Consider the following 57671-nt stretch of genomic DNA (forward strand, 5'->3'; position numbering starts at 1 on the left):
CGCCCTGCTTCAGCAGGGCCGGGATGATCTTCGGCACCAATGCGACGCGTCGTTCGTCCGGGTTCGTCTCGCGAACCACTCCGACGCGCGCACCGTCCGGCACACCGGCCCGGCCGCTCGGCATTGTCTCTTCCACAGCGCGCGAACTCCTTTCGTGGTCCCTCGACCCGCGAAGATGTCCGCTCAGACTTGCCATACGAGATGGCATTGACAACAGAATCACCACATTGCTAGACAAATGGACTCCACGGGTGCCAATCCCCGGCAAATAGTCTTCGAGCGCCCTGGAACAGTGACAGGGAGTAAACAGATGATCACCAACGAAGCGGCCCGCACCGGCATCGACGAGATCGACCGGCGCATCATCCAGGAGTTGTCCCGCGACGCGCGGCTATCGATGCGCGAATTGGCCGAGCGAACCCATATTTCCCGAGCCCACGCCTATGTCCGGCTCGATCACCTCCGGCAATCCAATGTCATAGAAGGCTTCTCGGCGCGTATCGGGTACGAAAAGACCGGACTGCGCGCATCGGCCTTGGTGGCCATGTCGATTCGGCAGGAGTGCTGGCACGCTATTGCGGACTCGCTCAGCACCCTGCCGTTCGTCGACCACTATTTCCTGCTGGGCGGCGATTTGGACGTGATCGTCCTGGTGCGCGCCACGGACAATCAGGCACTGCGCGCCATCGTGTTGGAAAAGCTGCAGGGTCTGGCGGGCGTGCGGTCAACAAGAACCTGGCTGATCTTCGAGGAAGCCGTAGGTCCGGGGCCCGAGTGGGTCTGATCGACTGCACCGCAGGAGAGTTCTGGCCGGCGCCGGATGCGGAGCAGGCTCGCCCCCGAGTCCCGCCTAGACCCCGGAGAAACCGCGCACCAGCGTCTGCGCGACCTCGTTGAGGTGCTCGATGGTCAGTTCACGAGCCCGATCCGAATCACGGTCCCGCAATGCCGTCAAGATCAGATCGTGGGCGCGCAGCTCCTCCTCCGAAGTGATGTGTCCTTCGATCTGCGGCAGTAGATAGTGCAACCGGCGCACCTCGTCGGTCAGGTCCTGCAGAATGGTCCGAACTCTCGGATTGCCGCCGATATCGGTCAACGCCAGGTGAAACGCGCTCGCCGCACCCAGAGCGGCGTCCGTGCCCGAGGCAGTGTGTTGTTCCCTGACCATGCCCGCGAGCAGCTCCAGATCATCCGCTGTCGCGCGGGTCGCCGCGGCCGCGGCCACCTCCGGCTCGATCATGCGCCGGACCGCGAAGATATCGCGAATATCCCGCAACTCGACCGGCCGGACCAAGTAGCCCTTCCGTGGCAGCACCACGACCCACCCGGTCTGCGACAGCAGCCGCAGCGCCTCCCGCACCGGCGTCTTGGACACCCCGTACTCGGCGGCGAGCTCCGCCTCGTAGATGGCGGTGCCGGGTGCGCGCTGCACCCGCAGAATCTGATCCTTGATCCGTTCGTACACCTCGTCGGTGAGCGACATCGCCCCTCTTTCACCAGCTGAAACCCTAAGGCCATGAGTGTAGCCCACCGGGATCCCACTGATATATCTACAAAGTTCTTCCAAAATCTCTAACGCATATGTCATTGTGGTAGCCATCACTCGGCTTCGCACCGAGATCCCAGCGGCCACGAGACTCGACTGCCGAGCTCGCAACGCCATTCAATAGAACCCTGATTGCAGCAAAGCTGCCGCAATCGCGGCAGGGTGAGGAAACGATGTCTCAGGAGAGCACCCACCGAATCGGTGGGGAGCTGATGTCCGAGGAAGGTCCGGACGGCTTGATCACCCGAGCCTTCCTGCGCGGAACCGGGTTGTCGGCCTTGACGGTTCGCCAGCGGCCGGTCATCGGCATCGCCAATACGTGGAGTGAGCTCAATCCCTGCAACGCAGGTCTGAGAGAGCTCGCCCGGCATGTGAAACGCGGGATCACCGCGGCGGGCGGGCTGGCACTCGAGTTCCCGACCATCTCCCTGGCCGAAGCGTTCACGCGTCCGTCGAGCATGTATCTGCGGAACCTGCTCGCGATGGACACCGAGGAAATGATCACCGCGAGCCCGATCGACGGGGTTGTCCTGCTGGGCGGATGCGACAAGACCCTGCCTGCCCAGCTGATGGGCGCGGCCAGCGCGGGCAAACCCGCACTGGCACTCGCGGCCGGCCCGCGCCCGCTGTCGACCTGGGAGGGTCGGCCGATGGCGGTCGAGAATCTCTGGCCGCTCATCGATCAGCGCCGGACCGGCCACCTGTCCGACAGCGACTGGTCGCGACTGGAAGGCTGCCTCAGCGGCGGAGTCGGGACCTGCAATGTAATGGGAACCGCCGTCACCATGGCTGTTGTCGCAGAGGTGCTGGGGATGGCGCTGCCCGGCACGGCGCTCTTGCCGGCGGACTCCGCGCAGCGGGCGGCAGCCGCCGAGCACACCGGACGGGCCATCGTCGCGCGCGCCCGAGCCCACATCACCCCAGCCGCGGTCATGACACCGGGCGCGTTCGACAACGCGTTTCGCGCGGTGTGCGCGGTAGGCGGTTCGACCAATGCGGTGATCCACCTGCAGGCCATCGCGGGCCGGCTCGGATTGTGCTTGGACCCGGCGCGTTTGCAGAAGCTCAGCGACTCGACTCCCCTGCTGGCCGATGTGAAACCGTCCGGGCGACGTTTCCTGCACGACTTCGAGGCCGATGGCGGAGTTCCCGCACTCATGGGCCGGCTGCGCGAAATCGCCGACATGACTGCGATGTCCGGCGACGACCGCAGCTGGGACGAGACCGCGACGGACCCGGCCGCCATCGCGGGCTGCCTGTCGACGCTGACTCATCCCGTCGGCCAGGCGAGGTCGCTGGTCATGCTGCGCGGCAGCCTCGCCCCCGACGGCGCGCTCCTCAAGCAGTCCGCCGCCGATCCGGGGCTGTGCAGACACGTTGGCAGAGCGGTGGTTTTCGACGGTGTCGATGACCTGCGGGCGCGGATCGATCACCCTGATCTGGAGGTCGATGCGACATCGGTGCTCGTGTTGCGCGGGACCGGCCCGATCGGCGGGCCGGGTATGCCGGAGGTCGGCCACCTGCCCATTCCGCGAAAACTGCTGGAGCAGGGCGTCACCGACATGGTGCGCATTTCCGATGCCCGGATGAGCGGCACCGCGACCGGAACCGTCGTATTGCACGTGGCTCCCGAGGCGGCGGCGGGCGGACCATTAGCGCTCGTCCGCGACGGTGACTTCATCGAACTCGATACCGCCCGCAACACCCTCGATCTGCTGGTGGACTCCGCCGAATTGGAACGGCGCAGCCTCGAGGGCGGACCGAATCAACAAGGGCCACAGCCCAATGACGGCACCGAGCCGTCCTCGGCGTTTCCCCGGGCGCGCGGGTATGCGCGATTGTTCGCCGAACACGTGACGCAGGCCGATCGAGGCTGCGACTTCGATTTCCTGCAGGCGGTGCGATGAGCATGTTCGATGTCGGCCTGATCGGAACAGGGGCGATGGGGACACAGATCGCCACCCGGATCATCGCCGCGGGCCATCGGCTCGCCGTACACAATCGAACCCGCGTGAACGCACTCGCTGTGGAGAACGTGGGCGGGCAGTGGTGTGGCAGCGCGGGGGAGCTCGCCGCAGCCAGCCGCGTCGTGATCTCCTGTCTGCGAAACACTTTCGCAGTCGAGACCATCTACGGTGGCGACGGTCTGCTCGCCGGAGCCCGGCCCGGCCAGATCTTCGTGGAGCACGGCACCTTCGCACCGGCCACCGCCCGCGACCTCGCCGCCCTGGCCCGTCAGCGCGGTGCGGCATTCCTCGACGCCCCTGTCACCGGCGGGCCGACGGGAGCCGCGCAGGGAACACTCGCGATCATGGCCGGCGGTGACGCCGACGCCATCGACCAGGTGACTCCATTGTTGAAATCCTTCGGATCTCGCGTCACTCGCGTCGGCGGCTCCGGCGCGGGCGTCGAACTCAAACTCGTGAACCAGCTGCTGGTCGGCGCGCACATGACCGCCGCTGCCGAGGCGATCCGGGTACTCGACCGGGTGGGCATCGATCTCGGCCTCGCCGCAGAGGTCCTGCTCAGTGGATGGGCCGATAGCACCATGCTCAGGCGCGCCTTCACCCAACTCGAGCTCGACGCGGTAGAACACACCGGCGCCACGATCTCCGGCATGAATGAGGTCTTGGACCTGGTGAATCGGCTACGTGATGAAGCCCGCCTCAGCGGACCGGTGCTCGACGCCACCACCGCGTCGTTCCGGGCGGCCGTGGCGTGCGGCGCCGGCGACCTCGATCCGGCAGCTCTCGCCCGGCTCGACCACACAAGTACGGCGCAGGCGAGTCCGCGATGAGATGGGCGGCCAATCTGTCGATGCTGTACTCCCGGCTGCCGGTCGAGCAGCGGGCCGCCGCGGCTGCCCGCGACGGCTACTCCTACGTCGAAACCTGGTGGCCCTTCTCGCAATCGGCACCAGCGGTGGAGGAAATCGATCGTTTCTGCTCGACGCTGCGGCGTGCGGGAGTCCGGCTGGCGGCCCTCAATCTCGACGCGGGCGACCCCAGTGCCGGGGAGCGCGGGCTACTGACCGATCCCGGCCACGAGATACGCGTGCGGACCAATCTCGAATCGGCCGTCGAGATTCTCGCGGACACGAAGTGCACAATCCTCAACGCCCTGTACGGAAATCGGATCGACGGTCATGATCCGAGATACCAGGACCGGCTCGCCTTGTGCAGGCTGGTCGAAATCGCCGACCGGGTCGCGGAGCTGGGCGTGACGGTGGTCGTCGAGACACTCAATGCCATCGACAGTCCACGGTTTCCCTTGACGAACATCGGCGACACCGCGGCGCTGGTCACCGAGGCGATCGCACAGAGCGGCCACGGCAATATCGGATTGCTGCTCGACACCTACCACCTGCGAACGATGGGTATCGATCCGGCGATCGCCATCGGCGAATACGGCCCGCTGATCCGCCATGTGCAGTTCGCGGACTCACCCGGGCGCGGGCGGCCCGGTACCGGCCGCATCGATTTCGATGGTGTCACACAGGCATTGGCAGCAATCGGCTATTCGGGATTCATCGGGCTCGAGTACGACCCGTCCCCACAAGGTTAGGAATCGAAAATGAAGATAGTCAGTTACGGACCCGAGCGGGCCGAACGTCCGGGAATCTTCGTGCCGCAGCGAGGAATCGCGCCGCTGGACCCACTACTGCGGTCGCTCGGTTTGACCGCGGTTGATTCCAACACCTTGGTCGCCATGCTCGACTGGCTGCAACCCGAGATCGAGAAGGCGGCCGCGAACGATACGGCCAGGCAGTCGATCTCGTGGCTCGACCCCGCTACCACCCGCCTCGGATCGCCTATTCCTTTCCCTGAGAAAGTGCTGGTGGCCGGTGGCAACTATCAGTCGCATGTCGATGAGGCTGCGGGGATGAAGAACGCCCCTTCCCCCTCGGAACCGATCATCATTCTCAAGCCGTCGAATACCGTCATCGGCGCGCGTGACGCGCTCATTCGCCCCGCGCAGACCGAACAGCTCGACTACGAAACCGAAATCGCCGTCGTCATCGGTCGTGGCGGGCGGCACATCGCCGCGAAGAACGCGTACGACCACGTCGCCGGATATTGCATCGCCAACGATGTCACTGCTCGAGACCTGGCATTCAAGGATGTCCACATCAGCCCGCTCTTCTCACAGATGACGCGGGCCAAGGGCATTCCGACCGGTGCGCCGCTGGGGCCGTGGCTGGTTACCAAGGACGAGATCCCCGACCCCCATCGGCTCCAGCTGCGTTGCTGGGTCAATGGCGAATTGCGCCAGGACGGTAGCAGTTCCGAGATGATCGTCGACATCCCGCACTTGATCGAGGATTTCAGCAAGGTCGTCGAGCTGTCCCCCGGCGATGTCATCATGACCGGCACGACCACCGGCTGTGGTGCATTCCAGAATCCCCCGAAGTTCCTGCGCGGCGGCGACGTCGTGCGGATGGAGATCACCGGGCTCGGCGTCATGGAGACGCCGATCGAAGACGAGAAGTGACTGCGTTCAGGGCGATTCCCGAACGATCACCGAATCCCTATTCAGGAGAATCACAGTGGACATCGAGGTCCGAACTCCCGAGAACACCTGCATTGTTCTCATCGATTACGTCAGCGGATTCGCCCCGCTGATCGCGTCGCAGACCGTGGCCGAAAACGTCTCCGGCGGGCGCGCTCTCGCGCAGACCGCCCTCGCCTACGGCATCCCGCTGATCGTGTCCGTCGGCCCCGAGCACGACCCCCGGGGCGTGCTGTATCCGGAGATCGCGGAGGTGCTCGCAGACAATCGGGTGCAGCATCGCGGTCTGTCCTTCGATGCCTTCGAGGACGAGGAGTTTGCTGCGGCCGTCGCGGCGACCGGACGCCGGCACCTGATCATCGCCGGTCTGATGTCCGACGGCTGTGTCATGCATACGACCATGAGCGCCCTGCGCCGCGACTACGGGGTCTCGATCGTCGCCGACGCGACCGCCAGCACGAGCGTCACCGCGCACCACACCGCGATGGCCCGCTTCACCCAGCTGGGTGTAGTGCCGCGCACGTGGATGTCGCTCGCGTCCGAATTCCAGAAGTCGTACGCGAATACCGAGACCCTCACCGAATATCGCGCCATCCAGGCCAATATGCCCGGCTACGCGATGTTGAACGCCACTCTCGGCAACTTTCGAAACCTGGCCGCCGACAACCCGATCGAAAACCAGTAGGAGCACTACCCCATGTCTACAACCCGAACCGATCACCAGGTCGTCATCGTTGGTGGCGGACCGGTCGGCCTGATGATGGCGATCGAACTCGGCCGCCGCGGCGTGGATGTCGCGGTGATCGAACGGCGGACCGCCCGGCTGCGGCATCCACGGGCGCTCGGCCTGCACGCGCGAACCATGGAGATCATGCGCCAGCTCGGCTGGGCCGAGGACGTCCGCCGGGCCGGCAACCTGCCGCTGGAGCGCTGGTCCAGCTTCGGCTACATGACCCGATTGAATACGCCGGACATCGGATCCATCGATCTGATGGCCGATCCCGACCGGGTCGAGCGCGCCTACTCGGAATCCCCGGAGATGATCGCTTGGTGCGCGCAGGACGTCTTCGAGCCGCTCCTGGTCGAGAAGGTCGGCGAATTCCCGTCGGTCGGTGTCACCACAGGTCTGCGCGTGACCCACCTCGAGCAGCACGAGGACCATGTCACGCTCACTGTCGAGGACGAAGCGGGATCGGTCCGGCAGATCTCGGCCGAGTACGTAGTCGGAGCCGACGGTGCGCACAGCACTGTACGCGGGCTGCTGGGCATCGACGCCCCGGTCTCACCGACCAAGGGCCACCAGCTCAATGCGTGTTTCGTCGGTGACCTGCGCCCCTACCTGGGCGATCGCAACCACATTCTCTGGTGGGTGATCAACCAGGACACCACCGGCGCGTTCCTCACCTATGACGGAGATCGCCGCTGGGTGTACAGCTGGGGATACGATCCCAACCGCGAATCGGTCGCGGACTATCCGCCGGAACGCTGCGCCGAGGTGATCCGATCCGCCATCGGCGACGCGGATGCGGACGTGGAGTTCGAACGCGTCTTCCCCTGGACGATCGACGCCGCCATCGCTGACCGGTTCCGGTCGGGTCGCACCTTCCTGATCGGCGATGCGGCACACCGGCTTCCGCCCAGTGGCGGATTCGGCATGAACAGCGGCGTCCAGGATGCGCAGAACCTTGCCTGGAAGCTCGCACTGGTGCTGCGTGGCCACGCCGAAGAGTGCGTGCTCGACACCTATGACGAGGAGCGGCGCGCCGTCGCGTGGTTCAACGCCGAGCAGATTCACCGCAATGTCGAGGCGTCGGCGAAGGTCGGCTGGGTCATGACCGATCCCGACATGCTCGCTCGCATCGAAGGGCCCGACGGCGGCCCGGTGCGTCAGCAGATCGCCGACGCGATTCCCTTGCAGGAGGACCAATATTGGTCCTATGGCCAGCAATTCGGATTCGTCTACGAGTCCGCCGCCGTCATCGGCGATGGCACCGCGGCACCGGCATCGGTGGTCAGTGATTACGTCCCGTCGGCCGCACCGGGCGCGCACGCACCGCACGTCTGGCTGCGCGACCCCGAGGGTAATCGTCTCTCGACCGTCGACCTGCTGCACACCGATTTCGTTCTCCTGACCACCCCACAGGGCGCGGAATGGCGAACGGCGCTCGAAGATCTGTCGGCGCCCCGCGGCCTGCCGACCACCGGGTACGCGATCGGCGAGGGTGGCGACTTCGTCGCTGAGATCGGCCAGGACTGGCTGTCGCGGTATGGAATCGAGGCTTCCGGCGCGGTGCTGGTGCGCCCCGACGGACATGTGTGCCTGCGCGCCACCAACGCCGGCACGCCTGCTCGCGAAGTGCTCGCGCAGGCGCTTGCCAAGCTTTTCCCGAGCCCGGTCGTGAACGCCGGCGCGGGTCAGGCGTAACCGGATTTCCGTAATCGACCATGTATCAACGTATTCGGAGACAGAAGTGACCCTCGTTGAGCCGCCACCCCCGCGGCAGTTCGAGAAGTTCCTGCCCGCCGCGAGCGCCGTGCAGTACCTCGATGCCGATGGCAAACCCACTCCCAGCGACGCCCGCTATTCCCGCCCCGCTGATGACCGCCTGGTCGAGGTGTACCGGCAGATGGTGCGCGGCAGGCGCTTCGATCAGCAGGCGACGGCCCTGACCAAGCAGGGCAGGCTGGCGGTGTATCCGTCCGCGCGCGGTCAGGAAGCGTGCCAGGTCAGCGCGGCGATGTGCCTGCGCCCCACCGATTGGCTGTTCCCCACTTATCGCGACTCGATGGCCATGACCGTGCGGGGAATCCCGGCCGCCGAGATCCTCAGCATGCTCGCGGGCGACTGGCATTGCGGGTACGACCCGGCCGTGCACCGCACCGCGCCGCAGTGCACGCCGCTGGCCACCCAGCTCCTGCACGCCACCGGGCTGGCGCACGCCGAGCAGCGCCGCGGGCGGGACACGGTCGTGCTGGCGCTGTGTGGTGACGGCGCGACCAGCGAGGGCGATTTCCACGAGGCGCTCAACTTCGCCGCGGTATTCCACGCGCCGGTCGTATTCCTGGTGCAGAACAATGGTTTCGCGATCAGCGTGCCACTGGCCAGGCAGAGTGTCGCGCCGTCGCTGGCGCACAAGGGCGTCGGTTACGGCATCGGCTCCGAACAGGTCGACGGCAACGATCCGGTCGCCATGATGGGCGTCATGGACGAGGCCGTGCGGTTCGCCCGCGAGGGCAATGGGCCGGTCATCGTCGAGGCCCACACCTATCGGCTCGACGCCCACACCAATGCCGACGACGCCACCCGATACCGCGAATCCGCCGAAGTCGAGCAGTGGCTCGCCCGGGACCCGATCAGCCGTCTGCGCGCGTACCTGGCCGCCGCGGGAGCGGTCGACGACGGTTTCGACGAGCAGCTGACCGCCGAGGTCGAGGCGGAGGCCGCCGCGCTGCGCGCGGCCATGAACGCCGACCGACCCGCCGACCCGATGGAGCTGTTCCAGCACGTGTTCGCCGAGCCCACCCCGCAATTGCGCGAGCAATCGGCCCAGGTCGAAATCGAACTCGCCGCTGAAGCCGAGGAGGACTGATCATGCCGAAACTCACGATGGCGCAGGCACTGAACCTGGCCCTGCGCGATGCGTTGACCGCTGACGAGAACGTCATCGTCTTCGGCGAGGACGTCGGCGCTCTGGGCGGCGTCTTCCGGGTCACCGACGGACTGACCAAGGACTTCGGCGAAACGCGGTGCTTCGACACGCCTTTGGCCGAGTCCGGCATCATCGGCTTCGCCGTCGGCATGGCGATGTCGGGTTTCCGGCCCGTGGTGGAGATGCAGTTCGACGCCTTCGCCTATCCGGCGTTCGAACAGATCACCTCGCACGTGGCCAAGATCCGCAACCGAACCCGCGGGAAGCTGTCGGTGCCGATGGTCATCCGTATCCCGTTCGCGGGCGGCATCGGCGGCGTGGAACACCACTGCGATTCCAGCGAGGCGTACTACGCCCACACCCCGGGGTTGAAGGTGGTGACGCCCGCGACCGTGGCCGACTCGTACTCCCTGTTGCGTGCGGCCATCGACGACCCGGACCCCGTCATCTTCCTGGAGCCCAAGCGGCTCTACTACTCTCGTGCCGAGGTGGAGCCGCGCGCGGAAGACCGGCTGGGACGAGCGCTGGTGCGCAGGCCCGGTCGCGACGCGACCCTGGTGGCCTACGGCCCGTCGGTGGAAGTGGCGCTGGAGGCGGCCCAAGCCGCTGCCGCGGACGGTCACGACCTCGAGGTGGTCGATCTGCGCTCGATTGTCCCCTTCGATGACGACACCGTCACCGCGTCGGTACGAAAAACCGGTCGCTGCCTGGTGATTCACGAGGCACAGGGATTCGCCGGGGTCGGCGCCGAGATCGCGGCCCGCGTGCAGGAACGGTGCTTCCACCATCTGCACGCGCCTGTGCTGCGGGTGAACGGATTCGATATTCCCTATCCCGCACCGAAACTCGAGCGGATCCACCGGCCCAGCGTGGATCGCGTCCTCGACGCTGTGGACCGCCTGCAGTGGAACGACACTCCCGATACCCGATGGGCGGTGACCGCGTGAACGACCAGGTCTTCCTTCTGCCCGACCTCGGTGAGGGCCTGACCGAGGCCGACATTCTCGAATGGCGGGTCACGGTCGGCGACACCGTGCGCATCGACCAGATCATCGCCGAGGTGGAGACCGCCAAGGCCGCGGTCGAGGTGCCAGTTCCGTTCGAGGGCACCGTGATCGAACTACACGGAGCCGCGGGCGACACACTCAAGGTCGGCACCCCGCTGGTCACCATCCGTGGCACGCACACCGCAGCGGCCGGGCCGGCACCGGCCGCACCGGCAGGTCATGAACAGTATCGGGAGGAGGAGCGCGCAGGATCGGGCAATGTGCTCATCGGGTACGGCACCGGTTTCGATGCCCCGCGCCGACGGCGCCGGGTGCACTCCGCGGACCGATCAACCGCCGCCCCCGGGGTACATGAGCAAGCGGACGTAGTGGGACCGACCAGTACCACGGTCCCGCCGTCCGCGCCTCGAGTCATCTCGCCACTGGTACGAAACCTCGCCCTGAGCAAGGGAATCGACCTCTCCGCACTGACCGGAACCGGGCCCGGGGGCATCATCGTCCGCGCCGATGTCGAAAGCCACGCTGATGTCGAGAGCCCGCCCGTACTCGCAGCTCCCGTGTCCGGCCCCGCCCGCTTCCATCTCGAGCGGATTCCGCTGAAGGGCCTGCGCAAGACGGTCGCCGACAAGTTGTCCACCAGTCGCCGCGAGATTCCCGACGCGACCACCTGGGTCGATGTCGATGCCACCGAGCTGCTGCGGGCCCGCGCCGCCATCAATCACGGTCTGCCACCCGAGGACCACGTGAGTCTGCTTGCGGTGGTGGCGCGCCTGACCATCGCGGCACTGTCCAGGTATCCGGAGCTCAACGCGTCGGTGGACACCGAGCACGGCGAGATCATCCGCCACGGCCAGGTGAATCTCGGTGTGGCCGCGCAAACTCCGCGCGGTCTGATCGTTCCGGTCCTCGACCACGCCGACACCATGACCACTGTGGAACTAGCCCATGCGCTGCGCGACACCGTCGAGACCGCGCGCGAGGGCAAGCTGCCGCCTGCCCGGTTGACCGGTGGCACCTTCACCCTCAACAACTATGGCGTCTTCGGTGTCGACGGCTCGACCCCGATCATCAATCACCCGGAGGCCGCGATTCTGGGAATCGGCCGCATTGTCGACCGGCCGTGGGTGGTCGACGGTGCGCTCACCGTCCGCAAGCTCACCCAGGTCTCGCTCAGCTTCGACCATCGGGTATGCGACGGCGGAGCGGCCGGCGGATTCCTGCGGCTGTTCGCCGACTACCTGGAAAACCCCGTTGCCGCGCTGGGGAGGCTGTGATGACCGAAACCCATAGTGATGTCCTGATCCTGGGCGGCGGCTCGGGCGGCTACGCCTGCGCCCTGCGCGCCGCCCAGCTGGGCCTGACCGTTACCCTCGTCGAGGCCGACAAGGTCGGCGGCACCTGTCTACATCGCGGCTGCATCCCGACCAAGGCGCTGCTGCGTGCCGCCGAGATCGCCGAAACAGCCCGCACCGCAACCTCTTTCGGTGTCCTGGCCGAGCTTCACGGCATCGACGTCGACGAGCTGCACACGTACAAGAACGGTGTCGTGCAACGCTTGCACAAAGGACTGCGCGGGCTGCTCTCCGGCGGCAAGATCAGGGTCGTGGAGGGTACCGGGGTGTACTCGCCGGACCGCTCTGTCACCGTCGACGGCGTGCGCTACACCGGCGAATCGGTCGTCCTGGCGACCGGATCCCAACCGCGTCTGCTCGACGGTATCGAAGCCGGTACCCGCATCGTCACCAGTGATCAAGCTCTGGAGCTGGACTTCATCCCGCACTCGGCGATCGTGCTCGGCGGTGGCGTCATCGGCGTCGAATTCGCCAGTCTCTGGCATTCCTTCGGCGCCGAGGTGACGATCGTCGAAGCCCTCCCCCACCTGCTCATGGCCGAAGATCCCTGGAGCTCGGCGCAATTGACGCGGGCACTGCGCAGACGCGGAATCACTGTGCGCACGAAAACCCGTGTGGCAGGAGCGAAGGAGGATGACAACGGGGTGTCGGTGGAGCTGGCCGGGGGCGAAACGCTGGCGGCCGACGTTCTCCTCGTCGCCGTCGGCCGTACCCCGCGCAGCGCTGACCTCGCGGCGGCGGGCATCGCTGTCGACAATGGCTGCGTGGTCACCAATGACCGACTGCTTACGAATGTGTCCGGGGTGTACGCCGTCGGTGACCTCGTTGCCGGGCCCCAGCTGGCGCACCGCGGATTCCAGCACGGCCTGTTCGTCGCCGAGGAGATCGCCGGCCTCTCGCCCGTCCCGGTCGCAGACCACCTCATTCCGCGCGTGGTGTACTCGCACCCGGAAGTCGCCTCCGTCGGCCTTACCGAAGCCGCCGCCCGCGAACAGTACGGCACCTGCACCGCAACGGTTTACGATCTCGCTGGCAACGGCAAGAGCCAGATCCTCCGCACCACCGGAGGTGTGAAAGTCGTGCGCGCGGGCGAAACCGGTCCGGTGGTCGGCATCCACATGGTCGGCGACAGAATCGGCGAGTCCATCGGCGAAGCCCAACTGGCGGTCGCCTGGGAGGCCCTCCCCACCGACATCGCTCCCTTCATCCACGCCCACCCCACCCAGAACGAAGCCCTCGGCGAAGCCATGCTCGCCCTGGCCGGCCGCCCACTGCACGGCCATTCCTGATCGCGCAACAACGATCGGCCCGCGGTGAACAGTGTCACCGCGGGCCGATCGTTGTGGAAACTATGAGCATAGGAAGGGTGCCGGCGCCGACGAGGGCCGAGAGCGCGTCAGGCGCGAGTCCGGATCTCACGGCTGGTGCCGCGGAATTCGGCCACGACGATCTCGCCGCGACGCACGGTGACGTCGTAGATGCCGTTGCGGCCGTAGCGGGCCCGCTCGACGGCTTCGGCGACCAGCTCGTCGCCGGCGGTCGTCGGTTCCAGGTAGGTGATCGACGCACCAGCGGCCACCGTGGGACGACCGTAACCATTGCACGCCACCGCGAAGGCGCTGTCGGCGAGGAGAAAGACATAGCCGCCGTGGGTGATGGCGTGGCCGTTGAGCATGTCGTCGGTGATCTTCATGGCGAGGGTGGCGGACCCGGGCCCGTTGGCCAGCAACTGAATTCCGCAGTCTGTCGACGCGTGATCCGCGTCGAGCATGGCGCGGGCGAAATTGATTCCGGTGGAATCCTCGCCGACGTGTTCGTTCATCGGGTACTCCCTCGGACGAGTTCAGTGGGGGCGGTTGTCGATCAGGCGGCGTACCTTGCCCGACGATCGTTCGAGGGTCTCGGGCGCGAGTACCTCGACGCCAACGGTGACACCGATCTGCTGCTTGACCAGGTGGATCAATGTCGCGGCCGCCACCTCTCGATCCGCGGCGGTGGCGTCGGGGCGGGCTTCGACTCGCACTGTCAGCCGATCCATCCGGCCGGGCCGGTCCAGCACGCACTCGAATTGGGGTGCCAGCGTCGGCACGGTGAGGACGATTTCCTCGATCTGGGTGGGGAACAGGTTCACGCCGCGCAGGATGATCATGTCGTCGCTGCGGCCGGTGATCTTCTGCATTCTGCGCATGGTGCGGGCGGTGCCGGGCAGCAGGCGGGTGATATCGCGGGTGCGGTAGCGGATGACGGGGAATGCCTCCTTGGTCAGGGAGGTGAACACGAGCTCGCCTTCGGCCCCGTCGGGCAGCACTTGCCCGGTCTCGGGATCGATGATTTCCGGGTAGAAGTGATCTTCCCAGATATGCGGTCCGTCTTTGGTTTCCGCGCACTCCATGGCGACGCCGGGGCCGATGACCTCGGACAGCCCGTAGATGTCGAGGGCGTCGATGGCCAGTTGTGATTCGAGTTCGCGGCGCATGGCCTCGGTCCACGGCTCGGCTCCGAACACGCCGATCCGCAGGGACGTCGATGCTGGGTCGATGCCCTGGCGGGTCATGGCGTCGAGCAATGTCAGCATGTAGGACGGCGTCACCATGATGGCGTCGGGCTTGAAATCCTGAATCAGGCGCACCTGGCGCTCGGTCATGCCACCCGACATGGGAATCACGGTGCAGCCCAGTCGTTCCGCGCCGTAGTGGGCGCCGAGTCCCCCGGTGAACAGCCCGTAGCCGTAGGCGATGTGCACGACGTCGGTGGAGCGCACGCCCGCGGCGCGCAGGCTGCGGGCGATGAGATCGGCCCAGTGTCCGAGATCGCCGGCGGTATAGCCGACGACAGTGGGCTGGCCGGTGGTACCGGAGGAGGCGTGGATACGCGAAACCTGTTCGCGCGGAACGGCGAACATCCCGAACGGATAGTTGGCTCGCAGGTCGGCCTTGGTGGTGAATGGGAATCTCGCGAGGTCGGACAGTTCTCTCAGGTCCGACGGGCGCACACCGACCGCGTCGAATGCGGTGCGGTAGTGGGACACGTGGTCGTAGGCGTGCTGTAGTGACCAGCGCAGCCGTTCGAGTTGCAGTGCGGCGATGCGGTCGCGAGAGGCGAATTCGATATCGTCGGCGGGAACCGTGGCGGGAATGGGAGCGACGGTGCTCAAGGGAATGTCCTGTCGGTGTGGTGATCAGGCGTCGAAGTCGACGGTGAGGGCGTCGGTGATCGGGTAGCTCTGGCAGGTGAGCACGAAGCCCGCCGCGATTTCGCTGTCCTCGAGGGCGTAGTTGCGCCGCATGTCCGCCGCCCCGTCGGTGATCTTGGCGCGGCAGGTGCCGCACACTCCGCCCTTGCACGCGAAGGGCAGATCGGAGCGCACCTGTTCGGCAGCATCCAGAATCGTCCGGTCCCGTGGCAGGTCGGCGGTGGTGGAGCGGCCGTCGAGAGTGATGGTGACCCGGCTGCTCGGCCCGGTCGTCCCCGGTTCGTGGTGGAGCTCCGGCGGTGGTGGGGTGTCGCCGACGTAGAACAGCTCGCGGTGGACGCGATCGGCGGCCACCCCGAAGTCGGCCAGCACGGTGACGGTGTCGTCCACCATGCCGTGCGGCCCGCAGATCCACGCGTGGTCGATACCGTCGATATCGACCAGCGCCGTGAGGATTTCACGTAGTCGGTCGGCATCGAGTCGGCCGCTGAACAATTCGACGTCGCGTGGTTCTCGGGAGAGCACGTGGATGAGCGAGAAGCGTTCGCCGTAGGCGTCTTTCAGGTCGGCGAGCTCGTCGGCGAACATGACCGAGCGGGTGCGCCGGTTGCCGTACAGCAGCGTTACCCGGCTGTCGGGGTTGGCGAGCAGCGAGGCGGCGATCGACAGCAGCGGAGTGATGCCGGACCCAGCGCCCACCAGCAGATGCCGTCCGGCGCTCGACGTGTCGGCGACGAAGCTGCCGGACGGGGGCTGCACCTCTACGCGATCGCCCGGCGTGACCTCGTGGACCAGCCATTTCGAGAACAGGCCGCCGGATACCTCCCGCACTCCGACCCGGGGCGCCGCGCCCTGAGCAGCGCAGATCGAATACGAACGCCGCTGCTCGACGCCGTCCACCGTCCGCCGCAGTGTGAGGAATTGGCCCGGCCGGAAATGGAATTCGTCGGCGAGCCGATCCGGTACGGCGAAGGTCACGGCGACGGCGTCGTCGCACAGGCGCTGCACGGCCGCGACCTCGAGCGCGTAGAACGCGCGGGATCGGCCGGTGGTAGGTGCCGTGGTCGTGGTCACCTCAGATCTCCTTCACATGATCGAACGGTTCGAGACAGTCGCGGCAGCGATACAGCGCCTTGCACGCGGTGGCCGCGAACGGCGAGACGAGTTCGGTCGCGGCCGAGCCGCAGTACGGGCAGCGCACGGCGCGCGAAGGCGCGGTCAGGGTGAGCGGGATGGGCCCGCTGGTTCGCGCCGGCGCCGGGCCCGGCGGGGAGTACCCATGTTCGCGCAGCTTGCGCCGCCCGTCGGGGGTGATCCAGTCGCTGGTCCACGGCGGCGACAGCACGGTGTCCACCCGCACGGCCACGAAACCGTTTGCGCGCATGTCGTATTCGATGTCGGCTCGAATGGTCGCCATGGCCGGGCACCCCGAGTAGGTGGGGGTGATGGTCACGACGACCACGCCCTCGGGTTCGACCCGTACGTCGCGCAGGACGCCGAGGTCGGCAATGGTGAGCATCGGCATCTCCGGGTCCGCGACCGCCGCGGCCACCGCCCGGGCACGATCTTCCCCGGCGGTGGCGGCCGCGCTCACCATGACGCTTCCGGATGGGCGCGGGCCACGCTCTGCATCTCGGCCAGGATCAGACCCAGCGCTTCGGTGTGCAGGCCGTCGCGTCCGGCGCGTCCGCCGACAGTGGCGGCCGAAGCTCGCTCGGGTGCAGTGGTTTCCGCAGCCCGCAGAATCGTGGTGAGGGTCTCCTCGACCTCGGTGCGCACCTGCGCGGGGTCCACGGCCACCCCGGCCGCCGCGAGCGCCGTCTCGTCCGCGGAGGTGCTGAACAATTCGGGAACGAAGGGCCAGACCTGGCCGAGCGCCCGGACCAGCCGGCCGTGCGACTCGTCGGTCCCCGCGCCGAGCACGACCGCCCATCGGGCCGCGTAATCACGGTGGTAGGTCAGTTCCTTGACGCCCTTGTGCGCCACTGCCGACAGCACCGGATCCCGTGAGTCCCGCAAACGCGCGAACACCGCCAGCCGCCAGGTCGAGAAGACGAGCAGCCTGGTGATCGCCTGCGCGAAGTCGCCATTGTCGAGTTCACACAGGCGCACATTGCGGAATTCCGCGTCGGTACGGAAGAACGCCAACGCATCCTCGGGCGGAATGGGTGAGGTATCCGAGAGGTACGGCACGACGGCGGGATCCGCGGCCGCAGCGCGGGCCAGCAGCAGCCGCGCCTGCCCGAGCAGGTCCAGGCCGATATTGGCCAGCGCGACCTCCTCCTCCAATTCCGGTGCGTGCGTGACCAATTCGGTCAGCCTCTGGGCGCTGATCAGGGCATCGTCGGCGAGCATGAGACAGTACCGCGCCAGCGCCGAGGCGTCCGCGTCCCCAGGCACGGTCGTGTCCACCCCGGCCAGAGGGTCGTCGAAGCTGGTCCCGAAGGCCCAGCGGCCGTCGTCATCGGCGGCGGCGAGACCGTCGAAGGGATTGTCGTGGTCGATCATGGCGGCGCCTCACATGTGGGGGACGGTGTCGGGGATCTCGTAGAAGGTCGGGTGGCGGTAGACCTTGTCGCGGTTGGGCGCGAAGAAGGGGTCCTTCTCGGCCGGGCTGGATGCGGCGATGGCGTGCGAGGGCACCACCCAGATGCTCACGCCCTCGTTGCGACGGGTGTAGACGTCGCGGGCGTGCCGCAGTGCCATCTCGTCGTCGGCGGCGTGCAGGGAACCCACGTGCACGTGGTTGAGTCCGCGCTTGCCACGCACGAACACCTCATACAGCGGCCATTCCGAACGAGTTCCGGTCATGGTCATGCCTCCTGGTTTCCGTTGCGGTGGGCGAATGCCGCGGCTGCTTCGCGCACCCACGCCCCGTCGTCGTGTGCGGATCGCCGGACACCGATCCGCTGCGCGTTGCACGCACCGTTGCCGGCCACGACCTGCGCGAACTCGTCCCAGTCGGGTCGGCCGAAGTCGTGTGCGCCGCGGTCGGCGTTCCATGCCAGTTCCGGATCGGGCAGGGTGACACCCAGCGTCGCGGCCTGCGGAACCGTCATGTCGACGAATCGCTGCCGCAGTTCGTCATTGGTGTGGCGTTTGATCCGCCAGCGCATGGACTGCGCGGTGTTGGGTGAGGCGTCGTCGGGCGGGCCGAACATCATCAGTGCCGGCCACCACCACCGGTCGACGGACTCCTGCACCATGGCCCGCTGGGCGTCGGTGCCGCGCATCATGGTCATGAGCAGCTCGTAGCCCTGACGCTGATGGAACGACTCCTCCTTGCAGACCCGGATCATCGCGCGTGCGTAGGGACCGAACGAGCTGCGGCACAGCGGAACCTGGTTGCAGATCGCCGCGCCGTCCACCAGCCACCCGATGACCCCGACATCGGCGAAGGTCAGGGTCGGATAGTTGAAGATCGAGGAGTATTTCTGCTGGCCGGAGAGCAGTTTGCCGGTGAGGTCGCCGCGGTCCGCGCCCAAGGTTTCCGCCGCCGAGTACAGGTACAGACCGTGCCCGGCCTCGTCCTGGACCTTGGCCAGCAGGATCGCCTTGCGGCGCAGCGAGGGCGCGCGGGTGAGCCAGTTGCCTTCGGGCTGCATGCCGATGATCTCGGAGTGGGCGTGCTGGGCGATCTGGCGAATCAGGGTGGCGCGGTAGGCGTCCGGCATCCAGTCGCGTGGCTCGATACGCTGATCGGCGTCGAGTGTGGCGTCGAATCCCGCCTGCAGATCGTCGGAGACAGGGGTGTTCATGACCGAACCCTTCAGTGACCGGTGAAGACCGGGTTTGTCTTGGACAGGAAGGCAGTGACCGCGGCCCGATGGTCCGCGCTCGCGCCGAGCCGCTGCTGGGCGTCGGCTTCGTGTTCCAGCGTGTCGGCCAGATCGGCGTCCGACCGCTCCAGCAGCGCCTTCACCTCTCGGTAGGCGGCGGTCGGTCCTGCGGCCAGGCGGGCCGCGAGTTCGCGTGCCGCGGTGTCCAATTCGGAGTCGTCGACGATCCGATGCACCAGTCCCCATTCCAGGGCCCGGGCGGCGTCGATCCGATCGCCGAGCAGCATGAGCCCGGCGGCGCGCGCGGTGCCGAGGGCATGTGCCAGGCTGTGGCTCAGGCCCGAATCGCTGGCCAGGCCGATGCCGGTGAACGCGGTGGCGAAGATCGACGACTGCCCGCTGATTCGGATATCGCCCGCGAGCGCGATGCCGAGTCCGGCACCGACACAGGCGCCCTGTATCGCGACGACCACCGGTACCTGGATCCCCGCCAACGCGGTGATCAGCGGGTTGTAGTGTTCCCGGACGGTCGCCATGGCGGTGGCCGGGTCGGCGTCCAGTGCGGTCACGTGCTCGGCGAGATCCTGTCCGACACAGAAGTTCCGGCCCTCCGCGCGCAGCAGGACGGCCCGGACGCTGTCGTCGGCAGCGAGGGATCCCAAGGCGTCGAGCAGTTCCTCTTTGAGGGCGCGGTCCAGCGCGTTGGATGCCGCGGGCCGCGCCAGTGTGAGGACGGCCAGGCCATCACTCATTTCCATGGTGGCGGTGGTCATCGAGTCGTTCCTTTCGTTCCGCCGTTCCAGTCGTAGAACCCGCGTCCGGTCTTGCGCCCCAGCTCACCCCGGGCGACCTTGTCGCGCAGCAGCTGTGGGGGTTCGAAGCGGGGTCCCAGGGTGGCGGCGAGGTGTTCGGCGATCGCGAGCCGGACGTCGAGCCCGACCAGATCGGTCGACCGCAACGGGCCCAGCGCATGCCGGTAGCCCAGTTCCATTGCCCGGTCGATGGATTCGGCGTCGGCGACGCCGTCCTCGAGCATGCGGACGGCCTCCAGACCGAGACACACCCCGAGGCGGCTGGTCGCGAAGCCCGGGGCGTCGTTCACCAATACCTCGGCTTTGCCCAGCGCGGCGACCCAGCCGCGCACTCGCTCCGTGACGCCGGGGGCGGTGGCGGGGGCGCGCACCACCTCGACAAGTTTCGACGCGGGAACGGGATTGAAGAAGTGCATGCCCAGGAAGCGGCTCGGGTCCTTCAGCACCGCACCCAGTTCCGTGATGGACAGGGAACTGGTGTTGGAGGCGAGTACCGTGTCCGGCCCGACCGCCCGCTCCGCGGCAGTCAGCACTTCGGCCTTGAGTCGCGGGGTCTCCGGCACCGCTTCGATCACCAGATCCGAATCGGCGGGCAGCTCGGCGATGGCCGCAGCCAGGGTTATTCTCCCCATGATCGTGTCGATATCACTGCCGCCCAGCGCATTTCGGTCCGCCGCCGCGGACAGGCCATTGCGAATACGCTGCCGTGCGGCCGCGAGATCGCCCGATTCGACGACGGTGACATCGCTGCCGAGGGCGGCGAAGGACTGCGCGATGCCCGCGCCCATCCGTCCCCCGCCGATCACCCCGATCCGTACGGCTACCGCAGTGTCGGTCATCGTGTCCTCTTCTCCAGGAATGCGGTCATCCGCTCGTACTTCTCGGCGCTGTCGAACAGCACCGCTTGGGCGATGTCATCGGCACGGGAGCCGTCGGCGACCAGCTTGGTCAGCCGCAAGGCCAGCGGTGACTGGCGCACGACGCGGTCGAGGAGTTCGTGTGCGGCGGTGACGTGTGTCCCCTCCGGGACGACGTCGAGCACCAGCCCGCACCGCAGTGCGCGGTCGGCATCCAGCCGTGCACCACCGAGCAGGACCTGCTTGGCGATCGAGGCGCCCACGAGCTCCGGCAGCCGGTAACTGGCGCCCGCCGCGGCCGTGATACCCAGACCTGGTTCCGGATTCGCGAAAACGGCCGTCGGCGTGGCGATCCGGATGTCGCAGGCATAGGCCAGTTCGGCGCCTCCACCGAAGGCGTAACCGCTCACCGCGGCGATCGTCGGCAGTGGCAGCCGCGCCACCCTGTCGAACAGGGTGCGGTTGATCCCGGCCAGCGCTTCGTTCAGTCCCCGGTCACGCAATTCGGTGATATCGGCGCCACCTGCGAAGTGGTCGCCACGACCGGTGAGCAGCAATGGTTTCGGCGTATGTTCCAGCCGCTCGCAGACCCGGTGCAGCTCGGAGATCATCGCGGCGTCAATGGCATTGCGCCGTTCCGGCCGATCCAGGACCACCACCGTGCGGTCGTCGGACTCGGTGACCTCGAGGGTGGAGAACAGGCGGCTCACGGGACCTCCACCAGCATCGCCACACCCTGACCGACACCCACGCAGAGGGTCGCGAGTCCGCGGCGCGCGCCTTCGCGCTCCATACGCCCCAGTAGCGTCAACAGGATTCGCGCACCGGAGCATCCGAGCGGATGTCCCAGCGCGATCGCGCCGCCGTCGGCGTTGACGATCTCCTCGTCCAGATTCAACTGCCTCATCACGCCCAGCGACTGGGCGGCGAACGCTTCGTTCAGCTCGACCGCACCGAGATCACCGACCGCCCACCCGGCGCGGCCGAGGACTTTGCGGGTGGCGGGCACCGGACCCAATCCCATGACATTGGGCGGCACACCGGCATTCGCCGCGGCGACGATCCGGGCACGCACCCTCAGACCGTGCCGACGTACCGCCTCCGCACTGGCCACCACCAGCGCGGCCGCCCCATCGGACAATGGCGACGACGACCCGGCGGTGACAATGCCCCCCGGACGGAACACCGGACGCAAGCCCGCGAGCTTTTCGAGGGTCGTGTCGCGCCGGGGGACCTCGTCGGTGCTCACCTCGCCACCGCGGACCGGGACGGGGACGATCTCCGCCACGAAACGTCCGGCGTCGATGGCCGCAGCAGCGCGCCGCTGGCTGCGCAGTGCGAATTCGTCGCTCTCCGTGCGGGAAATGCCCTCGGCGACAGCCACCTCTTCGGCGGTCTCCCCCATCGCCAATGTCACCTTGCGTACCTCCGGGCCGCTGCCGAGCACAGCCGCATCCGCTCGCGCGAAACGCTCATTGGTGAAACGCCATCCGAGCGCGGTGTCGGTCAGCTCCCCCGGCTTGGCCCATGCCACACCGGGTTTGGCGACCACCCACGGCGCTCGCGTCATCGATTCGGCGCCGCCCGCCACGATCAGATCGGCGTCGCCGCCGCGAATCATGGCGGCGGCGGTCGCGACGGCTGTCAATCCGCTCGCGCACAACCGGTTGACCGTGAATCCTGGCACCGAATCCGGCAGCCCGGCCAGCAGCGCCGCCATCCGGGCGACATTGCGGTTGTCCTCGCCGGACTGATTGGCCGCACCCAGGATCACCTCGTCCACCGAGTCATCGGGGATCGCGGCCCGGCGCACCGCTTCCCGGACCACCAGCGCCGCCATGTCATCGGGCCGGACTTCGGCCAGAGCGCCGCCGTAGCGCCCCTGGGGCGTTCGCGCCCCGTCCACCAGAAAGACCTCGCGCATCCTCACACTCCTGTCCTCGTCTCCATAATTACCGAATGTTCGGTCGGTAATCAAGCCTCGGCCGCGGGTCTGCGCGAAATGCACGCCGGGCACTGAGAAGATGGGCGGATGGCTTCTCCGCGCGTCACCCGCAGGTCCGGCCCCGGCCGGCCCGGCTACGACCTCGACTCCCTGCTGTCGGTCGCCGTCAAGGTCTTCAACGAGAAGGGCTACGACGGCACCAGCATGGAGACCCTGGCGCAGCGGCTCGGAATCACGAAATCGTCCATCTACCACCATGTCTCCGGCAAGGAAGAGCTGCTGGAACTGGCGCTCGGGCGCGCGCTCAACGGGCTGTTCGCGGTCACCACCGAACCCGAGGTCACCTCGGGCCCCTACATCGACCGGCTCGAGCACCTGGTGCGCCGCAGCGTCCACGTGCTGGCCACCGAGCTGCCGTATGTGACATTGCTGCTGCGTGTGCGTGGCAACAGCCCCGTCGAACGCCGCGCCCTCGCCCGCCGCCGCGAATTCGACGATGTGGTCGCGCGGCTGGTCAGCGAGGCCGTCTCCGAGGGCGATCTGCGCCCGGACATCGACCCCGCGCTGATCAGCCGCCTGCTTTTCGGCATGGTCAACTCCCTCATCGAGTGGTACAGCCCGCGCGGGGGCACCTCCATCGATCAACTCGCCGACGCCGTGGTCCACATGACGTTCGAGGGCCTGCGCACGCACTGACCGGTCGCGGTTCCTTGACACGGGCAAGGGCCGCGCGCGATGGTAATTACCGACCGAATGGACGGTAGATCGGAGTTGTTGTGAGCAGGTTGTTGCAAAGCTATGTGAGCGGGCGGTGGCACACTCCGCCGGATGCGGGCCAGTCGATCCTCAGCGCCGTGGACGGCAGCGAGATCGCGCGGGTCTCCTCGACCGGCATCGATTTCGCCGCGGCGGTGCATCACGCGCACTCGGTCGGGGGGCCCGCGCTGGCGCGGCTGACCTTCCACGAGCGCGCGGGGCTGCTGAAGGCGCTCGGGCAGTCCATCCTGGCGCGCAAGGACGAGTTCTACACGGTGTCGCGGGCGACCGGCGCGACCGACCGGGACTCGGCGATCGACATCGATGGCGGCGCGGGCACCCTGCTCAGCTACGCAAGCCGGGCCAAGCGTGAATTGCCCAATGGCACCGTGTATCTGGACGGCGGGGTGGAACGGCTCGGTAAGCGCGGAACCTTCGTCGCCCAACATGTCTACACCACCCGCCCGGGCGTGGCGGTGCAGATCAATGCTTTCAATTTCCCGGTCTGGGGTTTCCTCGAGAAGCTGGCTCCGGCGTTCATCGCGGGTGTGCCGAGCATTGTGAAGCCCGCGTCGCAGACGGCGTATCTGACCGAGGCCGTTTTCCGCCACATCATCGAATCCGGTCTGCTGCCGGAAGGTTCGGTGCAGCTGGTGTGCGGTGGCACCGGCGACCTACTGGATCAGCTGGGTGGCCAGGACTCGCTGCTGTTCACCGGTTCCGCGCAGACCGCCGCGCTGCTGCGCACGCACCCGGCGCTCGTGCACCACGGCACCCGTTTCACCGCGGAGGCCGATTCGCTCAACGCCTCGATCCTCGGCACCGACGCGGAGCCGGGCACTGCGGAATTCGATCTGTATGTGCGCCAATTGGTTACGGAGATGACCGCGAAGGCGGGACAGAAGTGCACGGCCATCCGGCGCGCGTTCGTTCCGGAGAACATGGTCGACGCGGTGATCGACGCGGCCCGGGAGCGGTTGAGCAAGGTTGTGGTGGGCGCGCCCGGGGACGAGGGCGTCACCATGGGCGCGCTGGCCAGCGTGCAGCAGCGCGATGAAGTGTTGAAGGCCGTCCAGGCCCTCACCGCCAGCAGCGATATCGTGGCCGGCCGAGCCCAGGCGCCGGAGGGACCGGGCGCGTTCCTGTCGCCTATCCTGTTGCGCTGCACGGACAATACGGCCGCCGAACCACACGAGATCGAGCCGTTCGGTCCGGTGGCGACGATCATCGGCTATCGCGATGCCGCCGAGGTGATCGACCTGGCGGCCCGCGGGCAAGGCAGTCTGGTCGCCTCCCTGGTCACCGCCGACGCGGCGCTCGCCCGGGAGATCGTGCTGGGCCTGGCTCCATTCCACGGCCGTGTCCTGGTTCTCGACACCGAGGATGCGAAGGAGTCGACCGGCCACGGTTCCCCACTGCCGGTGCTCGTGCACGGAGGACCCGGCCGGGCCGGGGGCGGTGAAGAGCTCGGCGGTATCCGCGGCGTACTCCATCACATGCAGCGCACGGCCGTCCAGGCGTCGCCGAACAAGCTCTCCGCCATTACCGGGCAGTGGGTCAGCGGCGCCGCCCGGCATGCCGGCGCGGTGCATCCGTTCCGGAAGAGCCTCGCGGAGTTGGCTATCGGTGACACCATCGTTGGCGGTCCGCGGCAGGTCACGGGCGAGGACATCGCGCACTTCGCGGAGTTCACCGGCGACACGTTCTACGCCCATACCGATCCCGTTGCCGCGGCGGCCAATCCGCTCTTCGGCGGCATCGTCGCCCACGGCTACCTGGTTGTATCGCTTGCGGCCGGGCTGTTCGTGGACCCCGCCCCGGGCCCCGTCCTCGCCAATTTCGGCGTCGACAACCTCCGATTCCTCACCCCCGTCAAGGTCGACGACATCCTCACCGTGACACTCACCGCGAAGGCCATCACGCCCCGGGCCACCGCCGACTACGGTGAAGTCCGCTGGGACACCGTGGTGACGAATCAGAATGCCGAACCAGTCGCGACCTACGACGTGCTCACCCTGGTGGCGAAGTCATGACCTACCGCATCGCCATCTGCTACGGCCGCCCCGCGGATCCCGCGGCCTTCGACGCGTACTACGCCGAAACCCATGTCCCGCTGGCTCGGAAGATCCCCGGCCTCTCCGCATTCACCTGGGGCCTCTGCTCCGCGCTCGGTAGCGGCGAACCGCCGTACTACATGGTTGCCAGCCTGCACTTCCCCACGGCCGAGGCACTCGATCAGGCATTGGCCTCAACCGAAATGAAGGCCGCCGGCCGCGATGTCCGTAACTTCGCCACCGGCGGTGTCACCATGTTCACCCAATCCGAGCAATCAGTACTGATTCCCTGATCCGCACGCCACCCGGCGGACAGGGGCAAAGCATCGTCCTGCACCCAACCGATGGCGCAGGCGATGCCCTGCTCGGCACACCGATGAAACCGATGGTGACCCACTGATTTCCAACCGACGCACCGGCGCCCGGTTACTCCAGTACCGGGCGCCCGTCCGCTGCCGCGATTCACTCGCCGGGATCGACCAGGCACAGAATCGTCGGATCGGGTTTCGGGTAGACGACCGCGTTGTGGGCGTCGGTCGCGTCGCCGCACGCGGTGGGGTCGGTGGAGCCCTTGATGATTCGGCCGATCTTGAAATAGGTCAGTTGCGCCTGGTGCCCACTCTGCGCCGCGGCAGTGCCGCAGTCGACCGGCTGCGCCGAGTTGTCGAGGCTGTTCTGGGCCACGCATTCGCCCTCGCGCACCTGCAGTTCCAGGCACAAAGTGGTGTTGCGCATGCCGCCGATGGAGCGCACGGTGTCGTAATCGGTACCGGGACACGAGCCGCCACCCGGATCCTTCAGCACCACGCCGACGCGGTAGATCGTCGTCGGGTCGTCACAGGACACCGCCGTCACGTCGACCGTGGCGGGCCCGCCGCTGACCTTCACACAGTCACCGGCGGACACCTTCCGCAGCGGATCACGGCCACTGTCTCGAACATGGCCATGATCGGTGACGTGCTGCCAGCCGTACACGACGGTAATCGACAGCGCCAAGCCGACCAGACCGCCGACCCCACCCAGCCACCTCCGGTGTCGCCTCGGTGGCTGCGGCGGCCACGGGGGCGGATAGCCGGTGACGGGCTGCCGCGTCGCAGGCCCATAGCCCTGCGGCGCGTGATGATCGGACGAACTGGTCATGAAAAGCCTTCTTGCTCACTGATTGTGGATTCGGATGAGCGCGAGCGGACTCCGTCACGAAACCTGCGCTCGCACATGAGTTTTACTTACCACTAGGTAAAATTCAAGGTCCTTCAGGGCCGGTGAATCCTGCGCGGGATCTGCCTGAACACTTGCTCGACGGCGCCGGCCTCGAAGTCGCTTCCCGGGCCACGAGGTACCCGTCCGGCCACCCGACGAGTTGCGAGCCACACTGCCGCACAGCCGACAGTGGCGATCCCGCCCAGCCCGGAGGGAGATTCGGTTACGGAGCGGCGGATTCCAGACGGGCGTCGATGGATTCGATGCTCTCGCCCCGGCCGCGCGGGCGAAAGGTCACACCCACGAGGCCGGACATCGCGGTGACGACGACCATCAGGGCCACCAGGAGTGTGAAGCCGCGGTGCAGCAGGGTCGGCACGAAGACCAGCATCACGGCGGAGGAGATGCGCGCGAGACCGAAGCTGAGGCCGATCGCTGTGCTGCGCAATCGCGTCGGGAAACTCTCCTGACACCACAGCTTGTAGTGCACCTCACCGGCCAGGGTGTTGCCGATGCCGTATGCGATGAACGCGGCGACGAGCACGGGTGCGCTGGTGTCTACCACGAGCAGCGCAGTCCAGGACAAGGTTTGCGTGACCGCGCCCGCGACGAATATCGTTGTCCGAGCCCGGGTGTCCATCAGCGGCATCATCGCCAGCACCGTGATCGCGATGAGCGGGACCACCAGCAGCGAGGCCCCCAGCGCTCGGGACGAGTCGAGATGGCCCACGGTCTCGAGAGCGTAGAGGCCGAAGGACCCGTAGAAGTTGGTGCCGAGGGTGACGCTGACATAGAAGACGAGCAAAAAGAAACTGCCGCGCCTCAGATTCGGCGCGAGCAGCTCCCGGGGGCTGCTGTCCGACGGCTGCCAACGCAGGGATTCGACCATGCGCCGCCGCAGCAGCCACGTGATCAGCGCGAGCGCCAGCAGGTGCGCGAAGATCGCGCGCGGCAGCTGATCACCGAGCCGGGAACCGGACAATTCCAGCCCGATCACGGCCAAAGGTCCCAGTGCCCAAAGGAATTGGGTGAAGGTCACCAGCCGCCCCCGCTCCGACGCCGGAGCATTTTCACCGACCAGCGCCAGCGCCGCCGGCACGTCCGCGCCGATGGCCAGGCCCACGATCACCACGCCGACGAACAACATGACCGGGTGGACGGCCAGCACCAGCCACAGCAACCCGGCGATATACACCAACAGGTCCACGGCGTAGACCCGTTTGCGGCCGTAACGGTCGCCGATACGCCCACCGGCGATGGATCCGAGACCGATACAGACGGTCAGCGCGGCCGAAAGAAAGCCCAACTGCCACTCCGACATTCGAAAGCTCGACTGCCAATGCGAAAGCGCCGCGGAAACGGCGATGATGGTGCCGGCGTCCAGATAGGACGCCATGCCCGCCAAGGCCGCCAGCGACCAGGGCCGCGCCACGGCAACGTGACCGGTCGTCGCGGTCATCGGCGAGCGAGCCAGGTAGCGGACTGCCGATCCAGGACGGCTGCCAGATCACCCAGCGCGACACTGTAATCGGCCACGTGCAGGCCGAGTTGTGTGTCGCCGGCAGTGCCGAGAACGGCATCGAGATCACCGCCGATCTCCAGCCACGCGGCTGAACCGTCACGGCCTGGACCGTAGCGGCAGGTGGACGTCAGCAGGCCGGGAGAGCGGGTGAAACCCGTTGCGGTGCTCGGCACCCGGTAGTCGCGGAGCACCGCCGTCAGGTGCCCGGCGGGCGCGATATCGGTGCCCTGCAGCAGATTCCGGGTCGGCATGACCGTATCGAGTGGGGTGCGCGCGGCCGGATCGGCGGTGTGGCGCAGCGCGGCCGGATCGACGCAGGCGATGCGATGGCCGGGGGCCGAGCTCCAGGCCAGGCTCTTCGACCCCGGCTCGTGCCCCGCAGCGTAAGCGGAATAGGCGATGACGCATCCGGCCGGAACGGGTGCGCTCGCGCCGCACAGCGGCAGGTGCTGGAAGGTGGAGTCCGGGTCCGCGCCGCCGCCCGTCGGACGATCGTCGGGCACCTGCACCTTTCCGCCCAGTAGCACCGCGCTGACCAGGTGTGCAGTGGTGTCGGGCCGCCCGTCGATCCGGTCGCGAATCAACTGTTCCAGCGCCACGCTGCCTTGCGAATGGCCGAGCAGGATCACCCCGCGCCGGTCGCCGCCCGGCCCGACATTGTCGTGGGCCCAGTAGTCGTCCCACGCCGCGAGCACGTCGGCGAATCCTGGTCCGGCGTAGCCGTCGGAGCCGGTGGCCACATGCTGAGCCAGCTGCGGCAGGGTGTCCTGGCGGTAGAGCGGGGCGAACATGCGGCAGTGACCGAGCAGTGGCCCCACCTGTGCGAGCAACACCGCGAGTTCCTCGGCCCGAGGCTGCGGCCGATCTCCGGTCACGGGGTTGGGCACCAGGTCGACCGTGGGATAGACGTAGAAGCAGTCCACGCCCGGAGGTGCTGAGGCGGTGGCGGTTTCGTCGCCGAGGTCACTGTGACCGACGGTGGTGACGGATAGTGCGGCTCGGCTGCCATCCGGATACCGTGCCAGCCGGGGCTGGGCCCCGGGCCTGCCGTCGGCATCCTGGTCGCAGGGATCGACTGCCATGCCGGGTCTGCACAACCACACCGTCCCGGTCGTGGCGTCGGGTGGGGCGGCCACGGCCATCCCCGATACCGAGCCGACCGCGAGCGCGGCCGCCGTGATCATGCGGATCACGTGTCTCATCGGATACTCCAGACGATTTCAGAAGCGCGCGGTGAACTTTCCGGCAGCGTGCGGGGTCGCCGTACCCGACCTGTCGACGATCTCCACCGGAACCGGCGAGTCGACCACGACACGGTTGCCGTCGATCTCCACCGACACGACGCCGTACGGCGTGGGCGCGGCGCCCGCTGCCGCGGTCAGCACGCCGGGACGCGGCGCGATGCGGACCCGCGTGAATCCGGGTTCGGCCGGGGTGATGCCGAGGGTGTAGCAGACCAGATCCCGGGTGGGCGTGGCCGACCAGCCGTGACAGTAGGATCCACCTTCCCAGCACTCCCGGAACGCGGTCGGGGCATCGGCGCGCAGGCGGTCCCAGTCCAGGCACAGTTCCGCGATCCGGTCGGCCGCACCCAATCGTGCGATGGCGTCGTGCACGACATAGCGGAAGAACGGCTGCGCCCCGACCACCGAACGCTCGGTGTCCCAATCGGGTTCGGGTCGCACGGACACCGGCTGACCAGCGCTGGGTCCCCGTGCGTCGCCGCCGTGATCGGCCAATGGGCTGGCGGTGAACATGGCCGATCGATCCAGCAGCAGCCGCAGGATCTCCGGCTTGCGTTCGGGCGGGACGAGATCCGCGCAGACCGCCGCCGCCGCGACGTGCTCGCTCACCGAGGTGCCACGGTGGCCATCGACCAGATTGTCGCGATAGGCGTGCCGCCCCGGGTCCCAGAAGGACTCGAACCCGCGGAGCAGGTGATTGTGGAAGGCGGCCGCCCAGGTGGCCCGGCCATGATCACCGACCCAGCGCGCCATCTCGGCGAAATCCCGTAATCCGCGTGCCAGCAGAGCATTCAGTGCCGCGCTCGCGCCGGATACCTGCACCGGCGACCAGTCGATGAGGACCCACGCGGGCACCTTCTCCACGAGACCGGCAGGACCGCGATAGGGCTCGAAATAGCGCAGGATTCCTTCGGCGGTAGGCAACAGACCGCCGACCAGTTCTCGATCGCCGGTGTAGCGAAACAGGTTGTGCACGGAGCGAATCCAGTGCAGCGACCAGTCCGGAATCGTCGGCACCTGCGTGGTCGCGAAATCACCGGCTACCACCATCGGCAGCAAACCGTCTGCGCGCGGCTGCGCCGCCAGCTGCGGGTTCCACCGAGCCAGCCGCCAATCCTGGTTTGCGATCAGATCGACGGACTGATGCACCACGGCGTCCCCGGTCCAGGATCGCTGTTCCCTTGTCGGGCAATCGATGTAGGCATCGTGGGAGGTCAGGTCCACGGTGCGCAGACCCGTGCGGTAGACGGCGTCGAGGCGTGGGTCACTGGAGTCGAACGGGGCGACCGGGTCCCGAGGGCGCAGTAGTTCACGGATCCGGAGCGCGACCGGCGTCGTCGCGTCCTCCAGTGCGAGCACGAGGTAGCGTCCGCCGACCGAGTCGGCCGAAAGATAGGTGTCAGCCGAGCCGCGGGCCACGTACCGGAATACCGGCGCACTGTCGAGCGCGGCCACTGTGGGCACCTCGAGCAGAGCGCCGTCGATGACCTGACCACGGGCTGCCTCGAAATGCAGTTCCAACCTGCCGCTGACGATCATCGCGAAATCGGCGATCAGCAGCGCGCGATCGCCGCCCGCCCCGCCCAGGGCGGCGGCCAGGGCGGCGCGTGGATCATCGCCGGAAGGCGGGGCCGCCCTTTTGTCCATGACTGTCGCGGTGTGGATTTCACCGGTCAGGGCCGGAATGGGCCTGGGCCGCAGCACGCCCCACGGTTCGGTGGGCGGCCGCGTCCCACCGCGCGGGCCGACCACCGAGGACTCGGCCAGTACACGCGCAGACGACCAGGAAGAATCATCGAAATCCGTTGCTGTCCAACGCGGTTCCAGTAGACGGGCATCAAGGTTCTCGGGCAGCTGGGTCAGCAACATGCCCGGCGGGTGACCGGGACGCCAGGCGTCGCCGGTCGCGAACCGCCACGAGGGGTCGGTCCCGATGATCTGCTCGCCGAGCCGGACCTCCGCCACCAGGCCGCCGCCACCGATGGTGAAGCTCGGCGGCGACGGCTCCCACCACGGCACCGGATGACCGTAGAAACGGGCGAGTACCGCGACCGTGTTGCCGCCCTCGCGCAGTGTGTGCCGAATGTCGTACTCGTCGAAGCACAACTGGCGCGGCCCGTGCCGCACCGGCCCCGCACCGATGTCGATTCCGTTGACGTACAACCGATACCGGGAATCGGCGGTGATTCGCACCGTGGCCCGGGCGGGCACGCTCGCCAGCTCGAAGCCCCGCCGGAACAGTACCCGCTGGTCGAAGCGACTCGAGTCCAGGGATCCGTACGGCTGCGCCTGACTGGGTCCGCCCAGTGCCGGGCGATCGGACCAGATCCACTGTCCGGTCCAAGTATCTCGCGTGGTCGCCACACCCAGAGTTTTACTTACCACTCGGTAAAACTCAAGACGATGTTGTAAGAAGAACCCATGAAACCGCAGCCGACAGCGCCACGCCGACGAGGCCGCAAGGAGCGCGCCGACGGCCGTTCCCGCCGTGAAGAGCTGCTCCAAGCCGCGGCCACCCTTTTCGCCGAGCGCGGCTACCGCGACACCAGCATCGCCGACGTGGCCATGCGAGTCGGCGTCACCCAGCAGGCCCTGCTCTACTACTTCGGCAGCAAGGTCGGCCTGCTGCACGCGGTGATCGACGCCCGCGACGACGAAAGCCTCCGATTCGCCGAGGAACTCGCCGCCCTGGGCGGCGTCCGCGCCCTGGACAAACTGCCCGACTTCGCCCGCCGCAATATCGCCGACCCCAACCTCGCTCGCCTGTTCGCGGTCCTACTCGCCGAGAACCTCAACCCCGGCGATCTGGCCCACGACCACTTCGTCCAGCGCTACCGCAACCTGCGCGCCGTCGTCGCCGCACTCGTCGAGCAGGGCCAGCACACCGGCGACTTCTCTCCCACCATCGACCCCACACTCAAAGCGATCGAAATAGTCGCCTTCATCGAGGGCGTCAATACCCAATGGCTACTCGACCCCGACTCGATCGACCTGCAAGCCGTCACCGACTCCTTCACCCGCGACCTGATCCGCACCCTCACGGCCAATTAGCCAGTAGGGCAACCCTATTCGAGGCTTGAAAACCGATGAGACGATCAGCCCGGGCCGGTCGCATCAGGCCAGTTGCCCGGCCGAAATACCGCAGCAGCCGGTGATGGGCGGGGCCATCGGATGGCGCAGACAACTCCGGGCCGAATCCGCCTGATCTCCGATAAGGATTCAGATCGATCGTTGCAGGATCTTCAGCAGTTCAACGCAGAGCTTCTCGTCGATGCGGCCCTCCTGACCCGTGGCGACGGCGAGATCCGCAGTGTGGACGACGACTTCGGTCAGGTGGAACAGGCCGCGAAAGATCCCAGCATCTCGCCGAACGGACAGCGCCGTTGCGCAGGGCCGTCGCTGCGCACCACACCGCCAGGATGAAGCCACGCAACGACAACCCCGTCCGGTAACTACCAAACAACGGACGGGATGGCGGGTGGCCAGATCGCCGAAAGCCATCGGCAGTCCCGATTGCCCGAGCCGACGAGTCTCCGACCCGCCGGGGCGGTTGATTCGTTGAGAGGAGGTCAACGATTCTGTTGTTCGGCGTCTGCTGCGATCCAAGCTGCGATCTGCGCGCGGGAGGTGAATCCGAGTTTGGTCAGGATGTGTTCCACGTGCCCCTCTGCGGTGCGTTGGGCGATCACAAGTTTGGCGGCGATCTGCTTGTTTGTGAAGCCTTGGGCGATGAGGTCTGCGACCTGCCGCTCACGCTTGGTCAGCTCCGCAAAAGGAGCCGACGTGAGTTTCATGTCTGCGGGCTGCTCGCCGAGGGCATAGGCCACGGCTGCGTCCATTCTCATCGTTTGGCCGTGCCGGAAGGCCGATTCGAATCCGCGGACACCCAGGGCGGATCGCATCAGCTGGACACATTCGTCGTGACGCTGCCGCATTATTGGGACGATGCTCGCAACGTCACCCGCCGACCGGTCCAATTCGTGCGCGGCCCCCATAAGCACGGCCGCACGCTCGGCGTCGCCGTCCGCGCAGGCCGTCCAGGCCAGCGACTCCAGACTCACCGCGGCGACAACTGGGCTGCGCATTCGCTGGTTGACGCGCAGGGCATTCGCGAGCAGCTCGATTGCCCGAGACCGCTCACCTTGCTGCCAGACGGCAACACCTATGCCCCACAACGCTGTCGACTGGAAGAGTAATTCGCCGCACGCTTGGGTGATGGAGAGCACTTGCCGGTGATACTCGATCGCCAGTTGCGTGTCACCGGCCAGCTCGTGCACCCAACCGAGCAGGGTCAAAGCAGCAAGATAGAGATATCCTCGCCGATCCGGACTGAGCACTTCGACGGCGCGTTCGAGGGAGGAGGATGCACGGGCGAGCTCACCGCGGTAGAGCGCCACGGCGCCGGCGGCGTGGGCGATCAGAGCTTGGGTCATCGGAGTGGGGTCCTGGTCGGCGAGCACGCGTCCCCGTTCCACCAGGATCGACGCTGCTGGCAAATCGCCCTGCATCGCTGCCAGGAAGCAGCCTGCATAGAGCGCTTTGACACGGTCGGGTATGGATTGCGGGGCTGGGTGGTTCAGGACCCGGTTGATCCAGAGCCGAGCTTCGCCGTATAGACCTGGGAAACTCCAGAACATATATAGTGCGGCGGCAGTCTGTAGTCCGGCTTCCGCCGCTGCCTCGGAGTCTTCCGCCAGGCAGTGTTCGAGCGCGTCGCGTAGATTCGGTAGTTCGCGTTCGAGCCTGGCGAACCAGTACGGCTGCCGGTCGCTGATCCACCCCGCCTCCGCCTCCAGCGCTAGCCGCCGATACCAGTCGCGGTGCTGGATTCGTACAAGCTGATCCTCACCGGACTCATGTAACTTCTGCCGACCGAACTCCTGCACCGTCTCGAGCATTCGAAACCGCACCACGCCGTAGGATTCGTCTCGGATCAGGATCGACTTGTCCACGAGTGCGGACAGCACATCGATCGGGCTGTCCGGTGCCAGGTCGGTGCCGCAGATTTGTTCGACGGCGTCGAGTTCGAAGCCTCCAGTGAACACTGACAGTCGCGCCCACAGCCGTTGTTCGGCCGGGGTGCACAGCTGATAGCTCCAGTCGATGGACCATCGCAGGGTCTGCTGGCGTGTGGGTGCGGTGCGGCTGCCGCGTGTCAGTAGGGCGTAGCGGTCGTCGAGGCGTTGCAGGATCTGTTCAGGGGACATTGTCCGCATCCGGGCTGCGGCGAGCTCAATCGCCAGTGGTAGTCCGTCCAGCCGGGCGCAGATCCGGGCGACGTTGTCTTTGTTGTCGTCGGTGAGTTCGAAACCCGGCACGACTGCGGCCGCGCGGTCGGCGAACAAGGCGACCGCATCGTAGCGGGGCAGTCCGCGCAGCGGCGTTTCCTGGTTCGGGTTCGGCACGGTCAGCGGCGGCACCCGCAGTACCGCCTCTCCGGCGATGTCGAGCGGTTCGCGGCTTGTGGCCAAGATTCGCAAATGTGGACAGGCCTGTAACCAGGTTTCGACCGACTCGGCCACAGTCGCGACCAGGTGTTCGCAGTTGTCCAGGACCAGCAGCGACTTGCGTGTGGACAGGAATTCGACCACAACCTTCGGCAACGGTCGCGCTGAATCGTCGCGCAGTCCCAGACTGGCTGCAATCACGCCGACGAGCAGAGCGGGGTCGGAAATGTCGGCCAGTTCGACTAGCCATATCCTGTCGGCGAACTCCCGGCGCGCAGTCGTCGCGGCCCGCAGAGCCAGCCGGGTTTTGCCCACCCCGCCGATGCCGGTCAACGTCACCAGCCGGGCCGAGGACAGCAGATTCTTCACCTCCGCCAGCTCGGCGCGGCGGTCGACGAAACTAGTCAACTCCAGTGGCAGAAGGCTCGCGGTGTGACTACCCGCTGCCGCCGTCGGGGAACGCCACCCCGAGGTGGCGGGTTTCCGGTCCCGGTACTCGCGCTCGGGTTCGCCGTGTAATGCCATCTCATCGACGGCGAATCCATGGTTGTGCTGTGCTTGCCGGAGTGCCTCCCCCAGCGCGGTCGGCGAGGGCCGCTGATGCGGGTCGCGGTTCATCGCCGTCGATACGATCATGGATATGTCGGCAGCGATGCCATGTTCGCGCAGGTCCGGCACGGGCTGGGTGGTGATCCGCAGGAACTGAGTGACCACGTTCTCCCCGCTGTGCCGTTCAAACGCCGCATGCCCGGTCAACGCACAGAATAGCGTCGCACCCAACCCGTACACGTCCGCAGCCGGCGTGGGAGCCTCGCCTTCCAACACCTCCGGGGCAGTGAACGCTGGGGATCCGGTCAGGGTGCCCGAGGTGGTTTGGAATCCGCCGGTGATGCGCGCGATTCCGAAGTCTGTCAGAGCAGGCTCGCCGTAATCAGTGAGGAGGATGTTGCCCGGTTTCACGTCCCGGTGGAGGATGCCCAGGCGGTGCGCGGTCTCCAGTGCCCCGGCGATCTTCACCCCGATCCACAACACGGTCTCCACCGGCAGCGGACCCTGCCCACGGATGCGAGCGTCCAAGGAGTCCAACGGGTGATACGGCATCACCAGATAGGGCCGTCCACTCGCGGTAGTGCTCGCATGCAATATCGTGACGATATTCGGATGACCCGTGAGCCGGCCCATAGCCCGCTGCTCCCGGAAAAAACGCGCCCGACTCTCCGTGTCCAGCTCGACGGTCAACACCTTCACTGCCACCGTCCGGTCCAGCTCCGCCTGGGTACAGCGATAGACCACACCGAAACCGCCCCGCCCGATCTCCTCGGCATCCTCGAACCCGGCCGCGGCCAATTCCTCCGTGACCGGCACTGACATGTCACGGATCGTTCGGAACGGATCCCGCTCGTTCATCGGCTGCCCATATCCGCCGGTGTACCCGGCACCTACCGAGATGCGTTAACTATTTGTTAACGGACAGCGTATCCCCACCGAACAACGGCTACCAGAAATGTGAGATTAGGGGGCAGAACCGTGCAATGCGGGCAAGTAACGGGCCCTCCGCGCCCATCACCACGAAAGCCATCAACAACGGGACCGCAAACGGCAATTCGGTGAATGCGCGGAGCAGGATCCACCCAGCGAGCGGCGATCCGGGCTCGGCCGGGTTGCGCAAGGATGCGGCGACCCCAAGGAGTGCAGCCATGATCGGGGTTGGAATCGTTGGCAGTAGACCCCCGCACACCCCTCGAGCGGTCAGCGATCTGTCGGGCGGGGCTGGGCTCGTCGCTGTCGCAGTGGTCTGGGCACGTGTGGAGCTCCCGGGTCCAACGACCGGAATGACCGTGCTAGAGGAGCTGCTTTCTACACCAGCGTAGGTGGCTGAACCGGGCGCGGTCGACGTTATCACGGACATGCTCTGCCCCAGTCGATTCGCCCGCAACTCGGGCTATTCAGAGAATGGTGGTGGGGCTGGGCTCTGGCCAGGGTTTGGTCCAGTTGCCTGGTGGGATCCTCTCCAATTCGGCTGCCCACCAGCGTGACCGGCGTGGCTCGAAGTAGCGGTGCCCTCCCCGTACACGGACACCGAAACCTGCGTCGTCAGGAATAGGCGATGACCGTCATCATCGGGATGGACCCGAACAAACACGGGGGGCTTGCGGAACTGTTGGGCTGCAGCCTGTTCCACCAACTCGGGTTGGCACAGCTGGAGTTGGCGCAGTCGTTGCAGGATCTGGGTCGTCGATCCTGCGTGACGGCCGGCGCGGCGCCGTGCCGTGGCGATTCGGGTGCGGATGAGCGTGGCTGCGTGTGCTGGCGTGCGGTGCAATGGCGAGGATGGCGCGTGTTCGGGTTTGGCGAGGTTGGTGGCGGTGCGAGCAGTGAAAGCGGCCAGGAACGTTGGGTAGTAGTCGCGCAGTAGCGCCCGCAGTTCATTGACCGTTCTGGTGCGCCGCCAGATGGCGTCTTGTTGTGCTCGTCGCATTCGAACTGACCGCCTGGATGCAAACCCTGACTCCATACGACCACGACGCCCGCCGCTGAAAACCGAAAACCCCACGGCTGCGGCTGTTCTCGATCTCCACCCGCCTGGCCCGCCACGTCCACCTGCGGTTGTCGACCCACAATCCGTGGATTGGCCTCGCTGTCACCGCCACCGCTCGCCGGACAGCGACCTGACCAGAACTAATTCACCCGACAACGATCGAAAATCCCACCGGGGCCCGTGGAGATCCAGCCAGCCCCCTGAAACGGGCCGATCAACCACACCCACCGAACCGGATACGATCGGACAATCCCAATCCCAATCAGAACACGATCACGCCGGGCCGAAGGCCCGGCGTGACATCGAGGTTACTACTGACTCGCTATTTCAGGGCGTTCTCGGCGGTACCCCCGGAGATAAAGTCCACAGGTCCCAAGCCTTGGGCCTTGGCCAGTTCCTCCGTCAGGTAGCGAAGCGCCGCAGCATCAAGGATCGAGTGGTAGCTTCCATCCTCGGAGAAATTGACATTGGCACCCTCGACGCGCACGAGAATAACTGTGTCCTCGCTGTTCGATTCAGGGCAGACGAAGGTATGTGTGGATGCTGCGGGCTCAAAAAGGTAGGAGCCGGCCGTTTGTGGCTGTTCCGGATATTCGAGGTAATACCACTTGCCCGACAAGGTATAGACCTCAGCAATACCGGTGTGATAGTGGAGTGGAATCACCGCACCGGGCGAGAAGGTCGCCAACACCAGCCATACGCCGGCTTCGACGTCCAGTCGCAGGGGCTGAAAATGCACTCCGGAGCCTAGTGCATCCCTGATCAGCGGCGTTCCATTGACGTTTACCGTCAGAATCTCGGTCTGAGGCAGAGCGACAAAGGGAAGAAGCGCTCCGCTCGACGTCCGGATGGGACCAGGAAAATTCATGTTCAACCTCTCTCATATTTCTCGATAATGAATACGATTGCGAATCTCGAATGAGCGCGAGAGCCTTCCGCGCATCGGAATGTCAAGTCGTGACGATCAGCGCGCCGATCGAGCCCCCCTTTCAGCGCCGCATGATCCCTTGCTCACGCGCGAAAGAGAGTATCTGGCGACGGCTGCTGCTCTTCAAGAGTGCACGAAGAATCGCTTTCAGACCGATCTGACGGAGCAGACCTACCCGGTCGATCTCGTCCCAGTGTTCTACACAGATTCCGTCCTTGATCCGCCAAATATCAATCGAAGTCATTTCGACGTGCTTGCCGGTCGGAGCTATACCGATGAGTGGCCCGGTGTGCGTACCTGTCATCGAAATTCTGGCGACAACCTTATCGCCCTCGGCAACAATATCGTTGATCACCATCCGCCCATCGGGAAATGCAATCTGGAGGATGTCCGCCATGCGCTTGACCGGCTCACGGCCGTTGGGCGTCGGATTATGCTGAATATAGTCGTCGGACATGAGGGAGTCGAGCAATCCGTGGTTTGCCACAGAGAATGCCTCCATGAGGCGCACCACCACATCCTTGTTGATATCTTGGATATCCAACGTCACAACTTCCTTCCCTGCGAATGATTCTTTCCGGTTATTGGAGGGCAGCCGCAAAATCGGCAAACCTGTCGGCATCACGCAATGCCGGCCCGTGCCCGAAGCAGACCAACTCCGGACCGAGCCCGGCCAGCCTGGCAATGGATTTGCGATTGCCCCGAGGATCCGCCGTCAAGAACTCGAACGGTTCCCGCAATCCGCGGACTCCCGTGAACGGATGGTGGCCGCTCGCAACATCGCCGAGCAGAAGAGTTCGGTCCGACTCGCGCCAGAACGCCAAGTGGCCAACCGTGTGTCCAGGAACTTCGAGGACTTCGAAACTCCCGACCCGATCACCCTCACGAAGCCGCCTGTCGACCGCCGCCGGCGGACCGCCCTGGAGGTGGCTCAATATCCTGGGAGCAGGATGATCCGGAAATCGGTCGTACATCAGCCCGAGCGTCTCGACCGCTGCAGCATCAGCATGACCGACCCATAAAGGGATTCCCAATTCCTCGCAAATTCGCCTGCTCGCCCCGAAGTGATCGGGATGCGCATGCGTTACCGCATGCGCCCGAATATCAAAACGCGCTATGTCACGTAGTATGCGTCGGCCGCTGAACCTGGTTCCGGCATCGACGAGAATGCCGTCGATTACGTAGGAGTTGATAGAGTGCCTCGGATACCCGCAAATCTGGTATACATCCTCGGCCAGTTCGATGATCATCGCCGTTCCTAAGTGTTCAGGCTACTGGATTTATCAAGCTGGCAACCGTGGTGCGCGCGAGATGATCCGATTCAAACCTCTCGACAACACGTCGACGAATGGCAAGAGCAGGTGCAGTGCGCCTGTGAACCATCCATCCGTACTGACGAGATTTACGCTGCATATCCCGGACTCGTTTGTACCTGCTGGTTTGGAAGCGATGCAACGCGTCCGGAATTTCGGTCGAGTTGACCAGGATTCGAGCCAGTGTGATCGCATCCTCGATCGCCATGGAACCGCCCTGCCCGAGGTCGGGGGTCATGGCGTGCGCTGCGTCCCCGATCAGAACTACTCGCCTCGAGATCCATTTGGGCAGGACTACCTGCTCGATATCGCCGTAATGAATCGCATCCTCATCCGGATTCGAATCCACGATATACCTGGCCGGTCCCTTGAAATCGCCGAACAGTTCACGCAGGAGATTCATGTTCTCGGACGGATCCCGCACAGCGCCGCGAGCGGAAAGAAAAGTAGAGTACGAATACAGGAGATCTTCACCGATTGGAAGTATCCCCATTCTCCGACCACTACCCCAGAGTTCGCACATACCTTCGAACCCCTGCGGTCGCGGGATAACCACCCGAATCGCGCAGTAGCCCGCATAATGGCGATCAACCTCTCCGAAGACCAGTTTCCTGACCTTTGAATTCCGCCCGTCGGCGCCGACGACGAGGTCGTACTCCGCGCTGGTCCCGTCGCTGAATTCCGCGACAACACCCTCGGCGAGCTCCCTCAATGCGGTCACAGTGATCCCGAGTCGCGGACTATTCTCGAGCGAGCCGGCGAGGACGTCGTGCAGAGCCCCGCGGTGTATCCCGGTGGTCGACGTTCCATAGACATCCGCCACGGAGCCGAACCGGAATCCGTTCATGCGGTTTCCATCCGAGTCCAGGAGAGTCACGCTGTTGAGCTGAACCCCACGCTCCTGGACCGCATTCCCCAATCCAATGGAGTTCAACGCCAGAACTCCGTTGAATCCGATCGCAATTCCAGAGCCGACCGGGCGCCATTCAGGCGCGAGGTCGATTACATCAGCGGAAGCGCCGTGACGCTTCAAAGCGGCAGCAAACGTCAATCCCGCAATCCCGCCACCGACAATCAAGATCCTCTGTGGTATCGCCACCAATACTCCTTCAGCAACCAGCCTGCTTTACTACACTCGTAGCAGTTCTTGCTACAGTTGTAGACCTACTTACTAGGGCTGTCAAGAGTGGATGGGATACTGACCTCATGCGACAGAGTTCAGATGTCATCGACCGCCGCGCCCGACTGCTCGACGCCGCAATTCAGGTGATCGGCACGAAGGGCCTCGCAGCGGTCACGCACCGGTCGGTACAGGAGACCGCCGGTGTACCGCATGGGGCTGTCACTTACTACTTCGGTACCCGTAACGATCTGGTGGTTGCCGCAGTCGAGCGCCTCGCCGAACTCGACGAGAAGCGCCTGACCGACCTGATGCACGAGCTGATGCTGGTACTGGCCCGCCGCTCACCCGAGCCGGACTACGACTTGCTTCAGCAGGCTCTCGTCGAATGGATCGAAAGTGACCCGATCCACCAAATCGCAAGGTACGAGGTACTACTGGAAGGCACCCGGAATCCTGCGGTTCGAGCCGCCGTCAGCAGCGGCGCTGCCGCGATGTGGCGTGCGGTCAGGCCGATCGCCGTTGCAGCCGGTTCCGACGACCCCGATCAGGACGCCCGCATTATCGTCGCACTGCTCGACGGCCTGATCTTCGATCGATTCACCCGCGCACCCGACGATCTGACTCCCCTGCGCCATGGGCTGGAGCGCGTGCTGAATACCTGGCGTCCGTAGCAGACTGCTGTCGTCGCGCCGCGGGACGCGAATCCGATCCGACCGCGGCGGTCATCGACTCGCAGTCGATCCGCGCCGGCGAAATTGCCGCAGCGCCATCCGATTTCGATGCAGCGAAGAAAGTGGCGGGCCACAGAACGCGATGTCATCGTCAACAGTGTGGGCCTGCTGCTGATTGTGCTCACCGGCGCGAGCACCCCAGGACCGCGACGACGCCCGGCCGGCCCTGGGACAGCCGCCGGAACCGTTCAACACCATCGGCCTCATCCGGGCCGACGGCGCCTACGTCGGCGGCGTGCGCGCGGCGATCGACAAAAGCTGATCCAGCAGGAGTCGACGCCGGTCGAGATCGGTTGCGACGCGGCAGCCCAACATCCGGATGGACCTGCGTCGGGGCTCAGCGCTCCTTACTCACCGCGCCCCGTCTCTTCGCGCGCTGCCCATGAATCACGGCCAGCGCGTGCTTCTGGGCGAGTATGGCCAGGGCCTCGTTCAGTTCGTCGAACAAGGTGCCGGCGGCCTCCCCGTTCCATGCCGGGGGCAGTAGTGACAATGGGAGACCGGGGTCACGGTAGGGCAGCCGGCGCCATTCGGTCAGTATCGGGACGTAGAGCTGGAACGCTTCCTGCGGGGCGATATTCGTCGCGGTTACCTGGTAGAGGACGGGCCGATACCGCTGGAGGAAGTCTGTGTACAGCTGAGTGAGCTCTGGCAGATTCCACCATTGACGCACCTTCGCGCGCATGTCACCGAATCCGAGGTGGCGGCCGGTGAACATGTCGACGTAGCCGGACAACTCGCGACGGTCCAACATCTGACGGGTCTCCCGGGCCAGTGTTCCGGGGCCGACCCAGACGCCCGGTGCCGCGGTGCCGAAGCCGAGCCGGGTCAGGCTCGATCGGAGCGCGTGGCGTTTCTCGCGCTCCGACTCGGGCACAGAGAAAACGACCAGAATCCAACCGTCTTCCTCGGATGCCCTGGCGCGATGGAAGATTCTCACATCGCCTTCGGCCAACGCCTCCAGCGTCGATTCCGAAAGGGAGTATCCGACCGCACCGGCGTTCTGCTCGCTCAGTAGTACGCCGCGTCGCTTGAGCCGTGATATGGAGGATCGGACCGCCTGGGCATCTACTCCCAGATCTCCCATCAGCGCGATCACCGACGCCGTGGACAGCCAGTTGCCTTCGGCACGCGCGCACAGACCGAAGATGGTGATGATCAACTGAGCGAGGCGAGCTTCTCGTCCGCGCACATTCGGCACCACTTCCAGCCCTGTCGTCATATTTGCACCATACGTCCCCCGGGTCACGAGGCGCGAATCATTCCCTCCTGCAAGACAGTTGCCAGGTGACGCTGGTCGCGGTCGTAGAAGCGACCGATTCCGACGCCGCGCCCGGCGTCAGCGGCGACCGCTTCCTGTACGTAGAGCAGCCAGTCGCCGACCCGGCCGGGGCGGTGAAACCACATCGCGTGGTCGAGGCTGGCGGTGACCAGGCCGGGCCGGGCCCATGGCAGGTCGAGCACTCGCAGGACGGGTTCGAGGATGGTGTAGTCACAAACGTAGGCGAGGGCGGCGAGGTCACGCTGGGTATCGGTGAGGCCGTCGACCGGGCGAAGCGGGTCGAATGGTTTCACCCACACCGCTTGGTGCGGTGCCTTCTTTCCTTCAACCGTCAGGTATACCGGGCCCGGTACGTGGCGCATGTCGAAGCTCCGGCCTTCGGACCAGTAGGTTTTCGACTCATCGGTCATGGTCCCGCCGTGACGGTCGGCGAGATATCGCGCGGAGCTGGGCAACTCGTCCGGATCGGGGACTGGAGTCGCGATGTGCCCGGCGAAGGTGCCGCCGGATTCACCAGCTGCGAAGTTTGCCAGGCAGACGTAGACCGGCCTGTCGTTCTGATAACCCCGAACCTGGCGGGTGCTGTAGCCGCGCCCATCTCGCAGCAACTCGACCTCGTAGCGCACTGCCGCCCCGATATCGGCAGGGCGGAGGAAGTAACTGTGCATCGAATGCAGCGTCTTGCCATCGGTCACGGATCGCATCGCCGACGCCGCCGCCTGAGCCACCAGATCGCCTCCGTACGCCTTGGGCCATGGACATGGCTGCGTGATGGCATCGAAGGCCAGATCGAAGTGCTGCGGCTCGGTCGGCGTCAGCGTGACCGCCGCAGTGAAGATCGCGGATGTGGTCGGGGTTTCGGTCTGCATCGATCCGTCCGTTCAGAGCGTGGCCGGCAGTACGAACTGCGGCAGCAGTTATATAGAGTCAACATTTCGATCGTCACAAACAATCTACATTATGCGACAAGGTGGTGGCCACGCGACGGCAACCACGGCCGCCCGGACGATCGGTGGATGAGCGCCCCTGTCGTTCAGGAGAAGTCGGGATGATCGGCGGCGATTCGGTAACCACCGGAGTGGAAGACCAGCGGCTGACCATGACCGGTGTCGAACTGCTCGACCTCGCCGATGAAAATGACATGATCACCGGCTTCCACCCGCTGTACGGTCCGGCACTGGAAGCGGGCGATGCTGTTGTCCAGCAATGGAACTCCCGCGATGCCGTCGTGGTGGGCCACACCGGCGAACTTGTCCGGCGCGGGCGTGGCGAACTGCCGGGAGAGTTCGTGCTGGTCGACGGCGAGCACGTTCACGGCGAAATGAGACGCCGCGACAAGGTCGGGCAGACTCGGCGCCTTCTTGGCCGGGCACCAGGCGACCAGCGGTGGATCCAGCGAGACCGAGGTGAACGAGTTGGCGGTCACCCCGACCTTGCGGCCGTCGGGTGCGCGTGCGGTCACGACCGTGACACCGGTCGCGTACAGCCCGAGGGCATTTCGCAAGGCCCGCGGGTCGACCGCAGTCGATTCGGACCGGACCACATCGAGCACGCGCTCGGCGTCGGACCGGTCGAACCACCAGTCGTGCACGGCGCTCGGGTCGTCGAATCCAGCCGCGAACAGCCCGGCCACCGCCGGCTCGTCCGCGGCGATCCGCACGAAATCCAGTACATGCTCGGGGATCTCGGTGAGCATGCGGTTGGTCCACGCCACGGACCACCGCCCCCAGTTGCGCCAGAAGGATTCGAATACCTCGTGCATCCACTCGGTGTCGAACGCCTTCGCGCCGTGCCGTAGTACCGCATCGAGGTAGATACCTGCCGCATGGACCGCGTTGTTCGCGCCCTGCGCGGTCAGCGGATCATTGAGCACCACCGCGTCGGCCAGGCCCAGCACCGGATGTCCGGACGCGGTGAAGGCCACCGGCCGGCGCACCGTGGGCGTCAACCGGCCGCGCAGCACACCGCCGTCATCGGTCAGCTCGATGTCGCGGGCTCGGGCCGCGATCTTCGGAAACGCGTCGTCGAGGACCTCCACGCATCGTCGCAGATGCTCCTCCGGCGTCTTCACGTTGTCGAAGCGATCGATCGGTCCGCCCGGGATCGCTTCGACGACCAGGATCGAGCACGGGCCGGAGGTGGTGAGCGCGGGCAGCGTGATCACTTCCCCTGCCCCCGGCATCACCGAGATGGTGAGGTCGGCGCCGGAGTCGTCGGGCAGCAGTCCGCGCACGTACGCCACGGCCAGCGCCCGCTTCGGACGGTCGTACGGCGACCGTACCCGATCGCGGACGAACATCCGGCCCAGGTCTCCGGCGCCGGTCGCCACGATGGTCAGACTATGGTGTGCCGCAAGGGAATCCAGACGTTCCACGGTGACGTCCTCGACGTGGAAGCTCCCGCCCTCGGCGATGAACGCCTCGATCAAGGCGGCGCAGGCCACACGCTGGTCGATCGAGTACGCAGGCGTCTCGAACGCCGAAACCACTTCCCCCACACCGTCGATGCTCAGTGCAAGACGGTCGATAGCGGGGGCATCTTCCTCGACGTCGACGATACGGCTCAGGACCCGTAGGGCCGACCCGAACAGGCATTGACTAGACAGCACCGAACCGGTCCGGACCTCGTCGGGGTGGCGGTCGCCGATCAAGGTCACCGTGCAGCCGTGGCGCCGCAGCCCCAACGCCAGCAGGGCTCCGGCCTGTCCTGCCCCGATGATGGCGATACGGTGGGGTTCCCGGGCGTTCATGCTGCCGGGGCGAGGTCGTCGAGGTACGACCGCGCGCTGTCGGGGTCCATGAACCAGTGGAAGAAGTCCCGCGGGTCGTCGAAACCGTTCGCGAAGCGACGAGCGATACGCGGACTCGTTCCGGCCGCGCCCAACATCGCCAGCGCGTGTTCGGGTGGGGGAACCAGTAGCCCGTTGGTCCAGGCCACCACGTACTTCGCGTAGTCCCAATACCTTTCGAACGTGTCGTGCATGAACTGCCGGTCGAAGGGGCGCTCGTCGTGCTCGAGGATGCTCGCCAGATAGGAGGCGGCACATTTGGCGGCGTTGTTGGATCCCTGCCCCGTGATGGGGTCATTGAGCACGACGACGTCGGCCATGCCCAGCACGGGAGCTCCCGAAGGAAGCACCCCGATCGGCCGGCGCACGGTGGGTGGGAAGCGACCGGTGAGCACGCCGAGGTCGTCGGTGAGCTCGAGGTCGCGGCAACGTTCGGCCTCCCACGGCAGATAGGTGTCGACGATCTTCTTCGCGGTCTCGAGGTGCTGGTGCGGGTCGGTGACACCACCGAAGCAGTCCATCGGACCGCCGGGCACACCCTCGATGACCATGATCTCGCACGGCCCGGTCGTGGTCAGCGCCGGAAATACGAAGTACTCGCCGATTCCGGGAACCATATTGAACGACACCGCCGAATACGGTTCGCGGGGTGCCATGCCGGTCACGTACGTGAGCGACAACGCCCGTTGCGGTCGGTCGAATGTCGAACGGGCCGAGTCACGTTCGAACATCTTGGCAATGTCACCCTTGCCCGCCGCCACCAGCACCAGGTCGGACTCGCGCGCATATCTCTCGAGGTCGTCGAGGCCGGCATCGTGGATGTCGAGCTGACCACCGCGGTCTTCGAATTCGCCCATCCAGCGTGGCATCTTCACCCGCTGGTCGACAGATTGCGCCGGAAGGTCCAGCCGGGAAGCCCAGGAGATCGCCTTACCCCCTTTGTCGTCGGGAACGGTGAACGCGATGCCGTCCACATCCGGACATCCCTCGGCCCAGAAATCCAGACGGAGCGCATGTTCTCGGGCCAGCGAGCTGCCGAACATGCACTGGCTGGAGGTCACCCGGCCGGTGAAGATCTCTTCGGGGGTGCGGTTCGACACGATCCGGACGTCGTATCCGGCATCCAGCAGACCCATGCCGAGCTGCAGGCCGGACTGACCGGCACCGATGATGGTGATGGTACGCATTGTGTTCCTTTGATTTTCGGGTTCGGGTCAGTGCGCCGGAGCGCTCTCGGCGGCGAGCCGCGGGATGGCACTCGCGGTCTGCTCCGGGCCGAGAGCGGAGTAGCCGCCGTCGACGGCCCAATCGGCGCCGGTGACGAACGACGCCGCTTCGGAGGCAAGAAAGGCGATCACACGACCCACCTCGGATGGGTCGCCGGTACGGGCGAGCACGTGGAAGGGCGCCGCGACGGAGTCGGTGTGCGCGCGGTCGCCGGCGGAGAGCTCGTCCATGATCTTCGACCAGGTCCAGCCCGGGCTCACCGAATTGACCCGGATACCGTCAGCGGCGTAATCCAACGCCATGTTGCGGGTGACCTGGGCGATAGCGGCCTTGCTTGCCGGGTACACCCACCGACCGGCCTGCGCGACCTTCGCCGAAATCGAGCTCAGGTTGACGATCGCTCCGCGACTCCGCGCCAGGTGGGGACGGGCGGTGGCAGCGAACAGCACCGCGCTGACCACATTGACGTCCAGGGTCCGCAACCAGGTCGCCCGGTCGGTGTCGGCGCCATCGTCTCCGTACGAGCAGGCCAGATTGACCAGGACATCGAGCGATCCGAACCTCTCGACCGTCGCGCTGACGCAACGCCGGATGGACTCATCGCTGGTGATGTCGGTCCGGACGAACGCGGCCCGGTCGAACTTCTCGGCAACCGCAGCGCCGCCCACCTCGTCGATATCGGCTATCACCACCTGCGCGCCCGCGGCGACGAGCTCGGCGACGACACCGGTCCCGAACAGGGTGGCGCCACCTGTGACGATCGCCGTTTTCGTGGACAGTGAGATTGAGGTTGACATGCGGCCCTCCGAACAACACCCGCTAATGTGACCCGAGTCACGGTAAGGAGCGGCTGGATCGTCGGCTATCCCGCAAACGCGGAGCTTGTCCGCACAGCGTCGATCCACCGGTTCTCGACACGCATGACGCTGGAATAGCACAAACTGATAACGCGCAATCATGACGATGGTCAACAAGACGATATGTGCGCGTGTGCCGCCTGGAGGAAGCATGAACGATGATGAGCGCCCGCTCAGCCGATACCGCCTAGCGGTCTCCAGCGACCCTGACGTCGTACGCGACACCGTCGGCCAGGCCTTTTGCGACCACCGGCTGTCACCGCTGAGCCGCAGTACCGGACTCGACGCACACTTCAACGGCCTGCGCTGGAACAGCGTGGGCGTGTACTACCTGGAGTACGGCACCGATGTGCGCATCGACCCGCGCGACCTCGACGACTTCTACCTCGTCCAGGTCCCGCTCGTCGGTCGCGCCACGATCACCGTTGGAGCCGAAAGTTTCACCTCCACATCGGAAGTGGCCTCGGTACTCGAACCCGGACCGCGGGTATCGATGTCGTGGGAAGGGGCGAATCGGCAACTGCTGCTGCGCTTGGATCGCGCATCGGTTCACGACGTGCTGCGCAAGAAGCTCGGAAGGGAACCGACCACGCCCCTCGCATTCACCCCGCGGATGGATCTCACGACCCCGGCCGGCCGCACCTGGAGCGGGCTGCTCGAGCTGTTGACCGATGCCGTCGGCTCGGCCGAGATCCCGGAGTCCATACCTGTCCGGGAATTCGAAGGGCTCCTCGTCAGCCAGCTGCTGCTCGGCCAGCCGCACAACTACCGCGACGAGCTCGACCGGCGACCACAGCCGACCGTGGCCCGGCCCATCGCGCAGGCCGCGGACCTCATCGAAGCCCACGCCCATGAACCCCTCACCATCGACGACATCGCCGAGGCAATCGGCGTGAGCACACGCACGCTCCAGGACGGCTTCCGCCGCTACTACGACACGACACCGATGGCATACCTGCGCGATGTACGACTGCGGCGCGTGCGGACCGACCTGCTGGCGGCCGATCCGACAACCGCCACGGTGACCGATATCGCGATGCGGTGGGGATTCCTGCACCCGGGCCGTTTCTCGATCCTCTACCGCGATCGCTATGGCGAATCACCGTCGCAGACGCTTCGACTGGAACGTGACCGCACCGTCCGGAAATAGCCCACACCTCGAGGCAAATCCCCCGCCCGTAGCCGGGCGGGGGACGTAGACAGATCCTGCGTGAAAGTCCTCAGCGACTCACACCGACGTCCGGCTGCCAGCGGCGCCGGAGGGTCGTTGCCCCTTCAGCAGCGCGGATCAACTGAAGACGAGGGGGCGGACCATCGGTGCGGCCGCTGGGCGGTTGGCGGTTGCCGGCGCGGAAGGGCGCGGGCCATTCCGCTGCCTCGCCGACATACTGCTGGTCCACCGCGGCGTGCAGTGTCCACTGCGGATCCCACAGGTGAGCACGGCCGATCGCCACCAGGTCCGCACGCCCGGCGAGCAGGACCGAATTGACGTCGTCGTAGGAGGAGATGGCACCCACCGCCACCACCGAGATGCCGTGGGGCACACCGACCTCCTGCCGGATCCGGTCCGCGAACGGCGTCTGATAACTGCGCCCGAACGCAGGCTTCTCATGCTTGACCACCTGGCCGGAGGACACATGCAGCACATCGGCTCCGTGTTCGGCGAACGCACGAGCGATCTCGACCGCGTCGTCGACGGTGTTGCCCCCCTCCGCCCAGTCGGTGGCCGAAATGCGGACCGACAGTGGCCGATCCGCGGGCCACACCGCTCGGATCGCGTCGAAGACGCGCAGCGGGAAGCGTAAACGGTTCTCGAGTGAGCCGCCGAAATCGTCGGTGCGCTGATTGGCCAGCGCGGAGAGGAAAGAAGACAGCAGATATCCATGCGCACAGTGCAGTTCGAGCAGATCGAACCCGGCGCGAGCGGCCGCCTGGCCCGACCGGGCGAACTGTTCGGTGATCTCGTCCATCTCCGCGCACGTGATCTCGCGCGGGGTGCGACTGTCGGGTCCGTACGGGATGGCCGACGGGGCGACGGTGTCCCAGCCGCCGGAGTCCAGCGGGTCGTCGATGCCCTCCCACATGACCTTGGTGGCGCCCTTGCGGCCGGAATGACCCAGTTGCACACCAATCTTCGATCGGGAATTGGCATGCACGAAATCCACGATCCGGGCCCACGCCCGCTCTTGTTCGGTGGTGTACAGCCCCGCACAACCGGGCGTGATGCGCCCCTCGGGCGACACACACACCATCTCGGTCATGACCAGCCCGGCGCCGCCGAGCGCCTTGCTGCCCAGATGCACCAGGTGGAAATCGGTGGGCACGCCGTCGACGGCGGAATACATGTCCATCGGCGAGACAAGGATCCGGTTGGGTAGCTCGATTCCCTTGAGCCGCAAGGGATAGAACATGGGCGGACGTGTTTCGTCGCCGATCACCGTGGCGTTCTGCGGCGTATCGTCCTGGATCGAGAGGTACCACCCGTCGATCCGGTTCACGAATCCGTTGTCACGCAGCCGCAGGTTGTCGTAGGTGATGCGGCGACTGCGCGTGAGAAGATTGAAAGCGAACTGATCCGGCGCTTGATCGGTGTAGTTGCCGATCGCTTCGAACCACTCCAGGCTGGCCTGGGCTGCCCGTTGAATGGACTCCACGACGGGCCGTCGTTCCTGCTCGTACTTTTCCAGGCCAGTTGCGACGGAGTCGTTTTCGTGCAGACAGGCGGCGAGCGCGAGGGCATCTTCCATGGCCAGTTTCGTGCCCGAGCCGATGGAGAAGTGTGCGGTATGCGCGGCATCGCCCATCAGCACGACATTGCCGTGCCGCCACGTCCGGTTGCGGACCGTGGTGAAATCGATCCACCGCGAGTTGTTGGCCTGCAGACCGTGGCCGTCCAACTCGTCGGCCAGGATCTCCGCCAGTAGCGTGATGGACTTCTCGTCGTTCTCGCCGGGCAAGAACGCGCGCTCGGCGAACACATCGAAACCGGCTTTCCGCCATACGGATTCGTGCATCTCCACGATGAATGTGCTCTGCTCGGCGCTGAACGGATAGCCGTGTACCTGCATGACCCCGTACGGGGTGTGCTTGATGAAGAATTCGAATGCCTCGAACACCCGGTCGGTGCCCAGCCACATGTACTTGTTGTGCCGCCGATCCAGATCCGGGCCGAACACATCCGCGAAACGGGTCCGCACCACGGAGTTGAGACCATCGGCCGCAAGCACCAGATCATGGGTGGCGGACAGCTCCTGCACATCCGGCGCGAGCGTGCGGAAATGGATGGTGACACCCAGATCGGCGCATCGCCGCTGCAAGATGCGCAGCAACTCCTTGCGGCTCATCGCCGCGAACCCCTGGCCGCCGGAGGTGCGGACCTCACCCCGGTAGTGGATATCGATGTCGCTCCAGCGGGCGAACTGCTCGCTCATCGCACGATAGATCTCCTCGTCGGCATGCTCGATGCCACCGAGGGTCTCATCGGAGAACACCACACCGAAACCGAAGGTGTCGTCGGGAGCATTGCGCTCCCAGATGGTGATGTCGTGGGTGGGGTCGAGTTGTTTCATCAAGGCGGAGAAGTACAGCCCCGCGGGCCCTCCGCCGATCACGGCGATACGCATGAAAGCCTCACAGTCTTCGGGTCGAAGTCGGTTCGAATTCAGGTGGCTGCCGGTTGGACTCGGCCGAGCCGAAGTCGGGCAGCGGGGCGCCGCGTAAGGCCGCGGCAATGTTGTCGGGCCATGGCATCGAGCCCCGGTCGGCGTTGGGCACATGGGCGGCTGTCAGGACGCCGCGGGCCGCGATCGTCGACGGTTCGGGCAGTGACGGCTGGGTCACCGCGGGGATCCTGGTGATGATGAAGTCGTACCGGAGCGAGGATCGGCCCACATTGCCCACCGACAGGCTGATGGATGCGGTATCGCCGAACCAGAGGCGCTCCAGGTAGTCGACTTCGTATCGCACTCGTGGAATACGGCCGAACAACCAGCGCAGCCCGATGCGGTCGAGCAGTGCGGCTTCGGCCGCCTCCACCCAGCGCACGACCGTACTGTGGTGGTAGTGCCCGGCCGCATCGGTGTCCTGCCAGTCCACGACACGCTCGATCACGATGTCGGTCATCGCGTCCCCCAGTTCTCGCGTACCTTGAACCGCTGTAGCTTGCCGCTGGGATTGCGGGGCAGACTGTCGACGAATTCGATACTGCGCGGGTACTTGTACGGTGCCGCAGTGCTTTTGGCGAAGTCCTGGAGCTCCCGGGCCTTCGCCGCGTCGCCCGCGACGCCCGGCCGGAGCACCACCGCCGCGTGTACGATCATGCCGCGGTCCTCATCGGGAACACCGATCACAGCACTCTCGACCACATCCGGGTGCTGGTCGAGGACTGCCTCGACCTCCGGTGCACCGATGTTGTACCCGGCCGAGACGATCATGTCGTCGCTGCGGGCGTGGTACCAGAAGTAGCCGTCGGCGTCGCGAGTGTAGGTGTCGCCGGTCATATTCCAGCCATTGCGCACATACTGACGCTGACGGGAATCGGCCAGATACCGACACCCGGTTGGTCCCTGTACCGCCAGCCGGCCGGGAGTGCCATCCGGCACCGGATTGCCATCGTCGTCCTGGATCTCGGCGCGAAATCCGGGCACGACCCTACCGGTGGAGCCGGCGCGGATGTCGTCGTCAGCCGCCGAGATGAAGACATGGAGCAGCTCGGTGCCGCCGAGACCATTGATGATCTGCAGCCCGGTCCGTTCGTGAAACCGGTCGAAAACGGCTTCGGGCAGATGTTCACCGGCCGAAACGCACCGGCGCAGGGATTTCAGGCGCTCCGGATCGTCGCGCTTGATCAAAGACTTGTAGGCGGTCGGCGCAGTGAAAAGCACTGTCACCGAGAACTTCTCGATCGCGGCGACGAGCGCATCCGGATCGGGCCTCTCCAGCAGCACGACCGACGCTCCGACAGATAGCGGGAACGTCACCAGCCCACCGAGGCCGAACGTGAATGCCAAGGGCGGTGTCCCGATGAAGACATCAGCGCCGTGCGGTCGCAGCACATGTGCGGAGAAGGTGTCCGCAATGGCCAGCACGTCGCGGTGGAAGTGCATGGCGACCTTCGGCATTCCGGTCGTACCCGAGGTCGGCGCGAGCAGCACCACGTCGTCGGCACCGGTCCGCACATCGGTGTAGGCGACCGGTTTCGCTGCCGCCCTGCGGATCAGGTCATCGTCGCCCGGCCCGCCGACCGAGGCGATAGGCAAGGCCGTGTCGGCCGCGGACAGTTCGTCGAGGAGCCGGTGATCACAGAGAGCCAGCGCCGGGCGGGTCAGCTCGATCAGTTTGGTCAGCTCGGGAGCACGCAGCAGGGGCATGGTGGTCACCACCACCCCACCCGCCTTGACGACACCGAACCAGCAGGCAACCAGCCACGGGGTATTGGGGGCGCGCAACAGCACACGGTTCCCGGGAACCAGGCCGTAGTCGTCGGTCAGCACATGCGCAATCTGGTTCGCACGATCGAGAAGATCGCCGTAGGTCCACGTTTCGGACTCGGTGTGCAGGCAGGGCCTGGCCCGGCCATGGACCGCTACCGTCGCATCGAGCAAGGCGCTCGCGCAGTTGAGTCGATCGGGGTAGTTCAACCCTGCCAGGTCGAAGACCAGATCGGGCCAGTCGGCTTCGGGCGGGAGATTGTCCCGGCAGAAGGTGTCTTTGTGGGCGGAGGGTGTGAGCATCATGCCCGGCCCTTTCGAACTGGTGAGGCCACTACAATCTCATTGCTTCCGGTTGACCGCCGTCGATGTCGCGCCATGTTCCGAGGCCGCACCGAGCCGGCGACATCAGGCCGGTTCGGAGCCCAGCGCGGCTACGGCCTGAATCTCCACGACCGCTTCGGGTTGCCAGAGCGCGGTGACACCGATTCCGGCCATCGCCGGGTACGCCTCGCCGACCAACTCGCGCCAGAGCCGGCCGATTTCCTTGGCGTTGGCCTGATAGCCGGGAATGTCCAGCAGATAGATGGTCACCGACAGGAGATTCTGGGGCTTTCCGCCCGCAGCCTCGAGCGCCGCGATCACATTGGCCAGCGCCTGCCGGAACTGGGCGACGATCCCGCCGTCGACGATCGTCCCCTCGGGTGTCAAGGCGGTCTGGCCCGCCAGGTGAACGATGTCGCGAAACCGCGTGGCGTGGGCGAACCCGGAGGGTTTCGCCAGCTCGGGCGGATTGATGTGGTCGACGAGCATGATCGCCTCTTTCTCACGGAGACCCACCGGGCGGCGAGTTGATTCGAAGTGGGGGTGGCCGGAACCACGATATGGTGTTAGCTTGATTGTCGTCAATAGAACGCTATATACGAGCCGGCGCTCCTAGCGTTCGAAGCCGCCGTGGGCAACCCGGCCGAATTCCTGGAGTCTCCAGCGATGCGTTTGCGAACAGTTCTCCGCGACGACCACGGCAGTCGCGCCGAAGTCCGCGCCGACGGACAGTGGTACGCGACGACGGCCGCCGACGTCGGCGCACTGCTCTCGGACCAGAACTGGCGCTCGGTCCGACCGCTGCCCGGCGCGCAGCCGCCACCCGGGCGGGCGGCGCCGGTCGTGACAGCGCCGACCAAGATCGTGTGCTGCGGACACAATTACCGCGCCCACATCGCCGAGATGGGTCGATCCGCGCCCGAATTCCCTACCCTCTTCGCGAAATTCGCCGACACCCTCACCGCCTGGGACGCCGACATCGCCCTGCCCGGCCCGGCCGAGGCGGTGCTGTTCGACTGGGAGGCCGAACTCGCGATCGTCGTGGGCGCCACCCTGCGCCGCGCAGATCGCGACACCGCGCGGGCAGCCATAGCCGGATACACCGTCGCGAACGACTTCTCGGTGCGCGACTGGCAGCGGCGGACTTCGCAGTGGTTGCAAGGCAAGGCATTCGACGCCACCACTCCACTGGGTCCCGATCTGGTGACGCCCGACGAGGCCGACCCCACCGATGGCCTCCGCATCGTCTGCCGAGTCAACGGCACCGAGGAGCAGACCGGCACAACCGACGACCTTGTCTTCGACCCGGCGACCCTGCTGTCGTACATCTCCGCGTTCACCGTGCTGCGTCCCGGTGACGTCGTATTGACGGGGACCCCGGGGGGTGTCGGCATCGCGGCGGACCCGCCGCGCTACCTGCGCGCCGGCGACGTCGTCGAGACCGAAATCGAGGGCATCGGCCTGCTACGCAATCGAATCACCCTGTCCCCCAAGGATATCGAGCCCGCCCAGCGGGACGGAAAGGAATCATGATGACCAGCGACTCCACCATCCAGGTCGCTCCGATTGTCACTAGAGCCGGCGCGGAGTACACCGAGACGGCACAGTCCGGTGGCGCGGTGCGCGTCTCGGGCGTGAGCCCGCAGCACACCCCGGCGACCAAGATCTGGTACGGCAAGGTGACCAACGAACCCGGCTACCGATCCTTGCCCCATCACCACGGCGAAGCCGAGACCGGCGGCTATGTCCTCACCGGGAAGGCACGCATCTACTACGGGGAGAACTATCAGGAGTACGTCGACATGAGCGAAGGCGATTTCGTCTTCGTGCCACCGTTCATGCCGCACGTCGAGGTGAACATGAGCACCACCGAGAAGCTGGTCTGGCTGACCTGCCGCACTCCGGACAATATCGTTGTCAACCTGCCCGATGTCGACGATTCCGTCCTGGTCGGATACCGGCGGGCGTGAGATTCGAGCTCGGGTCGCACCATCGGCCCGGGCCATCGGACCGCACGATCCGGACAGATGCCGCGCGCAGCGTATAGCCGAGCACGTGCCGCAACCCTACCGTGCGTCCTATGACCGACATCACAACCGAAGCCGACGCGATCATCGTCGGCTCAGGGGTCAACGGCCTGGTGGCCGCGGCCGAGTTGGCACTGGCCGGCTGGTCGGTGCAGTTGCTGGAGCGTAATGCGGAGATCGGCGGATTCATCGCCACCGAGGAACGCACTCTTCCCGGCTACCGGCACGACACCTATTCGTCCTGGCATCCGTTGTTCGTCTCCGGCGCCGCCTATGCGAGCCTCGGACCCCACCTGCACGAACACGGACTCGAATTCCGCAACACCGAAGAATGGGTGACCGCCAGCGTTGCCGATGACGGCCGCGTCACCATCGCACACCGCGATCCGGAACGCACCGTCATGGAGTTCGCCGACCCCGCAGACCGAACCGCATATCTCGCGATGCTGGCCCGGCTTGCCGCGAATGCGGCACCGATCGGCGGACTGATGAATGCCGAACTGCGCTCGCCGTCCACGCTCCGACCGCTGGCCGGTCTGATCCGCGGTGGGCGACGCGGCACTGAAGACTGGCTGCGGATGGCGCTCAGCAGCGGTCGCGGATTCGCGCGCCGCGAGTTTCGCGGCCACGAGGTCGATCACCTCTATGCCCCGTGGCTACTGCACGCCGGTCTCTCTCCGGACCATGCTTCGGGCGGACTGATGATGGCATTGCTCGCGGCCACCCTGCACGGGGCCGGACTGCCGGTGGTTGCCGGCGGATCCGGCGGGCTGCTGACGGCGTTCGAGTCGCTGCTGCATTCCCTCGGCGTAGAGGTGCGAACGTCCACCTCGGTGGAGCGGATCCTAGTGGACCACGGCCGAGCAATCGGGGTCGTCGCCAATGGCCACGCCACATACGCCCGCCGCGCGGTGCTCGCTTCGGTGACGCCAACCGCCTTGTACGACAAGCTGTTACCACCTGACGCGGTGTCATCCACCATCCGCTCCGAGGCTGCGACCTTCCGCTACGGCCGCGCGGAAATGCAAGTCCATGTCGCCTTGTCGGCGCCGCTGGACTGGACCGACACCCGATTGCGGAACATTCCGTTGATTCACATCTCCGATGGATCCGACAGCACCGGAATCGCCTGCGCCGAGGCCGAAGCCGGGCTGCTCCCCCGCCGACCGACCGTCGTCGTCGGCCAGCAGTACCTGCTCGACCCCAGCAGGGTGCCGGACGGTGCGGCCGCACTCTGGCTGCAACTGCAGGAAGTCCCATTCGCACCGGTAGGCGATGCGGCCGGAGCGCTGGACACAACTCATGGCTGGACTCCGGCGCTGGCACGGAGTTTCGCCGATCGGGTCTTGGCGCGAATCGCCACCCACGCCCCCGACTTTCCCCGGAAACTGCTCGCGGTCGACGTCATCACCCCGGCCGATTTGGCCGCACACAATCCGAATGCCGTCACGGGCGATCCCTACGGGGGTTCGTGCGAATTGGACCAAAGCTACCTGTGGCGCCCCCTGCCCTCCGCCGGACGGCACGAGACACCCGTGTCCGGATTGTGGCAGATCGGCGCATCCACGCATCCCGGCCCCGGCTTGAGCGGCGGATCGGGACACCTCGTAGCGCGAACGCTCACACGAAATCGCAAGCTGCGCAGACTGTTCCGCACACGTTGAACAGCGCCCCGGTGGACTGCGCCGGCCGGACAGCCGCCGCGTGCAGCGGATAGCTCGGCCCGACCGGCCGCACCAGACTTCGAAACCAGTTACCTCACTACAGGAGCCACGATGTCTCTGCTCAACGCCGTCATCGAAGCGACCCGCTCCGGCGCTGTCGACATCATCGATCTCACTACTCCGTTGCAGGAGTCAACCCCGATCCTGCAGCTGCCGCCGCCGCTGGCCAACACCGTCCCGTTCCGGCTCGAGGAGATCAGCCGCTACGACGACCGCGGGCCCGCCTGGTACTGGAACAACATCCACACCGGCGAGCACACGGGCACCCACCTCGACGCACCGGTGCACTGGTTGAGCGGCCGTGACGGACACGATGTCTCACAAGCCCCGATGCGCACACTGTTCGCGCCCGTTGCCATGATCGACATGACCGCTGAGGTCGCGGCCGACCCGGAATTCCTGTTGGAAATCGATCACATCCGCCGCTGGGAGAAAGAGCACGGACCGCTCCCGGCGGGCGGCTGGCTACTCTATCGGACCGGATGGGAATCCCGAGGTGAGGATGC

At 66.1% G+C, this 57671-nt stretch carries 53 protein-coding genes and 1 pseudogene (1 of these 54 running past the window's edge); 23 read left to right on the plus strand and 31 right to left on the minus strand.

The genetic code is table 11. The features are described from left to right. Window positions 1-124 (minus strand): annotated as a pseudogene (locus ABZV44_RS34120) (NAD(P)(+) transhydrogenase (Re/Si-specific) subunit alpha); the annotation flags it as partial. A 186-nt stretch (window positions 125-310) separates the two neighbouring features. Here ABZV44_RS34120 and ABZV44_RS34125 point away from each other — a divergent pair. After that, window positions 311-784: an Lrp/AsnC family transcriptional regulator gene (locus ABZV44_RS34125; RefSeq protein WP_354845922.1), complete on the plus strand. Its 474-nt coding sequence runs from the start codon at window positions 311-313 to the stop codon at window positions 782-784. Window positions 785-850: 66 nt separating this feature from the next. Here the strand turns inward: ABZV44_RS34125 and ABZV44_RS34130 are convergent, their stop codons facing one another. After that, window positions 851-1483, minus strand: coding sequence for a GntR family transcriptional regulator (locus ABZV44_RS34130; RefSeq protein ID WP_354845628.1), 633 nt, complete (start codon window positions 1481-1483; stop codon window positions 851-853). Window positions 1484-1719: 236 nt separating this feature from the next. On the opposite strand from ABZV44_RS34130, the gene ABZV44_RS34135 reads away from it, so the two are divergent. The 10 genes from ABZV44_RS34135 to lpdA all read left to right on the plus strand — a co-directional run bounded on the left by ABZV44_RS34135 (window position 1720) and on the right by lpdA (window position 13353). Beyond that, window positions 1720-3453 (plus strand): dihydroxy-acid dehydratase, encoded by a 1734-nt coding sequence (locus tag ABZV44_RS34135; protein ID WP_354845631.1) that lies wholly within the window; start codon window positions 1720-1722, stop codon window positions 3451-3453. Beyond that, the gene (locus tag ABZV44_RS34140) at window positions 3450-4343 is read left to right on the plus strand and encodes an NAD(P)-dependent oxidoreductase (RefSeq protein ID WP_354845634.1); all 894 of its coding nucleotides are present in this window, start codon (window positions 3450-3452) and stop codon (window positions 4341-4343) included. The genes ABZV44_RS34135 and ABZV44_RS34140 overlap by 4 nt, the downstream gene beginning before the upstream one ends. Beyond that, the gene (locus tag ABZV44_RS34145) at window positions 4340-5110 is read left to right on the plus strand and encodes a TIM barrel protein (RefSeq protein ID WP_354845637.1); all 771 of its coding nucleotides are present in this window, start codon (window positions 4340-4342) and stop codon (window positions 5108-5110) included. Before ABZV44_RS34140 ends, ABZV44_RS34145 begins: the two co-directional genes overlap by 4 nt. 144 nt (window positions 5111-5254) lie before the next feature. Continuing rightward, window positions 5255-6037, plus strand: a complete 783-nt coding sequence (locus tag ABZV44_RS34150) for a fumarylacetoacetate hydrolase family protein (RefSeq protein ID WP_354845640.1) — start codon at window positions 5255-5257, stop codon at window positions 6035-6037. A gap of 55 nt (window positions 6038-6092) precedes the next feature. Beyond that, window positions 6093-6740 (plus strand): isochorismatase family protein, encoded by a 648-nt coding sequence (locus ABZV44_RS34155; RefSeq protein WP_354845642.1) that lies wholly within the window; start codon window positions 6093-6095, stop codon window positions 6738-6740. Between the two features lie 12 nt (window positions 6741-6752). Next, window positions 6753-8480, plus strand: coding sequence for an FAD-dependent monooxygenase (locus ABZV44_RS34160; RefSeq protein WP_354845644.1), 1728 nt, complete (start codon window positions 6753-6755; stop codon window positions 8478-8480). A gap of 46 nt (window positions 8481-8526) precedes the next feature. Beyond that, on the plus strand, window positions 8527-9645 hold the full coding sequence (pdhA, locus tag ABZV44_RS34165; RefSeq protein ID WP_354845646.1) for a pyruvate dehydrogenase (acetyl-transferring) E1 component subunit alpha: 1119 nt from the start codon (window positions 8527-8529) through the stop codon (window positions 9643-9645). Between the two features lie 2 nt (window positions 9646-9647). Beyond that, window positions 9648-10652: an alpha-ketoacid dehydrogenase subunit beta gene (locus ABZV44_RS34170; RefSeq protein ID WP_354845648.1), complete on the plus strand. Its 1005-nt coding sequence runs from the start codon at window positions 9648-9650 to the stop codon at window positions 10650-10652. Further along, window positions 10649-11986, plus strand: coding sequence for a dihydrolipoamide acetyltransferase family protein (locus ABZV44_RS34175; protein ID WP_354845651.1), 1338 nt, complete (start codon window positions 10649-10651; stop codon window positions 11984-11986). The genes ABZV44_RS34170 and ABZV44_RS34175 overlap by 4 nt, the downstream gene beginning before the upstream one ends. Beyond that, entirely contained in the window at window positions 11986-13353 is a 1368-nt protein-coding gene (gene lpdA / locus ABZV44_RS34180; RefSeq protein WP_354845654.1) for a dihydrolipoyl dehydrogenase, read from the plus strand. Before ABZV44_RS34175 ends, lpdA begins: the two co-directional genes overlap by 1 nt. A gap of 107 nt (window positions 13354-13460) precedes the next feature. On the opposite strand, the gene paaI is transcribed toward lpdA, so the two are convergent. From paaI to ABZV44_RS34235, 11 genes are all read right to left on the minus strand, one after another. Then, window positions 13461-13835 (minus strand): hydroxyphenylacetyl-CoA thioesterase PaaI, encoded by a 375-nt coding sequence (paaI, locus tag ABZV44_RS34185; RefSeq protein ID WP_354845924.1) that lies wholly within the window; start codon window positions 13833-13835, stop codon window positions 13461-13463. A 72-nt stretch (window positions 13836-13907) separates the two neighbouring features. Further along, entirely contained in the window at window positions 13908-15218 is a 1311-nt protein-coding gene (paaK, locus tag ABZV44_RS34190) for a phenylacetate--CoA ligase PaaK (protein ID WP_354845657.1), read from the minus strand. A 24-nt stretch (window positions 15219-15242) separates the two neighbouring features. Beyond that, window positions 15243-16331 carry a 1,2-phenylacetyl-CoA epoxidase subunit PaaE gene (gene paaE, locus ABZV44_RS34195; protein WP_354845660.1) on the minus strand — a complete coding sequence of 363 codons (1089 nt, stop codon included), beginning with the start codon at window positions 16329-16331 and terminating at the stop codon, window positions 15243-15245. Window position 16332: 1 nt separating this feature from the next. Next, the gene (gene paaD / locus ABZV44_RS34200) at window positions 16333-16854 is read right to left on the minus strand and encodes a 1,2-phenylacetyl-CoA epoxidase subunit PaaD (protein WP_354845663.1); all 522 of its coding nucleotides are present in this window, start codon (window positions 16852-16854) and stop codon (window positions 16333-16335) included. Continuing rightward, window positions 16848-17765: a 1,2-phenylacetyl-CoA epoxidase subunit PaaC gene (gene paaC / locus ABZV44_RS34205; RefSeq protein WP_354845665.1), complete on the minus strand. Its 918-nt coding sequence runs from the start codon at window positions 17763-17765 to the stop codon at window positions 16848-16850. The genes paaD and paaC overlap by 7 nt, the downstream gene beginning before the upstream one ends. A 9-nt stretch (window positions 17766-17774) precedes the next feature. Next, window positions 17775-18068, minus strand: coding sequence for a 1,2-phenylacetyl-CoA epoxidase subunit PaaB (gene paaB / locus ABZV44_RS34210; protein ID WP_354845668.1), 294 nt, complete (start codon window positions 18066-18068; stop codon window positions 17775-17777). Window positions 18069-18070: 2 nt separating this feature from the next. Continuing rightward, complete coding sequence (gene paaA / locus ABZV44_RS34215; RefSeq protein WP_354845671.1) at window positions 18071-19015, minus strand: 1,2-phenylacetyl-CoA epoxidase subunit PaaA; 945 nt, start codon at window positions 19013-19015, stop codon at window positions 18071-18073. Window positions 19016-19026: 11 nt separating this feature from the next. Next, window positions 19027-19809 carry an enoyl-CoA hydratase-related protein gene (locus tag ABZV44_RS34220; RefSeq protein ID WP_354845674.1) on the minus strand — a complete coding sequence of 261 codons (783 nt, stop codon included), beginning with the start codon at window positions 19807-19809 and terminating at the stop codon, window positions 19027-19029. Further along, entirely contained in the window at window positions 19806-20687 is an 882-nt protein-coding gene (locus ABZV44_RS34225) for a 3-hydroxyacyl-CoA dehydrogenase family protein (RefSeq protein WP_354845676.1), read from the minus strand. Before ABZV44_RS34225 ends, ABZV44_RS34220 begins: the two co-directional genes overlap by 4 nt. Beyond that, window positions 20684-21406 (minus strand): enoyl-CoA hydratase/isomerase family protein, encoded by a 723-nt coding sequence (locus ABZV44_RS34230; RefSeq protein ID WP_354845927.1) that lies wholly within the window; start codon window positions 21404-21406, stop codon window positions 20684-20686. The genes ABZV44_RS34225 and ABZV44_RS34230 overlap by 4 nt, the downstream gene beginning before the upstream one ends. Before the next feature lie 5 nt (window positions 21407-21411). Next, on the minus strand, window positions 21412-22629 hold the full coding sequence (locus tag ABZV44_RS34235) for a thiolase family protein (RefSeq protein WP_354845679.1): 1218 nt from the start codon (window positions 22627-22629) through the stop codon (window positions 21412-21414). Window positions 22630-22737: 108 nt separating this feature from the next. Between ABZV44_RS34235 and ABZV44_RS34240 the strand changes: the two genes are divergently transcribed. From ABZV44_RS34240 to ABZV44_RS34250, 3 genes are all read left to right on the plus strand, one after another. Further along, complete coding sequence (locus ABZV44_RS34240) at window positions 22738-23346, plus strand: TetR/AcrR family transcriptional regulator (RefSeq protein WP_354845682.1); 609 nt, start codon at window positions 22738-22740, stop codon at window positions 23344-23346. Window positions 23347-23426: 80 nt separating this feature from the next. Then, complete coding sequence (gene paaZ / locus ABZV44_RS34245) at window positions 23427-25439, plus strand: phenylacetic acid degradation bifunctional protein PaaZ (RefSeq protein ID WP_354845684.1); 2013 nt, start codon at window positions 23427-23429, stop codon at window positions 25437-25439. Continuing rightward, window positions 25436-25753 (plus strand): EthD family reductase, encoded by a 318-nt coding sequence (locus tag ABZV44_RS34250; RefSeq protein ID WP_354845686.1) that lies wholly within the window; start codon window positions 25436-25438, stop codon window positions 25751-25753. The genes paaZ and ABZV44_RS34250 overlap by 4 nt, the downstream gene beginning before the upstream one ends. Before the next feature lie 169 nt (window positions 25754-25922). Here ABZV44_RS34250 and ABZV44_RS34255 read toward each other — a convergent pair whose 3' ends face one another. The 4 genes from ABZV44_RS34255 to ABZV44_RS34270 form a co-directional block, all read right to left on the minus strand. Beyond that, window positions 25923-26600 carry a hypothetical protein gene (locus ABZV44_RS34255; protein WP_354845689.1) on the minus strand — a complete coding sequence of 226 codons (678 nt, stop codon included), beginning with the start codon at window positions 26598-26600 and terminating at the stop codon, window positions 25923-25925. 283 nt (window positions 26601-26883) lie between these two features. Then, window positions 26884-28119, minus strand: coding sequence for an MFS transporter (locus ABZV44_RS34260; RefSeq protein ID WP_354845692.1), 1236 nt, complete (start codon window positions 28117-28119; stop codon window positions 26884-26886). Continuing rightward, complete coding sequence (locus ABZV44_RS34265) at window positions 28116-29384, minus strand: DUF3089 domain-containing protein (protein ID WP_354845695.1); 1269 nt, start codon at window positions 29382-29384, stop codon at window positions 28116-28118. Before ABZV44_RS34265 ends, ABZV44_RS34260 begins: the two co-directional genes overlap by 4 nt. Window positions 29385-29402: 18 nt before the next feature. Then, the gene (locus ABZV44_RS34270; protein WP_354845698.1) at window positions 29403-31790 is read right to left on the minus strand and encodes an alpha-L-rhamnosidase N-terminal domain-containing protein; all 2388 of its coding nucleotides are present in this window, start codon (window positions 31788-31790) and stop codon (window positions 29403-29405) included. Window positions 31791-31847: 57 nt separating this feature from the next. On the opposite strand from ABZV44_RS34270, the gene ABZV44_RS34275 reads away from it, so the two are divergent. Then, window positions 31848-32477 carry a TetR/AcrR family transcriptional regulator gene (locus ABZV44_RS34275; protein ID WP_354845700.1) on the plus strand — a complete coding sequence of 210 codons (630 nt, stop codon included), beginning with the start codon at window positions 31848-31850 and terminating at the stop codon, window positions 32475-32477. A 120-nt stretch (window positions 32478-32597) separates the two neighbouring features. Next, window positions 32598-32849 carry a hypothetical protein gene (locus ABZV44_RS34280; RefSeq protein WP_354845703.1) on the plus strand — a complete coding sequence of 84 codons (252 nt, stop codon included), beginning with the start codon at window positions 32598-32600 and terminating at the stop codon, window positions 32847-32849. Window positions 32850-32995: 146 nt separating this feature from the next. Here the strand turns inward: ABZV44_RS34280 and ABZV44_RS34285 are convergent, their stop codons facing one another. Continuing rightward, window positions 32996-36280, minus strand: coding sequence for a protein kinase (locus tag ABZV44_RS34285; protein ID WP_354845705.1), 3285 nt, complete (start codon window positions 36278-36280; stop codon window positions 32996-32998). Between the two features lie 700 nt (window positions 36281-36980). Between ABZV44_RS34285 and ABZV44_RS34290 the strand changes: the two genes are divergently transcribed. Beyond that, window positions 36981-37289, plus strand: a complete 309-nt coding sequence (locus ABZV44_RS34290) for a hypothetical protein (RefSeq protein ID WP_354845708.1) — start codon at window positions 36981-36983, stop codon at window positions 37287-37289. A gap of 445 nt (window positions 37290-37734) precedes the next feature. Here the strand turns inward: ABZV44_RS34290 and ABZV44_RS34295 are convergent, their stop codons facing one another. The 4 genes from ABZV44_RS34295 to ABZV44_RS34310 form a co-directional block, all read right to left on the minus strand. Continuing rightward, entirely contained in the window at window positions 37735-38280 is a 546-nt protein-coding gene (locus ABZV44_RS34295; RefSeq protein ID WP_354845711.1) for a 2,4'-dihydroxyacetophenone dioxygenase family protein, read from the minus strand. Window positions 38281-38401: 121 nt separating this feature from the next. Further along, on the minus strand, window positions 38402-38890 hold the full coding sequence (locus ABZV44_RS34300; RefSeq protein ID WP_354845714.1) for an ester cyclase: 489 nt from the start codon (window positions 38888-38890) through the stop codon (window positions 38402-38404). A 31-nt stretch (window positions 38891-38921) separates the two neighbouring features. Continuing rightward, window positions 38922-39590 carry an MBL fold metallo-hydrolase gene (locus tag ABZV44_RS34305; protein ID WP_354845717.1) on the minus strand — a complete coding sequence of 223 codons (669 nt, stop codon included), beginning with the start codon at window positions 39588-39590 and terminating at the stop codon, window positions 38922-38924. 16 nt (window positions 39591-39606) lie between these two features. Next, window positions 39607-40752, minus strand: a complete 1146-nt coding sequence (locus ABZV44_RS34310) for an FAD-dependent monooxygenase (protein ID WP_354845719.1) — start codon at window positions 40750-40752, stop codon at window positions 39607-39609. A gap of 107 nt (window positions 40753-40859) precedes the next feature. Here ABZV44_RS34310 and ABZV44_RS34315 point away from each other — a divergent pair, with 107 nt between their 5' ends. Then, window positions 40860-41447 carry a TetR family transcriptional regulator gene (locus ABZV44_RS34315; RefSeq protein WP_354845721.1) on the plus strand — a complete coding sequence of 196 codons (588 nt, stop codon included), beginning with the start codon at window positions 40860-40862 and terminating at the stop codon, window positions 41445-41447. A gap of 397 nt (window positions 41448-41844) precedes the next feature. Here the strand turns inward: ABZV44_RS34315 and ABZV44_RS34320 are convergent, their stop codons facing one another. The 5 genes from ABZV44_RS34320 to ABZV44_RS34340 all read right to left on the minus strand — a co-directional run bounded on the left by ABZV44_RS34320 (window position 41845) and on the right by ABZV44_RS34340 (window position 47601). Continuing rightward, window positions 41845-42669 carry a PaaX family transcriptional regulator C-terminal domain-containing protein gene (locus tag ABZV44_RS34320; protein WP_354845724.1) on the minus strand — a complete coding sequence of 275 codons (825 nt, stop codon included), beginning with the start codon at window positions 42667-42669 and terminating at the stop codon, window positions 41845-41847. 83 nt (window positions 42670-42752) lie between these two features. Then, window positions 42753-43658, minus strand: a complete 906-nt coding sequence (locus ABZV44_RS34325) for an acyl-CoA thioesterase domain-containing protein (RefSeq protein WP_354845726.1) — start codon at window positions 43656-43658, stop codon at window positions 42753-42755. 164 nt (window positions 43659-43822) lie between these two features. After that, a complete protein-coding gene (locus tag ABZV44_RS34330) occupies window positions 43823-45538 on the minus strand; it encodes a flavin reductase (RefSeq protein WP_354845729.1) in 1716 nt (571 codons plus the stop codon). Beyond that, the gene (locus ABZV44_RS34335; protein WP_354845732.1) at window positions 45535-46764 is read right to left on the minus strand and encodes a styrene monooxygenase/indole monooxygenase family protein; all 1230 of its coding nucleotides are present in this window, start codon (window positions 46762-46764) and stop codon (window positions 45535-45537) included. Before ABZV44_RS34335 ends, ABZV44_RS34330 begins: the two co-directional genes overlap by 4 nt. A 27-nt stretch (window positions 46765-46791) precedes the next feature. Beyond that, on the minus strand, window positions 46792-47601 hold the full coding sequence (locus ABZV44_RS34340) for an SDR family oxidoreductase (protein WP_354845735.1): 810 nt from the start codon (window positions 47599-47601) through the stop codon (window positions 46792-46794). 211 nt (window positions 47602-47812) lie between these two features. Between ABZV44_RS34340 and ABZV44_RS34345 the strand changes: the two genes are divergently transcribed. Continuing rightward, entirely contained in the window at window positions 47813-48811 is a 999-nt protein-coding gene (locus ABZV44_RS34345) for an AraC family transcriptional regulator (RefSeq protein WP_354845738.1), read from the plus strand. Window positions 48812-48881: 70 nt separating this feature from the next. Here ABZV44_RS34345 and ABZV44_RS34350 read toward each other — a convergent pair whose 3' ends face one another. From ABZV44_RS34350 to ABZV44_RS34365, 4 genes are all read right to left on the minus strand, one after another. Beyond that, window positions 48882-51284, minus strand: a complete 2403-nt coding sequence (locus ABZV44_RS34350; protein WP_354845740.1) for a bifunctional salicylyl-CoA 5-hydroxylase/oxidoreductase — start codon at window positions 51282-51284, stop codon at window positions 48882-48884. A 7-nt stretch (window positions 51285-51291) separates the two neighbouring features. Next, window positions 51292-51783 (minus strand): thioesterase family protein, encoded by a 492-nt coding sequence (locus ABZV44_RS34355; RefSeq protein ID WP_354845742.1) that lies wholly within the window; start codon window positions 51781-51783, stop codon window positions 51292-51294. Beyond that, a complete protein-coding gene (locus tag ABZV44_RS34360; protein ID WP_354845744.1) occupies window positions 51780-53396 on the minus strand; it encodes an AMP-binding protein in 1617 nt (538 codons plus the stop codon). Before ABZV44_RS34360 ends, ABZV44_RS34355 begins: the two co-directional genes overlap by 4 nt. Window positions 53397-53498: 102 nt before the next feature. Beyond that, complete coding sequence (locus tag ABZV44_RS34365; RefSeq protein ID WP_354845747.1) at window positions 53499-53903, minus strand: RidA family protein; 405 nt, start codon at window positions 53901-53903, stop codon at window positions 53499-53501. 177 nt (window positions 53904-54080) lie between these two features. Here ABZV44_RS34365 and ABZV44_RS34370 point away from each other — a divergent pair, with 177 nt between their 5' ends. The 4 genes from ABZV44_RS34370 to ABZV44_RS34385 form a co-directional block, all read left to right on the plus strand. Next, window positions 54081-54947: a fumarylacetoacetate hydrolase family protein gene (locus ABZV44_RS34370; RefSeq protein ID WP_354845750.1), complete on the plus strand. Its 867-nt coding sequence runs from the start codon at window positions 54081-54083 to the stop codon at window positions 54945-54947. Continuing rightward, the gene (locus ABZV44_RS34375; protein WP_354845753.1) at window positions 54947-55384 is read left to right on the plus strand and encodes a cupin domain-containing protein; all 438 of its coding nucleotides are present in this window, start codon (window positions 54947-54949) and stop codon (window positions 55382-55384) included. The genes ABZV44_RS34370 and ABZV44_RS34375 overlap by 1 nt, the downstream gene beginning before the upstream one ends. A 110-nt stretch (window positions 55385-55494) precedes the next feature. Continuing rightward, a complete protein-coding gene (locus ABZV44_RS34380; protein WP_354845755.1) occupies window positions 55495-57105 on the plus strand; it encodes an NAD(P)/FAD-dependent oxidoreductase in 1611 nt (536 codons plus the stop codon). A 111-nt stretch (window positions 57106-57216) separates the two neighbouring features. Then, on the plus strand, window positions 57217-57671 hold the 5' portion of the coding sequence (locus ABZV44_RS34385) for a cyclase family protein (protein ID WP_354845758.1). The gene runs 316 nt beyond the window's last position; 455 of the gene's 771 nt are visible here — the first part of the coding sequence; it begins with the start codon at window positions 57217-57219; its stop codon lies off the right edge, out of view.

Origin of the sequence: Nocardia sp. NPDC004860 (assembly GCF_040609015.1) — a bacterium.
GTDB lineage: Bacteria > Actinomycetota > Actinomycetes > Mycobacteriales > Mycobacteriaceae > Nocardia.

Bases quoted from the DNA above. Each gene is read 5' to 3' on its own strand.
- ABZV44_RS34285 (WP_354845705.1), bottom strand. From the start codon at position 36,280: ATGAACGAGCGGGATCCGTTCCGAACGATCCGTGACATGTCAGTGCCG.
- ABZV44_RS34255 (WP_354845689.1), bottom strand. From the start codon at position 26,600: ATGACCAGTTCGTCCGATCATCACGCGCCGCAGGGCTATGGGCCTGCG.
- ABZV44_RS34340 (WP_354845735.1), bottom strand. From the start codon at position 47,601: ATGTCAACCTCAATCTCACTGTCCACGAAAACGGCGATCGTCACAGGT.
- ABZV44_RS34140 (WP_354845634.1), top strand. From the start codon at position 3,450: ATGAGCATGTTCGATGTCGGCCTGATCGGAACAGGGGCGATGGGGACA.
- ABZV44_RS34335 (WP_354845732.1), bottom strand. From the start codon at position 46,764: ATGCGTACCATCACCATCATCGGTGCCGGTCAGTCCGGCCTGCAGCTC.
- ABZV44_RS34345 (WP_354845738.1), top strand. From the start codon at position 47,813: ATGAACGATGATGAGCGCCCGCTCAGCCGATACCGCCTAGCGGTCTCC.
- ABZV44_RS34125 (WP_354845922.1), top strand. From the start codon at position 311: ATGATCACCAACGAAGCGGCCCGCACCGGCATCGACGAGATCGACCGG.
- ABZV44_RS34365 (WP_354845747.1), bottom strand. From the start codon at position 53,903: ATGCTCGTCGACCACATCAATCCGCCCGAGCTGGCGAAACCCTCCGGG.
- ABZV44_RS34220 (WP_354845674.1), bottom strand. From the start codon at position 19,809: ATGACCACCGCCACCATGGAAATGAGTGATGGCCTGGCCGTCCTCACA.
- ABZV44_RS34355 (WP_354845742.1), bottom strand. From the start codon at position 51,783: ATGACCGACATCGTGATCGAGCGTGTCGTGGACTGGCAGGACACCGAT.
- ABZV44_RS34170 (WP_354845648.1), top strand. From the start codon at position 9,648: ATGCCGAAACTCACGATGGCGCAGGCACTGAACCTGGCCCTGCGCGAT.
- ABZV44_RS34265 (WP_354845695.1), bottom strand. From the start codon at position 29,384: ATGAGACACGTGATCCGCATGATCACGGCGGCCGCGCTCGCGGTCGGC.
- ABZV44_RS34275 (WP_354845700.1), top strand. From the start codon at position 31,848: ATGAAACCGCAGCCGACAGCGCCACGCCGACGAGGCCGCAAGGAGCGC.
- ABZV44_RS34135 (WP_354845631.1), top strand. From the start codon at position 1,720: ATGTCTCAGGAGAGCACCCACCGAATCGGTGGGGAGCTGATGTCCGAG.
- ABZV44_RS34250 (WP_354845686.1), top strand. From the start codon at position 25,436: ATGACCTACCGCATCGCCATCTGCTACGGCCGCCCCGCGGATCCCGCG.
- lpdA (WP_354845654.1), top strand. From the start codon at position 11,986: ATGACCGAAACCCATAGTGATGTCCTGATCCTGGGCGGCGGCTCGGGC.
- ABZV44_RS34240 (WP_354845682.1), top strand. From the start codon at position 22,738: ATGGCTTCTCCGCGCGTCACCCGCAGGTCCGGCCCCGGCCGGCCCGGC.
- ABZV44_RS34235 (WP_354845679.1), bottom strand. From the start codon at position 22,629: ATGCGCGAGGTCTTTCTGGTGGACGGGGCGCGAACGCCCCAGGGGCGC.
- ABZV44_RS34150 (WP_354845640.1), top strand. From the start codon at position 5,255: ATGCTCGACTGGCTGCAACCCGAGATCGAGAAGGCGGCCGCGAACGAT.
- paaI (WP_354845924.1), bottom strand. From the start codon at position 13,835: ATGCTCGACGCGGATCACGCGTCGACAGACTGCGGAATTCAGTTGCTG.
- ABZV44_RS34315 (WP_354845721.1), top strand. From the start codon at position 40,860: ATGCGACAGAGTTCAGATGTCATCGACCGCCGCGCCCGACTGCTCGAC.
- ABZV44_RS34380 (WP_354845755.1), top strand. From the start codon at position 55,495: ATGACCGACATCACAACCGAAGCCGACGCGATCATCGTCGGCTCAGGG.
- paaC (WP_354845665.1), bottom strand. From the start codon at position 17,765: ATGATCGACCACGACAATCCCTTCGACGGTCTCGCCGCCGCCGATGAC.
- paaB (WP_354845668.1), bottom strand. From the start codon at position 18,068: ATGACCGGAACTCGTTCGGAATGGCCGCTGTATGAGGTGTTCGTGCGT.
- ABZV44_RS34330 (WP_354845729.1), bottom strand. From the start codon at position 45,538: ATGAACGCCCGGGAACCCCACCGTATCGCCATCATCGGGGCAGGACAG.
- paaA (WP_354845671.1), bottom strand. From the start codon at position 19,015: ATGAACACCCCTGTCTCCGACGATCTGCAGGCGGGATTCGACGCCACA.
- ABZV44_RS34160 (WP_354845644.1), top strand. From the start codon at position 6,753: ATGTCTACAACCCGAACCGATCACCAGGTCGTCATCGTTGGTGGCGGA.
- ABZV44_RS34290 (WP_354845708.1), top strand. From the start codon at position 36,981: ATGACCGTCATCATCGGGATGGACCCGAACAAACACGGGGGGCTTGCG.
- ABZV44_RS34375 (WP_354845753.1), top strand. From the start codon at position 54,947: ATGACCAGCGACTCCACCATCCAGGTCGCTCCGATTGTCACTAGAGCC.
- ABZV44_RS34260 (WP_354845692.1), bottom strand. From the start codon at position 28,119: ATGACCGCGACGACCGGTCACGTTGCCGTGGCGCGGCCCTGGTCGCTG.
- ABZV44_RS34145 (WP_354845637.1), top strand. From the start codon at position 4,340: ATGAGATGGGCGGCCAATCTGTCGATGCTGTACTCCCGGCTGCCGGTC.
- ABZV44_RS34360 (WP_354845744.1), bottom strand. From the start codon at position 53,396: ATGATGCTCACACCCTCCGCCCACAAAGACACCTTCTGCCGGGACAAT.
- ABZV44_RS34295 (WP_354845711.1), bottom strand. From the start codon at position 38,280: ATGAATTTTCCTGGTCCCATCCGGACGTCGAGCGGAGCGCTTCTTCCC.
- ABZV44_RS34225 (WP_354845676.1), bottom strand. From the start codon at position 20,687: ATGACCGACACTGCGGTAGCCGTACGGATCGGGGTGATCGGCGGGGGA.
- ABZV44_RS34350 (WP_354845740.1), bottom strand. From the start codon at position 51,284: ATGCGTATCGCCGTGATCGGCGGAGGGCCCGCGGGGCTGTACTTCTCC.
- ABZV44_RS34280 (WP_354845703.1), top strand. From the start codon at position 32,598: ATGGCGCAGACAACTCCGGGCCGAATCCGCCTGATCTCCGATAAGGAT.
- ABZV44_RS34305 (WP_354845717.1), bottom strand. From the start codon at position 39,590: ATGATCATCGAACTGGCCGAGGATGTATACCAGATTTGCGGGTATCCG.
- ABZV44_RS34370 (WP_354845750.1), top strand. From the start codon at position 54,081: ATGCGTTTGCGAACAGTTCTCCGCGACGACCACGGCAGTCGCGCCGAA.
- ABZV44_RS34130 (WP_354845628.1), bottom strand. From the start codon at position 1,483: ATGTCGCTCACCGACGAGGTGTACGAACGGATCAAGGATCAGATTCTG.
- ABZV44_RS34325 (WP_354845726.1), bottom strand. From the start codon at position 43,658: ATGCAGACCGAAACCCCGACCACATCCGCGATCTTCACTGCGGCGGTC.
- paaD (WP_354845663.1), bottom strand. From the start codon at position 16,854: ATGGTGAGCGCGGCCGCCACCGCCGGGGAAGATCGTGCCCGGGCGGTG.